At 65.0% G+C, this 55,123-nt stretch carries 56 protein-coding genes, 2 pseudogenes and 1 riboswitch (1 of these 59 cut by a window edge); of the genes and pseudogenes, 27 read left to right on the top strand and 31 right to left on the bottom strand.

The window, feature by feature from the left end:
- From VGN46_RS19525 to tsaD, 5 genes are all read right to left on the bottom strand, one after another.
- A protein-coding gene (locus VGN46_RS19525; RefSeq protein ID WP_331646344.1) for a DUF6159 family protein crosses the window boundary here: on the bottom strand, window positions 1–776 show its 5' portion. 79 nt of this gene lie to the left of the window's left edge; only the first 776 of its 855 coding nucleotides appear in the window; the start codon lies at window positions 774–776; its stop codon lies off the left edge, out of view.
- A gap of 165 nt (window positions 777–941) precedes the next feature.
- Window positions 942–1,430, bottom strand: coding sequence for a 2-amino-4-hydroxy-6-hydroxymethyldihydropteridine diphosphokinase (gene folK / locus VGN46_RS19520; RefSeq protein WP_331646342.1), 489 nt, complete (start codon window positions 1,428–1,430; stop codon window positions 942–944).
- Window positions 1,431–2,672, bottom strand: coding sequence for a mechanosensitive ion channel family protein (locus VGN46_RS19515; RefSeq protein WP_331646340.1), 1,242 nt, complete (start codon window positions 2,670–2,672; stop codon window positions 1,431–1,433). It lies immediately after the preceding gene.
- 23 nt (window positions 2,673–2,695) lie between these two features.
- The gene (folB, locus tag VGN46_RS19510; RefSeq protein ID WP_247330013.1) at window positions 2,696–3,055 is read right to left on the bottom strand and encodes a dihydroneopterin aldolase; all 360 of its coding nucleotides are present in this window, start codon (window positions 3,053–3,055) and stop codon (window positions 2,696–2,698) included.
- A 132-nt stretch (window positions 3,056–3,187) separates the two neighbouring features.
- Window positions 3,188–4,231, bottom strand: a complete 1,044-nt coding sequence (tsaD, locus tag VGN46_RS19505) for a tRNA (adenosine(37)-N6)-threonylcarbamoyltransferase complex transferase subunit TsaD (protein WP_331646336.1) — start codon at window positions 4,229–4,231, stop codon at window positions 3,188–3,190.
- Window positions 4,232–4,296: 65 nt separating this feature from the next.
- Here tsaD and rpsU point away from each other — a divergent pair, with 65 nt between their 5' ends.
- The 7 genes from rpsU to VGN46_RS19470 all read left to right on the top strand — a co-directional run bounded on the left by rpsU (window position 4,297) and on the right by VGN46_RS19470 (window position 9,184).
- Entirely contained in the window at window positions 4,297–4,512 is a 216-nt protein-coding gene (gene rpsU / locus VGN46_RS19500; RefSeq protein ID WP_029213735.1) for a 30S ribosomal protein S21, read from the top strand.
- Window positions 4,513–4,649: 137 nt separating this feature from the next.
- The gene (locus tag VGN46_RS19495; protein WP_331646334.1) at window positions 4,650–5,093 is read left to right on the top strand and encodes a GatB/YqeY domain-containing protein; all 444 of its coding nucleotides are present in this window, start codon (window positions 4,650–4,652) and stop codon (window positions 5,091–5,093) included.
- A 172-nt stretch (window positions 5,094–5,265) separates the two neighbouring features.
- Window positions 5,266–5,439: a DUF1328 domain-containing protein gene (locus tag VGN46_RS19490; RefSeq protein WP_331646332.1), complete on the top strand. Its 174-nt coding sequence runs from the start codon at window positions 5,266–5,268 to the stop codon at window positions 5,437–5,439.
- A gap of 51 nt (window positions 5,440–5,490) precedes the next feature.
- Entirely contained in the window at window positions 5,491–7,230 is a 1,740-nt protein-coding gene (dnaG, locus tag VGN46_RS19485) for a DNA primase (protein ID WP_331646330.1), read from the top strand.
- Window positions 7,231–7,321: 91 nt separating this feature from the next.
- Window positions 7,322–7,993, top strand: coding sequence for a DedA family protein (locus VGN46_RS19480; RefSeq protein ID WP_331646328.1), 672 nt, complete (start codon window positions 7,322–7,324; stop codon window positions 7,991–7,993).
- 190 nt (window positions 7,994–8,183) lie between these two features.
- The gene (locus VGN46_RS19475; protein ID WP_331646326.1) at window positions 8,184–8,600 is read left to right on the top strand and encodes a hypothetical protein; all 417 of its coding nucleotides are present in this window, start codon (window positions 8,184–8,186) and stop codon (window positions 8,598–8,600) included.
- Window positions 8,591–9,184: a type II toxin-antitoxin system VapC family toxin gene (locus VGN46_RS19470; RefSeq protein WP_331646324.1), complete on the top strand. Its 594-nt coding sequence runs from the start codon at window positions 8,591–8,593 to the stop codon at window positions 9,182–9,184. The genes VGN46_RS19475 and VGN46_RS19470 overlap by 10 nt, the downstream gene beginning before the upstream one ends.
- On the opposite strand, the gene VGN46_RS19465 is transcribed toward VGN46_RS19470, so the two are convergent.
- Window positions 9,156–10,022, bottom strand: a complete 867-nt coding sequence (locus VGN46_RS19465) for a LysR substrate-binding domain-containing protein (RefSeq protein WP_331646322.1) — start codon at window positions 10,020–10,022, stop codon at window positions 9,156–9,158. The two genes, VGN46_RS19470 and VGN46_RS19465, sit on opposite strands and share 29 nt — an antisense overlap.
- Before the next feature lie 104 nt (window positions 10,023–10,126).
- Here VGN46_RS19465 and VGN46_RS19460 point away from each other — a divergent pair, with 104 nt between their 5' ends.
- Genes VGN46_RS19460 through dgoD form a run of 8 tightly spaced genes read left to right on the top strand, consistent with a single transcriptional unit; the run spans window position 10,127 to window position 18,158 of the window.
- Window positions 10,127–11,125, top strand: coding sequence for a 2-dehydro-3-deoxygalactonokinase (locus VGN46_RS19460; RefSeq protein ID WP_331646320.1), 999 nt, complete (start codon window positions 10,127–10,129; stop codon window positions 11,123–11,125).
- 27 nt (window positions 11,126–11,152) lie between these two features.
- Window positions 11,153–12,145: an arabinose ABC transporter substrate-binding protein gene (locus VGN46_RS19455; RefSeq protein ID WP_331646318.1), complete on the top strand. Its 993-nt coding sequence runs from the start codon at window positions 11,153–11,155 to the stop codon at window positions 12,143–12,145.
- Complete coding sequence (gene araG / locus VGN46_RS19450) at window positions 12,145–13,674, top strand: L-arabinose ABC transporter ATP-binding protein AraG (RefSeq protein ID WP_331646316.1); 1,530 nt, start codon at window positions 12,145–12,147, stop codon at window positions 13,672–13,674. Before VGN46_RS19455 ends, araG begins: the two co-directional genes overlap by 1 nt.
- A 4-nt stretch (window positions 13,675–13,678) precedes the next feature.
- Window positions 13,679–14,680, top strand: a complete 1,002-nt coding sequence (araH, locus tag VGN46_RS19445; protein WP_331646314.1) for an L-arabinose ABC transporter permease AraH — start codon at window positions 13,679–13,681, stop codon at window positions 14,678–14,680.
- Entirely contained in the window at window positions 14,680–15,573 is an 894-nt protein-coding gene (locus VGN46_RS19440; protein ID WP_331646312.1) for an SMP-30/gluconolactonase/LRE family protein, read from the top strand. Before araH ends, VGN46_RS19440 begins: the two co-directional genes overlap by 1 nt.
- Window positions 15,570–16,379, top strand: a complete 810-nt coding sequence (locus tag VGN46_RS19435) for an SDR family oxidoreductase (protein WP_331646310.1) — start codon at window positions 15,570–15,572, stop codon at window positions 16,377–16,379. Before VGN46_RS19440 ends, VGN46_RS19435 begins: the two co-directional genes overlap by 4 nt.
- A 4-nt stretch (window positions 16,380–16,383) precedes the next feature.
- The gene (locus VGN46_RS19430; protein ID WP_331646308.1) at window positions 16,384–16,995 is read left to right on the top strand and encodes a 2-dehydro-3-deoxy-6-phosphogalactonate aldolase; all 612 of its coding nucleotides are present in this window, start codon (window positions 16,384–16,386) and stop codon (window positions 16,993–16,995) included.
- 11 nt (window positions 16,996–17,006) lie between these two features.
- Window positions 17,007–18,158: a galactonate dehydratase gene (gene dgoD, locus VGN46_RS19425; protein ID WP_331646306.1), complete on the top strand. Its 1,152-nt coding sequence runs from the start codon at window positions 17,007–17,009 to the stop codon at window positions 18,156–18,158.
- A 46-nt stretch (window positions 18,159–18,204) separates the two neighbouring features.
- On the opposite strand, the gene VGN46_RS19420 is transcribed toward dgoD, so the two are convergent.
- Together VGN46_RS19420 and VGN46_RS19415 are read right to left on the bottom strand one after the other, a co-directional pair.
- On the bottom strand, window positions 18,205–18,780 hold the full coding sequence (locus tag VGN46_RS19420; protein WP_331646303.1) for a pseudouridine synthase: 576 nt from the start codon (window positions 18,778–18,780) through the stop codon (window positions 18,205–18,207).
- Window position 18,781: 1 nt separating this feature from the next.
- Complete coding sequence (locus VGN46_RS19415; protein ID WP_331646301.1) at window positions 18,782–19,618, bottom strand: methyltransferase; 837 nt, start codon at window positions 19,616–19,618, stop codon at window positions 18,782–18,784.
- A gap of 123 nt (window positions 19,619–19,741) precedes the next feature.
- Between VGN46_RS19415 and VGN46_RS19410 the strand changes: the two genes are divergently transcribed.
- Window positions 19,742–21,856 (top strand): TonB-dependent receptor, encoded by a 2,115-nt coding sequence (locus tag VGN46_RS19410; RefSeq protein WP_331646299.1) that lies wholly within the window; start codon window positions 19,742–19,744, stop codon window positions 21,854–21,856.
- A 72-nt stretch (window positions 21,857–21,928) separates the two neighbouring features.
- On the opposite strand, the gene VGN46_RS19405 is transcribed toward VGN46_RS19410, so the two are convergent.
- Genes VGN46_RS19405 through VGN46_RS19380 form a run of 6 tightly spaced genes read right to left on the bottom strand, consistent with a single transcriptional unit; the run spans window position 21,929 to window position 26,939 of the window.
- Entirely contained in the window at window positions 21,929–23,104 is a 1,176-nt protein-coding gene (locus VGN46_RS19405) for an ABC transporter permease (protein ID WP_331646297.1), read from the bottom strand.
- Window positions 23,101–23,835 carry an ATP-binding cassette domain-containing protein gene (locus VGN46_RS19400; RefSeq protein WP_331646295.1) on the bottom strand — a complete coding sequence of 245 codons (735 nt, stop codon included), beginning with the start codon at window positions 23,833–23,835 and terminating at the stop codon, window positions 23,101–23,103. The genes VGN46_RS19405 and VGN46_RS19400 overlap by 4 nt, the downstream gene beginning before the upstream one ends.
- Complete coding sequence (locus VGN46_RS19395) at window positions 23,832–25,400, bottom strand: alpha/beta fold hydrolase (RefSeq protein WP_331646293.1); 1,569 nt, start codon at window positions 25,398–25,400, stop codon at window positions 23,832–23,834. The genes VGN46_RS19400 and VGN46_RS19395 overlap by 4 nt, the downstream gene beginning before the upstream one ends.
- Window positions 25,401–25,404: 4 nt before the next feature.
- Window positions 25,405–25,599: a helix-turn-helix transcriptional regulator gene (locus VGN46_RS19390; protein WP_331646291.1), complete on the bottom strand. Its 195-nt coding sequence runs from the start codon at window positions 25,597–25,599 to the stop codon at window positions 25,405–25,407.
- Window positions 25,592–26,002 (bottom strand): hypothetical protein, encoded by a 411-nt coding sequence (locus VGN46_RS19385; RefSeq protein WP_331646289.1) that lies wholly within the window; start codon window positions 26,000–26,002, stop codon window positions 25,592–25,594. Before VGN46_RS19385 ends, VGN46_RS19390 begins: the two co-directional genes overlap by 8 nt.
- A gap of 1 nt (window position 26,003) precedes the next feature.
- On the bottom strand, window positions 26,004–26,939 hold the full coding sequence (locus VGN46_RS19380; protein WP_331646287.1) for an alpha/beta hydrolase: 936 nt from the start codon (window positions 26,937–26,939) through the stop codon (window positions 26,004–26,006).
- A 399-nt stretch (window positions 26,940–27,338) separates the two neighbouring features.
- On the opposite strand from VGN46_RS19380, the gene VGN46_RS19375 reads away from it, so the two are divergent.
- From VGN46_RS19375 to VGN46_RS19360, 4 genes are read left to right on the top strand one after another with little or no spacing between them, the layout of a single operon-like run.
- On the top strand, window positions 27,339–27,845 hold the full coding sequence (locus tag VGN46_RS19375; RefSeq protein WP_331646285.1) for a spore coat U domain-containing protein: 507 nt from the start codon (window positions 27,339–27,341) through the stop codon (window positions 27,843–27,845).
- The gene (locus VGN46_RS19370) at window positions 27,845–28,576 is read left to right on the top strand and encodes a molecular chaperone (protein WP_331646282.1); all 732 of its coding nucleotides are present in this window, start codon (window positions 27,845–27,847) and stop codon (window positions 28,574–28,576) included. The genes VGN46_RS19375 and VGN46_RS19370 overlap by 1 nt, the downstream gene beginning before the upstream one ends.
- Complete coding sequence (locus tag VGN46_RS19365; protein ID WP_331646280.1) at window positions 28,560–30,878, top strand: fimbria/pilus outer membrane usher protein; 2,319 nt, start codon at window positions 28,560–28,562, stop codon at window positions 30,876–30,878. The genes VGN46_RS19370 and VGN46_RS19365 overlap by 17 nt, the downstream gene beginning before the upstream one ends.
- Window positions 30,875–31,891 (top strand): spore coat protein U domain-containing protein, encoded by a 1,017-nt coding sequence (locus VGN46_RS19360; RefSeq protein WP_331646278.1) that lies wholly within the window; start codon window positions 30,875–30,877, stop codon window positions 31,889–31,891. The genes VGN46_RS19365 and VGN46_RS19360 overlap by 4 nt, the downstream gene beginning before the upstream one ends.
- On the opposite strand, the gene rsgA is transcribed toward VGN46_RS19360, so the two are convergent.
- The gene (gene rsgA / locus VGN46_RS19355) at window positions 31,888–32,946 is read right to left on the bottom strand and encodes a ribosome small subunit-dependent GTPase A (RefSeq protein ID WP_331646276.1); all 1,059 of its coding nucleotides are present in this window, start codon (window positions 32,944–32,946) and stop codon (window positions 31,888–31,890) included. The genes VGN46_RS19360 and rsgA overlap by 4 nt on opposite strands.
- A 120-nt stretch (window positions 32,947–33,066) precedes the next feature.
- Here rsgA and VGN46_RS19350 point away from each other — a divergent pair, with 120 nt between their 5' ends.
- From VGN46_RS19350 to VGN46_RS19325, 6 genes are all read left to right on the top strand, one after another.
- Complete coding sequence (locus VGN46_RS19350) at window positions 33,067–34,311, top strand: aminotransferase class I/II-fold pyridoxal phosphate-dependent enzyme (protein ID WP_331646274.1); 1,245 nt, start codon at window positions 33,067–33,069, stop codon at window positions 34,309–34,311.
- On the top strand, window positions 34,311–34,919 hold the full coding sequence (locus tag VGN46_RS19345) for an SGNH/GDSL hydrolase family protein (protein WP_331646272.1): 609 nt from the start codon (window positions 34,311–34,313) through the stop codon (window positions 34,917–34,919). The genes VGN46_RS19350 and VGN46_RS19345 overlap by 1 nt, the downstream gene beginning before the upstream one ends.
- A 162-nt stretch (window positions 34,920–35,081) precedes the next feature.
- On the top strand, window positions 35,082–35,954 hold the full coding sequence (locus tag VGN46_RS19340; protein WP_331646271.1) for a UDP-2,3-diacylglucosamine diphosphatase: 873 nt from the start codon (window positions 35,082–35,084) through the stop codon (window positions 35,952–35,954).
- Between the two features lie 73 nt (window positions 35,955–36,027).
- Window positions 36,028–36,951 carry a Grx4 family monothiol glutaredoxin gene (gene grxD, locus VGN46_RS19335; protein WP_331646269.1) on the top strand — a complete coding sequence of 308 codons (924 nt, stop codon included), beginning with the start codon at window positions 36,028–36,030 and terminating at the stop codon, window positions 36,949–36,951.
- Between the two features lie 185 nt (window positions 36,952–37,136).
- A complete protein-coding gene (locus tag VGN46_RS19330; protein ID WP_331646267.1) occupies window positions 37,137–37,391 on the top strand; it encodes a type II toxin-antitoxin system CcdA family antitoxin in 255 nt (84 codons plus the stop codon).
- Entirely contained in the window at window positions 37,391–37,711 is a 321-nt protein-coding gene (locus VGN46_RS19325) for a CcdB family protein (RefSeq protein WP_331646265.1), read from the top strand. Before VGN46_RS19330 ends, VGN46_RS19325 begins: the two co-directional genes overlap by 1 nt.
- A gap of 77 nt (window positions 37,712–37,788) precedes the next feature.
- Here VGN46_RS19325 and VGN46_RS19320 read toward each other — a convergent pair whose 3' ends face one another.
- The 12 genes and pseudogenes from VGN46_RS19320 to VGN46_RS19265 form a co-directional block, all read right to left on the bottom strand.
- Window positions 37,789–38,535, bottom strand: coding sequence for an adenosylcobinamide-GDP ribazoletransferase (locus tag VGN46_RS19320; RefSeq protein WP_331646263.1), 747 nt, complete (start codon window positions 38,533–38,535; stop codon window positions 37,789–37,791).
- A complete protein-coding gene (locus VGN46_RS19315) occupies window positions 38,535–39,074 on the bottom strand; it encodes a histidine phosphatase family protein (protein WP_331646260.1) in 540 nt (179 codons plus the stop codon). Before VGN46_RS19315 ends, VGN46_RS19320 begins: the two co-directional genes overlap by 1 nt.
- Entirely contained in the window at window positions 39,071–40,114 is a 1,044-nt protein-coding gene (gene cobT / locus VGN46_RS19310; protein WP_331646258.1) for a nicotinate-nucleotide--dimethylbenzimidazole phosphoribosyltransferase, read from the bottom strand. Before cobT ends, VGN46_RS19315 begins: the two co-directional genes overlap by 4 nt.
- On the bottom strand, window positions 40,111–40,632 hold the full coding sequence (gene cobU, locus VGN46_RS19305) for a bifunctional adenosylcobinamide kinase/adenosylcobinamide-phosphate guanylyltransferase (RefSeq protein ID WP_331646256.1): 522 nt from the start codon (window positions 40,630–40,632) through the stop codon (window positions 40,111–40,113). The genes cobT and cobU overlap by 4 nt, the downstream gene beginning before the upstream one ends.
- Before the next feature lie 77 nt (window positions 40,633–40,709).
- Window positions 40,710–42,158, bottom strand: a pseudogene (locus VGN46_RS19300) (cobyric acid synthase); the annotation flags it as partial.
- A 14-nt stretch (window positions 42,159–42,172) separates the two neighbouring features.
- Window positions 42,173–43,204, bottom strand: a complete 1,032-nt coding sequence (cobD, locus tag VGN46_RS19295) for a threonine-phosphate decarboxylase CobD (RefSeq protein WP_331646252.1) — start codon at window positions 43,202–43,204, stop codon at window positions 42,173–42,175.
- Window positions 43,197–44,087, bottom strand: coding sequence for an adenosylcobinamide-phosphate synthase CbiB (gene cbiB, locus VGN46_RS19290; protein ID WP_331646389.1), 891 nt, complete (start codon window positions 44,085–44,087; stop codon window positions 43,197–43,199). The genes cobD and cbiB overlap by 8 nt, the downstream gene beginning before the upstream one ends.
- A gap of 14 nt (window positions 44,088–44,101) precedes the next feature.
- Window positions 44,102–45,436 (bottom strand): cobyrinate a,c-diamide synthase, encoded by a 1,335-nt coding sequence (locus VGN46_RS19285; RefSeq protein ID WP_331646250.1) that lies wholly within the window; start codon window positions 45,434–45,436, stop codon window positions 44,102–44,104.
- Window positions 45,433–46,062 carry a cob(I)yrinic acid a,c-diamide adenosyltransferase gene (cobO, locus tag VGN46_RS19280; RefSeq protein WP_414675280.1) on the bottom strand — a complete coding sequence of 210 codons (630 nt, stop codon included), beginning with the start codon at window positions 46,060–46,062 and terminating at the stop codon, window positions 45,433–45,435. The genes VGN46_RS19285 and cobO overlap by 4 nt, the downstream gene beginning before the upstream one ends.
- Complete coding sequence (locus VGN46_RS19275) at window positions 46,059–46,640, bottom strand: hypothetical protein (protein ID WP_331646248.1); 582 nt, start codon at window positions 46,638–46,640, stop codon at window positions 46,059–46,061. The genes cobO and VGN46_RS19275 overlap by 4 nt, the downstream gene beginning before the upstream one ends.
- Before the next feature lie 23 nt (window positions 46,641–46,663).
- Window positions 46,664–48,556 carry a TonB-dependent vitamin B12 receptor gene (gene btuB, locus VGN46_RS19270; protein WP_414675279.1) on the bottom strand — a complete coding sequence of 631 codons (1,893 nt, stop codon included), beginning with the start codon at window positions 48,554–48,556 and terminating at the stop codon, window positions 46,664–46,666.
- A gap of 120 nt (window positions 48,557–48,676) precedes the next feature.
- A riboswitch (cobalamin riboswitch) is annotated at window positions 48,677–48,907 on the bottom strand.
- A gap of 107 nt (window positions 48,908–49,014) precedes the next feature.
- Window positions 49,015–49,944: pseudogene (locus VGN46_RS19265) on the bottom strand (acyltransferase family protein); the annotation flags it as partial.
- 341 nt (window positions 49,945–50,285) lie between these two features.
- Between VGN46_RS19265 and VGN46_RS19260 the strand changes: the two are divergent.
- Window positions 50,286–52,019 (top strand): GGDEF domain-containing protein, encoded by a 1,734-nt coding sequence (locus tag VGN46_RS19260; protein WP_331646246.1) that lies wholly within the window; start codon window positions 50,286–50,288, stop codon window positions 52,017–52,019.
- A 56-nt stretch (window positions 52,020–52,075) separates the two neighbouring features.
- On the opposite strand, the gene VGN46_RS19255 is transcribed toward VGN46_RS19260, so the two are convergent.
- The 4 genes from VGN46_RS19255 to VGN46_RS19240 all read right to left on the bottom strand — a co-directional run bounded on the left by VGN46_RS19255 (window position 52,076) and on the right by VGN46_RS19240 (window position 54,962).
- Window positions 52,076–52,792 carry a LytTR family DNA-binding domain-containing protein gene (locus VGN46_RS19255; protein WP_331646244.1) on the bottom strand — a complete coding sequence of 239 codons (717 nt, stop codon included), beginning with the start codon at window positions 52,790–52,792 and terminating at the stop codon, window positions 52,076–52,078.
- On the bottom strand, window positions 52,789–53,844 hold the full coding sequence (locus tag VGN46_RS19250) for a sensor histidine kinase (RefSeq protein ID WP_331646242.1): 1,056 nt from the start codon (window positions 53,842–53,844) through the stop codon (window positions 52,789–52,791). Before VGN46_RS19250 ends, VGN46_RS19255 begins: the two co-directional genes overlap by 4 nt.
- Window positions 53,845–53,862: 18 nt before the next feature.
- Window positions 53,863–54,330 carry a nuclear transport factor 2 family protein gene (locus VGN46_RS19245; protein WP_331646240.1) on the bottom strand — a complete coding sequence of 156 codons (468 nt, stop codon included), beginning with the start codon at window positions 54,328–54,330 and terminating at the stop codon, window positions 53,863–53,865.
- A gap of 152 nt (window positions 54,331–54,482) precedes the next feature.
- Complete coding sequence (locus VGN46_RS19240; protein WP_331646238.1) at window positions 54,483–54,962, bottom strand: hypothetical protein; 480 nt, start codon at window positions 54,960–54,962, stop codon at window positions 54,483–54,485.
- Window positions 54,963–55,123 lie beyond the last annotated feature (161 nt).

The following is a 55,123-nucleotide window of genomic DNA, read 5'->3' as shown; positions in this document are numbered from 1 at the left end:
TAGAGCGCGGCGGCGTAGACGCCATGCATGGCGTTCTGGAACAGGCTCAACGCGACGACGGCAATGACCGCGACGACGCCAACGGCAACCATCAACGCGATGGAACCCGTAGCGGCCGCGCCGACGAACAGCAGGATGCTGACCAACATGACGCAGAAGGTGAGGATGCCGCCGGCAAGGCCAATACCGGCGTTGCCGATGATGTTCTCACCCCAGGTGCGCTTCACCAGCGAGGCGCTGTCCTTCAGCGCTTCCACCGGCCCGACGTTCTGTGCCGCGAGTACGGGCACGACGAGGAAGGTGGCGACGCTCCAGCCCACGCCCAGCAGGCCAGCGACGATCCGACCGACGAAGCCGGCACGCTCCTGGATGGCACGCAGGATCATGCCCACCGTGGCCGAGATGAGCGCATAGCCGATGATGGACGGGAGCTTGCTCCATGCCGAACGCAGGCCATCGTTGAGCGTCGGGTTGCCGCCATCGAGGCGGATGAAGGCCGCCGAAGCCAATGCGGTGTTGAAGAAGATCACCACGCCGTACTGCACGAAGTAGAAGAGGAACGATACGGCGAGGAACACCGGCGATACGTGGCGGCTGCCCTCTTCGAGACCCGTGCGGTGGCCCTGGTACAGGGAAATGACCGGCCACGCGAATGAGGCGATGACCACGAGCGATGCGAGACCCGCGAGCAGCGGGAACAGCATCAGCTCCTTGTCCTGGCGGAGGATGTTGGCGCTGGATTTCATCAGCGCCCAACTGCGTGCGAACTTGCCCATGTCCCCTGTAACCCCTTGGTTTGCGATTGTGGCGGTGTTTTAGCACTCCGCCCGGGGCGGGCGCCACCTTAAACCGTTCCGTTCGAGGTAACGGACCACTCCTGTAGGAGCGCGCTTGCGCGCGATGGAACCTGCCGCGAGCACCCATCGCGCCCAAGCGCGCTCCTACAAGGGCATGGGTTCTAGGGCCAGGGGTTCTTTCTCGGCGGGGAAGGCGGCCCAGAGGTCGGCCATGGTCTGGCCGGTGACCGGGTGGCGTAGATCAGGGGCGATATCGGCCAGGGGTTTGAGGACAAAGGCGTGGCGGAGTTCGCCGCGGGGGAGCTTGAGGTTCCCTGCCCCGCTCATGACCAGGTCGTCGTACAGCACGATATCCACATCGAGCGTACGACTCGCATAGCGATCACCCCCGCGCACGCGCCCATGGCGATCTTCCAGGGCGTGCAGCCAGTCGTTCAGTGCCTCCGGCCCGAGGTCGCTGTCGACCGCTACGGCCAGGTTGAAGAAATCGGGGCCATCGAAGCCGACGGCGGCGCTACGGTAGACCGGCGAGACATCGAGCGGGCCGAAGCGCGCCCGTAACTCGGCCACGCACGCGGCGAGCCAGCGCGGCGCGTCGATATTCGAACCCAGGCTCAGGTAAGCGCGACCCATTCAATCCTCCAGCGCGGGAATATCGCGCAACGCGCCAATCGCTTCGCGCACATCCCCGCCCGACGGCTGCTGGAACGGACGCAGCCCGAACTCCGGCAGGATAGCGATGAGATGGTCGAAAATGTCGGCCTGGATTCGTTCGTACTCCAGCCAGACAACGGTGTTCGTGAAGCAGTACACCTCGAGTGGTATACCTTGCGAGCCGGGGTCGCGCATGCGCACCATACGGGTCATCTTGTCGTGCACGTCCGGGTGCGCCTTGATATAGGCATCGGCGTAAGCACGAAAGGCACCGATATTGGTCTGGCGACGACGGTTAGCAGGCAGCTTGCCAGGTTCACCCAGTGCATCGTTCCAACGCCGGATATCTTCGCGCTTCTGCTTCAGGTAAGCCGCGAGGAGGTGGATCTTCGCGAAGCGTTCGAGCTCGCCTTCTTCAAGGAAACGCACACCCGCCGCATCGACGAAGAGCTCCCGCTTGATCCGGCGGCCGCCCGAATCGGACATGCCACGCCAGTTCTGGAACGATTCGGAGATCAGCCGCCAGGTCGGCACGGTGACGATGGTGCGATCGAAGTTGCGCACCTTCACCGTGTGCAGGGTGATATCGATGACATCGCCATCCACGCCTGCCGAGGTCATCGTAATCCAGTCGCCGACGCGCAGCATGTCGTTGGTGCTCAGCTGGATACCGGCGACGAAGCCGAGAATCGTGTCCTTGAACACCAGCAGCAGCACGGCGGACATGGCGCCGATGCCCGAGAGCAGCAGCGCGACGTTCTGGTGGGTGAGACGGGTGATGACGACCACCACGGCTACGATCCACAACACCAGTTGCAACAGCTGCACCACACCTTTGATCGAACGCTTGCCCGCAGGCGTCGCGCTATACAAGGACTCGAAAGCGATCAGTGCGCGGCCGATCGCCGCGATGACGCACACGATCATCCAGCACACGGCGACGTCGCGAATGAAGCCGGCCCAGCCTTCGTCGTCCTTTACGTCCAGGAATAACGCGATGCCGTAGTACACGACGATGGCCGGCAGCATGCGCGCCAGCCAGCGGAAGGCGCCGAACTCGTACAGCGCATCATCCCAGCGCCACGCGGTGTGCCGGGTGGCGACGCGCACCACACGATGCAGGAACACGCGACCAAGCAGGCCGATCAGCCAGGCCACGACGAAGAGCCCGGCGATCGCACCGACACGCTTCATCTCAATGATGTTGAACATCTCATCCATGCAGGCTTACCGCTCCAGGCAGATCATTCCGGCCGGGTGCCGCGCTCAATGCGCACACCCACGGCACGGGCGCCGCGGACGGCACCTGGCTTGGAGAGTTTAAGGCGCACCCACGACACACCGAATTCCTCACGCACGATTTCGGCGCAGCGCTCGGCCAGGGTCTCGACCAGGCCGAAGCTGGAGGATTCCACATAAGCCTGCAGGCGCTTCGAGATCGACTTGTAATTCAGGGTGTCGTTGATGTCGTCGGTCGCCGCCGGGCGGCGGTTATCGAACGCCATCTCCAGGTCGAACGACAAGGTCTGCCGGATCCGGCGTTCCCAGTCGTAGATGCCGATGACCGCGTCGATGCGCAGGTCCTCGATGAAGACGATGTCCATGGGGCCCGAAAAGTGAAGAAGGGCCCTAAAGGGTACCCGATGCCCGCATACCTGTTGTAGGAGCGTGCTTGCACGCGATGGGTGCTCGCGAACACGTGAATCGCGCGCAAGCGCGCTCCTACACAAAATGCACTAAGCCGCAGGTGGCAGCGTCTCGAGGCTCCAGCGCGGGTGCACCGCGATGGTTTCGTCCTGGTGCTGGCCAGCGGCGAGGCGGATGGCGCCGGCGAGGGCGATCATCGCGCCGTTGTCGGTGCAGAACTGCAGGCGGGGGAAGTAGACGCGGAAACCATCGGCGGCACCGGACTCGGCCAGTTGGGTACGCAGGCGCTTGTTGGCGCCCACGCCACCGGCAATCACGAGACGTTTCGCCCCGGTGGCCTGCAGCGCGCGGCGACACTTGATCGCCAGGGTGTCGACAATGGCCTCCTCGAACCCGCGGGCGATATCGGCCCGTGTCTGGTCCGACTTATCGGAGGCCTGCCAGGCCAGCAGCACCTGGGTCTTCAGGCCGGAAAAGCTGAAATCCAGCCCGGGTCTGTCGACCATCGGGCGCGAGAAACGGAATTTGCCCGGCTCGCCCTGCTCGGCCAGCTTTGCCAGCGCCGGGCCGCCGGGATACGGCAGGCCCATCATCTTGGCGGTCTTGTCGAAGGCCTCGCCCGCGGCGTCATCCAGGGTATCGCCCAGGATCCGGTATTCGCCGATGGCCTTCACCTCGACCAGCATGGAGTGGCCGCCCGAGACCAACAGGGCCACGAACGGCGGCTCCGGCGGGTCGTCCTCTAACAGCGGCGCCAGCAGGTGACCTTCCATATGGTGGACTCCGATCGCCGGCACGCCGAGGGCCCAGGCCATGGCGCGGGCCGCCGAGGCCCCCACCAACAGGGCCCCGACCAGGCCAGGGCCGGCCGTGTAGGCCACGCCGCCGAGGTCGGCCGGGGTGAGGCCGGCATCCTTCAGGGCTTGGCGCACAAGGGGCAGTAGCTTGCGGACGTGGTCGCGGCTGGCCAGTTCAGGCACCACGCCGCCGTATTCGGCGTGCAGGGCGATCTGGCTGAAAAGGGCATGGGAGAGCAGCCCGCGGCCCGGGTTCTCCGGGTCCCAGCGCAGCAGGGCCACGCCGGTTTCATCGCAGGAGGTCTCGACACCTAACACAGGCTTTGAAATTTGCATTTCGATCACGTTATAATCCACGGCTCACCCGGGTAGACGGGTCAGTTTAAACAAGTGGAGTTTCCATGCCGAGCGTTAAAGTCCGCGAGAATGAGCCGTTTGAGCTTGCCCTCCGCCGCTTCAAGCGTACGTGCGAAAAGGCTGGCGTGCTGGCCGAAACGCGCAAACGCGAATTTTACGAAAAGCCGACCCAGGAGCGTAAGCGTAAGCGCGCTGCTGCCGTGAAGCGCCACCTGCGCCGTCTGTCTCGCGACACGACCCGCCGGACCCGCATGTACTGATTGCCACCCGGCCTGTGTAGGGCCGGTGTTGGACCCGCGGCTGGCGCGTTCGCCCGCTGCCGCCGCAATCAGGCGGAAATCCCAAGCCGGCTCCGCCGAAAGGTGGAGCCGGCTTTTCGTCGTTCTGGAGAAATGCGATGAGCCTTAAGGCAAAGATCACTGACGACATGAAGGCTGCCATGAAGGGCGGCGAGAAGGACCGGCTGGCCGTGATCCGCCTGGTCCAGGCCCAGATCAAGCAGCGTGAGGTCGATGAGCGCATCGAGCTCGACGACACCCAGGTCCTGGCGGTCCTCGAGAAGATGCAGAAGCAGCGCCGCGACTCGCTCGACCAGTTCGAAAAGGCCGGCCGCGAAGACCTGGCCAAGATCGAGCGCTACGAGATGGGTGTGATCGACGCCTACCTCCCGACCAAGCTCAATGACAGTGAGCTGGACGCCCTGATCGACGCCGCCGTGGCCGAAACCGGCGCCACCTCGGCCCGCGACATGGGCAAGGTCGTCGCCCTGGTCAAGGAAAAGGCCGCCGGCCGCGCCGATATGGGCGCCGTGGCAGGCAAGGTCAAAGCCAAGCTGACCTAAAGCCCTGCTCCCTGTAGGAGCGCGCTTGCGCGCGATGAACCTGGCCGCAAGCCCCATCGCGCGCAAGCGCGCTCCTACCGTGTCAGGGATTCACAAACGGCCCACATGGCCCGCCTCATCCTTCCCGCCGCGGCAGGGGGAGCGTCCTCCGGCTCTTTTGGAGGGAATCCCCATGCTTAAGTACGCGATCATCTTTGGCATCATCGCCCTGATCACCGGCGGCCTCGGCTTCAGCAAGGTCTCCGGGATTGCCGGCACTCTCGCCAAGATCTGCTTCGCCATCTTCCTGATCCTGTTCGTGATCGCCATCCTGGCCGTCATCGGCGTGTTCAAACTGGCTTTCTGACCACGCGCAAGACTCCTTCCGGAAGCGGTTGCGTGGCATCCTAGGCGACTGATGCGCGGCCGAATTCCTGACAACTTCATCGACGAGCTCCTGACTCGCGTCGACATCGTCGACGTGATCGAGCGGCGCGTGCCCATGAAGAAGGCCGGTAAGGAGTGGACGGCCTGCTGCCCGTTCCATAACGAGCGCTCGCCCTCCTTCTATGTCAGCCCGGCCAAGCAGTTCTTCCACTGCTTTGGCTGTGGCGCGCACGGCAGCGCCATCAAGTTCCTGATGGACTACGACCGGCTGGAATTCCCCGACGCGATCGAGGAACTGGCGCAGTCGGTCGGCATGAAGGTGCCCTACGAGGGCGGCCGCGACGACAAGCCCCGTGAAGACCGCAGCGATCTCTATACCTTGCTGGACGAGGCGGCGAGCTTTTACCAGCGTGAGCTGGGCAGCAGCGACGAGGCGAAGGCCTACGTCGACAGGCGCGGCTTGGATGAGGAAATTCTCAAGCGCTTCCGCATCGGCTGGGCGCCGGCCGGCTTCGATGGCGTGTTGAAGGCACTCGGCACCACCGACAACCGGCGCAAGCTGCTGAACGATGCCGGCATGGTCGCCAGCAACGAGCGTGGCAATCGTTACGACCGCTTCCGCGAGCGGGTCATGTTTCCGATCCTCGACCGCCGCGGTCGCGTGATCGCTTTCGGCGGCCGGGTGCTCTCGTCCGACCAGGGCCCGAAGTACCTCAATTCGCCGGAGACGCCACTGTTCCACAAGGGCCGCGAGCTGTTCGCCCTGTGGCAGGTGAAGCAGGCCAACCAGACCGTCACCCGGATCATGGTGGTCGAGGGCTATATGGACGTCATCGCCCTGCATCAGGCCGGGCTGCCCATCGCGGTGGCGACGCTGGGCACGGCGACGACGCCCGACCACGCGGAGGTGCTGTTCCGCGCCGCACCCGACGTCTACTTTTGCTTCGATGGCGACCGCGCCGGCCGACAGGCCGCCTGGCGCGCCGTGGAGTCGATCCTGCCGCGCATGCGCGACGGCCGCCAGGCGCACTTCCTGTTCCTGCCCGATGGCGAGGATCCGGACACCCTGGTACGCAAAGAGGGCAAGGAGGGCTTCGAGAAACGGATGAAGGAATCGATGCCGCTCTCGGAATACTTCTTCGAGGAAATGGCCCGTGATGTGGATGTCACCCGACTGGACGGCCGCGCCCGCCTGGCCGAGCGTGCGCGCCCGCTGATCGCCAAATTGCCCGATGGCGCCTTCCGCGACCTGATGGCCGACGAACTGAAGCGCCGGACCGGTGCGGGGGCGACCTTCGAGCCTGAGGCGGCACCCAACCGGCCGCTCCGTACGTCCCAGCAAGGCGGCACCCAGCGCAGCCTGGTGCGTACGGCGATCACCCTTTTGCTGGCCCAGCCCGCGCTGGCCCTGGAAGTAGAGCCACCCTACCCGTTCCTGCGCCTGGATCGCCCGGGCGTGCACCTGCTGGCCGAACTGCTCGATGTGATCCGCTCCCGGCCGGATATCCGTCCCGCGGTGCTGATTGAGTACTTTCTGGATCGCCCTGAGTACGCGTCGCTGCAAAAGCTGGTGCAGGCCGAGATCATCGGCGAGGCAGATATGCAACGCGCCGAGTTCCTTGGCGCCCTGTCGGGCATGCAACGCCAGGCCGTGACCCAGCGCCGCGAGGCCCTCAGCGCGCGGATCGGCAGCCTGGATGACACGGAGAAGGCTGAGCTTCGCGTTCTCCTCGCCGACCACGCCACGCAGGGCAAGGCGGCCGCGGAATGATGCAGCGCACCTGCGATGTCATGCGATCCATGGGATCATCCGGTCTTCGTACCTCGAAGGACCCGGCCCTGACCGGACGCACCAAAGCCTGATGGAATTGCTCAATAGCCTCGTCGACGTCTTCGGGCGGAACGGCTACATGGCCGTCTTCCTCGCCTTGATTCTGTGCGGCGCGGGTTTGCCCCTGCCCGAAGACATCACGCTCGTGGCCGGCGGCATCATTACTGGCCTGGGTTATGGCGACGTCCACACCATGGTTGGCGTGGGTATGGCTGGCGTGCTGATGGGCGACTCGACCATGTTCCTGCTCGGCCGCCACTTTGGCGGCCGGATCATGCGCTGGCGCCTGGTCGCCCGCCTGCTGACGCCTGAGCGCTATGCCAAGGTGCAGGAAAAGTTCGAGAAGTACGGAAACCGGCTCATGTTCGTGGCCCGCTTCCTGCCCGGCATGCGCACCGCGGTGTTCATCACCGCCGGCGCGACCCACCGTGTTGGCTTCCTCCGCTTCCTGTTGCTCGATGGCATGGCGGCGGCGATCAGCGTGCCGCTCTGGGTCTATCTCGGCTACCTGGGCGCGCATAACCACGAATGGCTGGCCATGTGGATCCGCCGCGGCCAGGCCGGCCTGTGGCTGGCCATCGCGGGCGCGGTCATCGTCGTCGGTGTGCTCTGGTGGCGCCGGAAGAAAGCCGAGCGCGAATGCGATGCCCGCGAGCATCGCCAGAAAAGTCTCAGCTCGCATCTCCGCAACGACGAGCATTAAGCGGTCCGACCAGCCCGATCCCGACAGGGTCGGAACTGTCGTTTGAGCCAACGCCAGACCCTAGGGCGAACTCCTACACGCGAGTCGGAACTCCCCCGCATGAGGCCGGGCAGACCACGTACACCCCAGCCATTTCATAGCAGGCGACAATCCTTCTCGTCGCACGACCTTCGTGCATTTGGAGGTACCCATGGTCGCCAATCCTGACATCGACCCTCATACCCACCAGATACCCGACCTCCGCCTCGCAAAGGAGGTCGACTGCGTCGTCGTCGGCCTCACCGGTGACGATAACCGGGCGCGACTTCGTCTTCGCGACTACCGCAACAGGTTCATCGACGTGCGTGTCGACAATGCAGATCTCATTCGGGAACTCAGGCCGCATCTCAATATGGGACGCCTTCGCGTCCTCGTCGATGGGCCATGGGAACGCCGGACATCGTACTGGTTTCCGAAACGCGGAGTCTGTTACGCACGCTCGTTCGTAAAGCTAAAGACAACCGATATCGCCGAGATTCTGGATCGCATCACCCAAGTCGCGGCTGACGGATGGAACTCGCTCGACGACCCTATGGCGACCTGGAAGGAGTGGAGAGGATGCGCTTGAAAGACACGCCAAAACGCGTGCTCGTCGACGCAAACTTCCTCATAGCATGGAAGAGTCCTGACGCTCCCGCCGAGGCGCGTGAGCGCGCCGAGCACTTCATTGATCGCCTGTGCGCAACACAGTCGCACCTCGTCATCCCCGCGCCTGCCATTGCCGAGTACCTTGTAAAGGCCGAGCTTTCCGAGGTCATCTCGATGGACACAATTCGCGACGAATCGTGGGTTACGGTTGGCTCATTCGACTATGAAGCCGCGATTGAAATGCATCTGATCGACCGGGCAGCGCTCTACCTTGGCCGAAAGAAAGATGGCATCGAAGATCCGTGGCAGAGAATCAAGCTCGATCGTCAAATCGTCGCCATTGCACGTACTCACGAGTGCGACCTTATCGTGACCGGTGACCGAGGAGTCATGGCCACCGCAATGCGTGTTGGTATTCCCTCATGCTCAATTGAAGATCTGGACAGTGCGGCGATCCGATGGCGGCCTCGGGTCGCTGAAGCCCGCCTCAAATGGGAGGTAGGTGGCCAACGCTCCCGACATGACACATCAACGGTCAGGGCGTCCCGCCAAGCTCAAGGATGAGCCAGTCGCGGAAGATGGTCGTTTCATCTCTCGATGCCGCCTCGCGAGCAACTGCCAGGTAGTAGGTGTGCCGAAGTGGAACATCGACAGTTATCGGCGCATCGAGTCGTCCCGCGGCCAAGTCATAAGCCACCAACAAATCCTGAGCCAACGCCACGCCCTGCCCCTCGATCGCGGCCTGCAACATCATGGTCCCATCACCAAAGCCCATCTCACGGGATATGGCGCCCGGCTCAACGCCCACCTGTTCGAACCACTGGTCCCAGCTGGCGATCGCCACGGCGCGGCGCCCCGGCCGCTCGTGGAGCAGCAGATGCTGGAACAGGTCGGCGGGCTCGCTGATACCTTCGGCGACCTGCGGCGCGCAAACCGGCGTGTATCCCGTGGTCACCAGCAGATCCATGCCCTCACCGATCCGGTCATCAATGGCCAGGTCCCAGCCGGCATCGCCGCCATCGGTGACCACCTCAACGGCGATGTCCGGGTGCCGGCTGAAGAACCGGAAAAGCCTCGGCACGAGCCACTTCGTACCAAACGTGGCAGGCACCGCGACCCGCAACGAAGCGTTTCGCTGACCGATCACCTGGTCCGTGGCATGCTGCAACGCACGAAAAGCATCCCGTATGCGCGGGAAATAGTTCTGGCCCGCCGCCGTCAGTGTCAGCTTATTGTTGCTTCGCACAAACAACGGCACCCCGAGATACGACTCCAACAGTTTGACCTGAGCACTGACCGCAGCCGCCGTGAGCGACAACTCTTCGCCGGCCCTGGTGAAGCTCAAATGCTGCGCCGCAAGCTCGAACACACGCACGGCGTTGAGGGGGAGCGAACGCTTCATCGCGAGGTCATCAAGAAAAATTTGGGGAAAGCCCGAAGAATTTCTAGTTTGCCTGTCTCGACCGGCCACGCCAAGAATCGGGTGGTCTAGCGAACGGATCTTCGATGAACACCCTCACCATCGACACCGGCACCACCAACACGCGGGTCACCGCGTGGCGGGACGGCCAGCCCATCGGACAGGCCGCCACCCAGGTCGGCGTCCGCGATACGGCGATCACGGGAAGCACCCGCAAGCTCGAAGACGCCCTGCGCGAAACGATCGGCGCCGCGCTGGCCGACGCGAACCTCGAACGCGACGATATCGGCCGCGTGCTGGCCTCCGGCATGATCACGTCGAACGTCGGCCTTTGCGAGATCCCTCATATCCCTGTTACCGCCGGTATCGACGACCTGGCGAAGGCCATGCGTGAGTCGCTGGTGGAAAACGTCTGGCACCAGCCCATTTGGTTCGTGCCGGGCGTGCGCAACAAGGTCGACCACATCGGTCTGCACAATTGCGAAGCCATGGACATGATGCGCGGCGAGGAGACCGAGTCCTTCGCACTGATCGAGCGACTCAACCTGAGCGAGCCGACCGTCATTGTCCTGCCGGGCTCGCACTCGAAATTCGTGAGCATCGACGCGCAGCAGCGCATCGACGGCTGCGTCACCACGCTGGCGGGCGAGCTTCTGCACGTCATCTCGCACGACACCATCCTGGCCGGCTCGCTCAAGGACGGCTTCGCCAAGCGCATCGATCCCGAGATGCTGCTCGCGGGCGCCGCATCCGCCAACAAGATCGGTCTCGGCCGCGCTTGCTTCAGCGTGCGCATCCTCGATCAGTTCGCGGTGTACGACGCGAACGCGCGCGCCAACTTCCTGCTTGGCGCGGTGCTCGGCTCGGACTTGCTTACACTCAAGAATTCCAGCGCGATCCGGATGAGCCCGGGCACGCGCTTCGTCATCAGCGGCAAGCCCATCCTGCGCGAGGCCATCGGCCGGCTGGTGGAGGGCGACGATTTCTTTTCCGGCACCGTCACGGTGCTGGGCGACGACGAGCAACGCGACCTGGCTGGATACGGTGCGATCACCATCGCCCGCCGCCGCGGTCTGCTCGGCTAATCAGCGACATACTCGAGGAGGGAACGCATGAACATCAAGATCGCCCTGGGGTTCAAAGCCCTTGCGCTGGCCCTGGCGCTGACCGCCAGCCCGGCGTTCGCCGCCGATGATCCGGTGAAGATTGGCTTCATCGTGAAGCAGCCCGAAGAACCCTGGTTCCAGGATGAGTGGAAGTACGCCGAGCAGGCCGCGAAGGAAAAGGGTTTCACCCTGGTCAAGATCGGCGCGCCAGATGGCGGCCAGGTCCTCACCGCCATCGATAACCTGAAATCCCAGCACGCTCAGGGCTTCATCATCTGCACGCCAGACGTGAAGCTCGGCCCCTCGATCGTCGCCAAGGCGAAGATGAACCACCTCAAGCTGATGACCGTGGACGACCGCCTCGTCGATGGCTCGGGCAAGCCGATCGACGCGGTGCCGCACATGGGCATCTCCGCCAGCAAGATCGGCGAGCAGGTCGGCCAGGCCATCGCCGACGAGATGAAGAAGCGCGGCTGGAAGCCGGAAGAAACCGGTGCGCTGCGCATCGCCTACGACCAGCTCCCGACCGCCAAGGACCGTACCGACGGCGCCGTCACCGCGCTCACCGCCGCCGGCTTCCCCAAGGCGAATGTCGTCAACGCGCCGGAAGCGAAAACCGATACCGAGAACGCCTTCAACGCCGCGAACATCGCGATCACCCAGAACCCGAAGTACAAGCACTGGATCGCGTTCGGCCTGAACGACGAAGCCGTGCTGGGCGCCGTACGCGCCGCGGAAGGCCGCGGCTTCCGAGCCGAGAACATGATTGGCGTCGGCATCGGCGGCAGCAAGTCGGCCCTGAACGAGTTCGCCAAGGCCGAGGCCACCGGCTTTTTCGGCAGCGTACTGATCAGCCCGAAGCGCCATGGCTATGAAACCTCGATCGATATGTACGAGTGGATCAAGAACGACAAGGCCCCACCGGCGCTCACGCTGACCACCGGCCGCCTGATCACCAAAGCGAATGCGGCTGAAGTGCGTAAGGAAATGGGTCTCTGATGGCTACGATCGCGCCACGCCTGGAATTTCGCCATATCGGGAAGACCTTCCCCGGCGTGCGCGCGCTCGGTGACGTAGGCTTTGCCGTGCGCGCCGGTAGCGTGCACGGCTTGCTCGGGGAGAATGGCGCCGGTAAGTCCACGATGATGAAAATCCTCGGCGGGGAGTACATCCCTGACGAGGGCGAAGTCGCGATCGATGGCGAGGTGATGCGTTTCCGCACGGCGGCCGACGCGATCGGCGCTGGTGTCGCCGTGATCCACCAGGAACTGCAGTACGTCCCCGAGCTCTCGGTGATGGAGAACCTCCTGCTCGGCCGCCTGCCCACGCGCTTCGGCATGGTCGACCGGCGCCAGGCGCTCAAATGGACACGCGAACGGCTCGATGCACTCGGTGTCGATCTCGATCCGCGCGCCCGCCTGAAGTCGCTTTCGATTGGCCAGCGGCAGATGGTCGAGATCGTCAAGGCGATCCTGCGCGATGCGAAGATTATCGCACTGGATGAGCCGACCAGTTCGCTGTCACACCGCGAAACGGAGGTACTCTTTCGCCTGGTGAACGACCTGCGTGCGCAGGGCAAGGCCATGATCTACATCTCGCATCGTATGGATGAGATCTTCGAGCTGTGCGATGCCGCAACCATCTTCCGCGACGGTCGCAAGGTCGCCGATTTCGACACCCTGGAAGGCGTGACCCGCGACGAACTCGTGCAGCGCATGGTCGGCCGCGAAATCAGCGATATCTTCGGCTACAAGCCGCGCGAACAGGGCCAGGTCCGCCTTTCGGTCAAGGGCGTGACCGGGCGCGCGGTGCCGCAGCCGATGAGCTTCGACGTCAAGGCTGGCGAGATCCTTGGCTTCTTCGGCCTCGTCGGTGCAGGCCGATCGGAGGTCATGCGTGTGGTCTATGGTGCCGATCGCCGCACGGGTGGCGAGGTGCATGTGGACGGCCAGCCGGTAAAGGCTTCCCATATTCGCGACGCGATCCGCCACGGCCTGGTCTTCTGCCCGGAAGATCGCAAGGAAGAAGGCATCATCGGCGTGCGCTCGGTGTCCGAGAACATCAACATCAGCGCACGGCGTAACCACCTTACCGCGGGGCTGTTCGTCAACGACCGCAACGAGGCACGCGTCGCCGATAGCTTTATCGAACGCCTGCGCATCCGCACGCCGCACCGCCGCCAGGAGATCCGCCTGCTTTCCGGCGGTAACCAGCAGAAAGCGGTGCTCTCGCGCTGGCTCGCGGAGAAAGACTTGCGCGTCCTGATCGTCGATGAGCCGACCCGCGGCATCGACGTCGGCGCCAAGAACGAAATCTATAACGTGTTGTACGAGCTGGCCGCGCGCGGCGTGGCCGTGGTGATGATCTCCAGCGAATTGCCGGAAGTGCTCGGCGTTTCCGATCGCGTGATCACTATGTGCCGGGGGCAGATCACCGCCCAGTTCACCCGTGGCGAGGCGACCGAGGAAAACGTCCTCGCCGCCGCGCTGCCCGAAGGCGCCAGCGCCACCCCCATGAGGAATGTTTGAAGCCATGACCGAGACCAACGCCGCCGCTATCGGCGCTGCCCGCGAGACGCAGGCCGACCGCCGCCGCGCCCTGCTCTGGCAGATCGTGGATGATTACAGCCTGATCCTGATCTTCATCGCGCTGTTCGCCGTGCTGAGCCTCACGGTGCAGTACTTCTTCAGTTGGGACAACGTGGTCGGCCTCGCGCTCTCCGTGTCGCAGATCGGCATGGTCGCGTGCACCATGATGTTCTGCCTGGCCTCGCGGGACTTCGACCTGTCGGTCGGCTCGACCGTCGCCTTCGCCGGCGTCATGTGCGCGATCGTCTCCAATGCCACCGGTAGTGTCGTGATCGGCATAGCCGCCAGCCTCGTCGCCGGTGCGCTGATTGGCGCGGTGAATGGCGTGGTCATCGCCAAGCTGAAGATCAATGCGCTGATCACCACCCTGGCGACCATGGAGATCGTTCGCGGCCTCGCCTTCATTACCTCGCAAGGCCAGGCGGTAGGCGTCACTAGCGAAGCCTTCTTCACGCTGGGCGCGCTGGAACTGTTCGGCCTGCCGGTGCCGGTCTGGGTCACCCTGGCGTGCTTCGTGGTCTTCGGCGTGTTGCTCAACAAGACGATCTACGGCCGCAACACCCTCGCGATCGGCGGTAATCCGGATGCGGCGCGCCTTGCGGGCGTGTCCGTGGATCGCGTCCGCATCGCGATCTTCCTGATCCAGGGCGTAGTCGCAGCGCTGGCCGGCATCATCCTGGCCTCGCGCATGACCAGCGGCCAGCCCAACGCGGGCGAAGGCTTCGAACTGAACGTGATCTCGGCCTGCGTGCTGGGCGGCGTCTCCCTGATGGGCGGCCGCGCGACCATCAGCGGGGTGCTGGTTGGCGTCCTCATCATGGGCACCGTGCAAAATGCGATGAGCCTCATGAATATCGACGCCTTCTACCAGTACCTCGTGCGCGGCGCGATCCTGCTGATCGCGGTGCTCGTCGACCAGCTCAAGAACCGCAGGCAGTCCCGCTGATGACCGATTCGTTCAAACCGCTTTCGCCGCAACGCCAGGCCCACGCCGAGGGCGTGATCTGGGATGACCTCGCCAACGTGGTGCGCTGGACCGATATCGCCACCTCGCACCTGTACGCCTACGACCCGGCCACCGGGCATGTCAGTGAAGCGAAGCTGCCGGCACGCGTGTGCTGTTTCGCGCTCACTCAGGAAAAGGGGGTGCTTCTGCTCGCGCTGGAGAAGCAGGTGGCGCTTTACGACACCCGCGATGGCGTGCTGGAGGTGCTCGAGGATATCGAGCCAGATATTCCCGGCACACGCGCCAACGATGGCCGCTGCGACCGTGCGGGCAACCTCGTGTTTGGCACCCTCAATGAGAAGGGGCCGGAGAAGATCGCCTCGTTCTGGCGCTATACCCACGATCGCCGACTGCACCGCCTGGCACTGCCCAAGGCCGCGATCACCAACAGCATCTGCTTCAGCCCCGATGGCGGCACGATGTATTACACCGATTCGCCTACCGCGCAGATCATGGCATGCGACTACGATGCCGCCCGTGGTGAAGTGGACCGGATCCGCGTATTCACCGAACTGCGCAAGGGCATGGAGCCGGATGGCTCGACGATCGATGCCGACGGCTTCCTGTGGAATGCCGAATGGGGTGCCTCCCGCGTGGTGCGCTACGCGCCGGATGGCACGATAGACACCACCATCGAGCTCCCGGCCCGCCAGCCCAGCTGCGTCACCTTCGCCGGCCCCGCGCTGGATCGCATGGTGATCACTTCCGCGTTCAAATACATCGACGAAGCCGTACTGGAAGACGAGCCGATCAACGGCGCCATCTTCATCGGTACGCCACCACGCGGCCACGGCATCCCCGAGGCGCGTTACGGACTTAAGGTTTCCGCATGAGCACCACGAACAAGCCCGATCCGCGCACCACCGCGCTCCCCCGGCTCGCCGGCAAGGTAGCGATCATTACCGGCGCCACGCAGGGTATCGGCGCCGCCACGGCCAAGCTGTTTGCCGCGCATGGCGCCTCGGTCGTACTGAACGTGCTTGAGGACAACGCGCAGGCGCGCCAGACCCTCGCCGAACTCAACACCGAACACGCCATGCTGGTCCAGGCCGATGTCACCGACCCCGCCGCGATCCAGCGCATGGTCGCCGTGGCCACGGAGCGCTTTGGCGCCCCCGATGTACTGGTGAACAATGCCGGCATCAACGTCTTCAACGAGCCGCTGTCGCTGACCGATGATGAGTGGACGCGTTGCTTCGAGGTCGACCTCAAGGGCGCCTGGAACTGCGCGAAGGCTGTGCTTCCCGGCATGCTCGAGGTCGGCCACGGCAGCATCATCAATATCGCCTCCGTACACGGTCACAAGATCATCCCACACTGCTTTCCCTACCCGGTGGCCAAGCATGGCCTGATCGGCCTGACCAAGGCGCTGGGGCTGGAGTACGCGGCGAAGAACATCCGGGTGAACTCGATCTCGCCGGGCCTGGTGCTGACCGCAATCGCCGAGGCTGGCTTCGCCGCCGCAGCGGATCCGGTGGCCGAGCGCCGCAAGCAGACCGAGATCCTGCCGAACAAGCGGATCGGCGAACCGGAAGAGATCGCCTATACAGCACTGTTCCTCGCCTCCGACGAGGCCCGCTACATCAACGCTGCCGATATCCGCATCGATGGCGGCCGTTCGCAGCTCTACCACGAGTAAACCCATGGCCTGGCCAACCGCGCTCCCCCTCATCGCCATCCTGCGAGGCATCACGCCGGATGACATCGTCGCCCATGTCGAAGCGCTGATTGAAGCCGGCTTCGATGCCATCGAGGTGCCGCTCAACTCGCCGGACTGGCAACGCAGCATCCCGATGGCCGCCCAGACGGCCGGTAGCCGCGCCCTGGTAGGCGCCGGCACGGTGCTGACCCCCGAGGACGTCAACCGCGTCGCCGACCTGGGCGGGCGCCTGCTGGTGACGCCGAATACCGATCCGGATGTGATCCGCCAGGGCCGCGCCCGCGACATGTACACCTCGATCGGCTTCACCACCCCTAGCGAGGCCTTTGCCGCCCTGAAGGCCGGCGCCCAGTCGCTGAAGCTGTTCCCGGCCAACGTTTACGGACCAAGTTACATCAAGGCGATCCGGGCCGTTTTGCCCCCCGATGTGCCTCTTTTGGCGGTAGGCGGCGTGACGCCGGAAAATGTAGGACAATTCCTCGATGCGGGTTGTATCGGCGCCGGGCTGGGCAGTGATCTGTATAAGCCAGGCCAGCCGGTATCGCGCACGCGCGAGCGCGCCGAAGCGTTCGTCAAAGCCTACCGTTCGGTCTAATCGGTCAAAGCATGAAAGTAACCAAGATCACCACGTACCGCGTCGCTCCCCGCTGGATGTTCCTGAAAATGGAAACCGATGAGGGCGTGGTCGGCTGGGGCGAACCGGTCGTCGAGGGCCGCGCACGGACGGTGGAAGCCGCCGTGCACGAGCTTTCCGAGATGGTGATCGGCAAAGATCCATCGCGCATCAACGACATCTGGCAGCAGATGTACCGCGGTGGTTTCTACCGGGGTGGCGCCGTATTCATGAGCGCCATGGCCGGTATTGACCAGGCGCTCTGGGACATCAAGGGCAAGGCACTCAACGCGCCGGTCTATGAACTGCTTGGCGGCCGTGTCCGCGACCGCATGAAGACCTACTGCTGGGTCGGCGGCGATCGCCCCGCGGACATCATCGCGCAGATGAAAGAACGCCTTGCCCACGGCTTCGATACGTTCAAGATGAATGGCTGCGAGGAGATGAGCATCATCGCTTCCAGCAAGCAGGTGGATGCCGCGGTGGCCAAGGTCGCCGAAATCCGTGAGGCGTTCGGCACGACCATCGAGTTCGGCCTGGATTTCCACGGCCGCGTCTCGGCGCCGATGGCGAAGGTGCTGGTCAAGGAGCTCGAGCCGTTCCGGCCGTTGTTCATCGAGGAGCCGGTGCTGGCCGAGCAGGCGGAGTACTACCCGCGTATCGCCGCGTCGACCTCCATCCCACTCGCCGCCGGCGAACGGATGTATTCACGTTTTGAGTTCAAGGGCGTCCTTGAGCGCGGTGGCATCTCGATCATCCAGCCGGATCTGTCGCATGCCGGTGGTATCACCGAGTGCGTCAAGCTCGCCGCCATGGCCGAAGCCTACGATGTCGCCTTCGCCCCGCACTGTCCGCTTGGCCCGATCGCGCTGGCCGCATGCCTGCACGTCGACTTCGTGAGCTGGAACGCCACGTTGCAGGAACAGAGCATGGGCATCCACTACAACAAGGGTGGCGAGGTTCTCGACTATGTGCGCAACAAGGAGGCGCTGAAGCTGGATGATGGTGGCTACGCCCAACCGTTCACCGGCCCGGGCCTGGGTATCGATGTGAACGAAGAGCTGATCATCGAGCGCAGCCGCGAGGTGCAGGATTGGCGTAACCCGCTTTGGCGCCACCCGGATGGGTCGGTCGCGGAGTGGTAGAGAACGCATCGCGCGCAAGCGCGCTCCTACAGGGCCTCGGTCAACGTCACCTGCGCGGCTCCTTGTAGGAGCGCGCTTGCGCGCGATCAGCATCGAGGACGCGCGTCTCGCCCGAAGCGAGGCCATCCAACCGGTAATCGCCGATCGCCTCGCGAATCAGCCGTAACGTCGGCAAGCCAACGGCGGCCGTCATCCTGCGCACCTGGCGATTCCGCCCCTCCCTCAACGTAATCCTTAGCCACGCATCCGGCACCGTCTTGCGAAACCGGACAGGCGGATCACGCGACCACAGCCACTCGGGCTCATCGATCAACTCGGCACCGGCAGGCAACGTCAGCCCGTCGTTCAACACGACACCCCGGCGCAACCTCTCCAGGGCCTCCTCGGTCGGCGTGCCTTCGACCATCACCACGTACGTCTTCGGCTGCTTGTGCTTCGGGTCGGCGAGCCGGTGCTGCAGCGTCCCGTCGTCGGTCAGCAGCAGCAGGCCTTCACTATCGTGGTCAAGGCGCCCGGCGGCATAGACACCCTTCTGCGTGACGAAGTCGGCCAGCGTGCGCCGGCCGGCTTCGTCGGTGAACTGGCACAGTACCCCGAAGGGTTTGTTCAGGGCGACCAGCACCTTACTTCGCGGGCTTCACGAAACGCAGGGTCATGCGGTCGGATTCGCCGATGGCCGTGTACTTCGCCTTATCCGTCGCGCCCAGGTCATACGTGGGCGGCAGGGTCCACACACCCTTCGGGTGGTCGTGGTTGTCCTTCGGGTTAGCGTTTACTTCGCTCTGGCCATCCAGCCTGAAGCCGGCATCGGTGGCGAGCTTGATCACGTAGTCGGTCGGCAGGTAGCCGCTGTTCACCACCTGGTCGAGGGTCTTGCCCTTGTCCGCGCGGTGATCTTCGACACCGAGCACACCACCCGGCTTCAGCACCTTGAAGAAGGCCTTGAACATCGATTCGGCGCTGCCGTCCTCGGCCCAGTTATGCACGTTACGGAAAGTCAGCACCATGTCGGCCGAGCCATCCGGGCCGAGCGTAGGCTGCTTGTTGTCGAACTCCACCAGCTTCGCGTTCGAATACTGCTGCGGACCGAACTTGAACTTGTTCTCGAGCGCGGTCTTGCTCTTCGACGCCGGCGGCACCAGGCCGATGTAGTGGCCGTGCGCATTGAGGTACGGAGCGAGGATCTCGGTGAACCAGCCGCCTGACGGCCAGATCTCGATCACGGTCATGTCCGGGCGGATGCCGAAGAACGTCAGCATTTCCTTCGGATGACGGTACGGATCGCGCGCGGTGTTCTTCGGATCGCGCCACTTGCCGGCGATCGCCGCATCGAGCTGGGTAGCGGAGGCCTGGCTGGCGCTGGCCGGCGGGGTGGCCTGCGCGGGCTGGTCCGCGTCCATCGCCAAGCTGGCGGCGGGGAGGGAAAGACCAAGGAGACCTGCGAGAACGAGTTTCTTCATGGCGGCTACCACCGTGGGGGACAGGGCAGGAAATCTAGCACGGCACACCGACCACGACGTGTGTCTTGCGGCGACCCTCACGAATCGACGAGCATCATGGGGCTCCCCACAGGGATGATCCCCATGCAGCTCCCCACGGCCCGCCTCCTCACGGGCGCCATCCTGCTTGCGCTGGCCGCCTCGGCTGCCGCACAACAGGCCCAGCCGCTTGCACCCGTGGTGGTGACGGCCACCCGCAGCGCGCAGTCGCCCTATGACATTCCCGCGGCGATCGACAGCGTGCGTACGCCTCCGGACGGCACGCTCGACGTCAACCTGTCTGAGCGCCTGCAGTCGATCCCGGGCGTCACCGCACGCGATCGGCAGAACTACGCGCAGGACACCCAGATCTCGATCCGCGGGTTCGGTGCGCGCTCCACCTTCGGGATCCGCGGCATCCGCCTGTATACCGATGGCATTCCAGCCACGATGCCCGATGGCCAGGGCCAGGTGACCCACTTCAATCTCGATTCGGCCGAGCGCGTGGAAGTACTGCGCGGGCCGTTCTCGGCGTTGTATGGCAATGCATCGGGCGGCGTGATCCAGCTGTTCACCGCCGACGGGACCGAGCCGCCCGAGCTGCGCTTTGGCGTTGCTGGTGGTAGCAACGGTGTATTTCGCACCTCGGTGAATGCGCGTGGCGTGGAAGGCCCGGTCGACTACAACGTGGACCTTAGTCACTTCCGCACCAGCGGCTATCGCGACCACAGCGCCGCGCGGCGCGAGTCGGGCAACGCGAAGCTGGGCTGGAAGATCGACGACGACCGCAAGCTCACCCTCGTGTTGAATGCGGTCGATATCCCCGGCGCGCAGGATCCCCTCGGCCTGACCAAGGCGCAGTTCCATGCGGATCCACGCCAGGTCGCGACGGTCGCCGATACCTTCAACACGCGGAAGTCGGCCGACCAGCAGCAGGCCGGCCTCATCTACGATCAGCGGATCGACGCTGCGAACAGCGTGCGCGTCATGACCTACTACGGTCAGCGCACGGTCACGCAGTACCTGTCGATTCCTGTAGTGACACAGAACTCGCAGCGCGGCAACGCCGGCGGCGTGGTCGACCTCGGCAATGCGTATGGTGGTGGCGACGCGCGCTGGACCTGGCGTGACCAGGTGCTGGGAAGACCCTTCGAGCTGGCCGCAGGCGTTGCCTATGACAACCAGCACCAGCACCGCGAGGGCTACAACAACTTCGTAGGCACGACGTTAGGCGTACGTGGGGTCCTGCGTCGCGATGAGATCGATCGCGTGTTCGATTTCGACCAGTACGCCCAGGCAACATGGCGGGTCGCCGATGCATGGACCCTGATGGGCGGCGTGCGCCATAGCGATGTGCACTTCCAGTCCAGCGACCGCTACATCGTGCCAGGCAACCCGGACGATAGTGGCGCGGAAGGCTATGCGGCGACGACGCCGGTCTTCGGCGTGCTGTGGCGTGTCGCGCCGTGGGCACACGTGTATGCCAACTGGGGCCGAGGGTTCGAAACGCCGACCTTCTCCGAGATCGGCTATCGCGCCGACGGCGGTGCTGGCCTGGCCTTCGACCTTAAGCCGTCGAAATCGCGCAACAGCGAGGTGGGCATCAAGCTGCAGCCCACCGACGAAATAAAAGGTGGCATCGCCCTGTTCCGCGCCGATAGCGACGACGAGCTGGCCGTGGCGACCAATGTCGGTGGGCGCACCACGTATCAAAACATCGCGCGCTCGCGCCGGCAGGGCATCGAGGCATCGTTCGATGGCACGCTGGCGAACGAACTACACCTACTGGTCTCGTATACGCACCTCCAGGCCAGCTTCCGCACGCCGTTCCTTACCTGCGTCTCCGCTGGCTGTGCAGCGCCGGATACACCGGTCGGTGCGGGTACTCGCATTCCCGGCGTACCGCGTTCGATGGGGTACGCCGCGTTGAAATACGGCGGCGAGACCGGTGCGCAGGCCGGCTTCGATATGAACGCCATGGGTGCGACGACGGCCAACGATCTCGGCACGGCGGTGGCGCCGGGCTACGCACTGTTCGGGGTGTCCGGCGGCTATGTGTTCGACGACGGTCCGTGGCGCATCAACACCTTCGCCCGTGTGGACAACCTGACCGGCCGGCATGTGATTGGCTCGGTGATCGTCAATGACGGTAATGGGCGGTACTTCGAACCCGCGCCGGGGCGGACGTTCCTGGTTGGTATAGATGTGAGCTGGCGGTGACCGGGGATCGCGCGCAAGCGCGCTCCTACAAGAGCCTGCGCAGGTCTCATGTAGGAGCGCGCTTGCGCGCGATTAAGCGGAGATGGCCAGGCGCTCGGAGCGGTACATCAGGGCCGTCGCCCACACCGCCAGCGCCGCGGCGGCGAAACCGCCTGCCAGGCACAGCACCAGCTCCTGCCCCGTGATGCCATCGCCGCGGAGCAGCTGCACGATGCCGAGGTTCTGGCCCAGCAAGGGTACGGCGTACATCCACGGCTCCGGCTTGAGCGGGATCACCGAGAGCAACGCGCTCGGCAGGATCGGGATGATCATCAGGATCGACAGGTAGGTCTGCGCCTCCCGGTAACTTTTGGCGAAGGCAGATACCAGCGATTGCAACGCGGCGAGCAGGAGTATGAGCGGGAGCATCAGCAACACCACCTGAGCGCCGAAGCGGAGACCCAGGTCGAGCACGATACCCAGCTTCTCGGTCGGAATGAACCACGGGGCAGTCGAGAATGCCGCCACGCTCAGCAACAGGCTGATGACCGAGAACGTACAGATCGCAGCGAGCTTGCCTGCGAGGATCTTCCAGCGCGCCACCGGATTCACGAACAACGGTTCCAGCGACTGCCGCTCGCGCTCCCCCGCGGTCAGGTCGATCGCCAGGTACATGCCGCCCATGAAGACGGTAAGCACGAAGAAGTACGGCAGGAACGAGAACATCAGCGCCGAGCGCGATTGCGAGGTCGCCTGGTCGCGGTCGGCGACGTTCACCGGCCACGCGGTCGAGGGTGAGAGGCCACGCGCGATGAGGCGCATGGCGCCTTCGCGGCGGGCGAAGTTCTCGACCACACCGCGGACGCGCGCCACCGTGGTGTTCGCATCACGGCGCGAGGAATCGTAGATGACCTCGACCTGGACGGACTGTCCCTTGTTCCAGGCCTGGACATAGTCAGGCGCGATACGGATCACCACGTCCGCACGCATATCGTGGACGGCACGCTCGGGGTCGGTCACGGTCGCGCCGGCGTCGATGCCTGCGCTTTTCAGCGCACGGATGAAGTTCGGCGCGAGCTCGGCGCCAATCACGGGGACGTTGATCGGCTGGTCCGCGCGCGCCAGCTCGCGATTCACCATGACGTTCATCAGCATGATGAACAGCACGGGTCCCAGCAGCGGTCCAGTAATCAGGGCATTGATAAGCGTTCGGCGATCACGCAGGTTCTCGCGGACTTCCTTCCAGTACACAGCGGTGAATGCGTTCATGCGGCCAGGCCCTCGTCGGTACCGATGATTTTTACGAAGGCTTCTTCGAGGCTGGTCTCGCCAGTCTTTTCCAGCAAGGCCGAAGGCGTATCGTCGGCGACGACGGTTCCGTGCGCGATCACCACGATGCGATCGCACAGCGCAGCGACCTCCTGCATGATGTGGCTGGAAAACAACACGCAGCGTCCTTCCGCTTTCAGCTGATGCATGAAGCGGCGCATGGCCCGCGTGGCCATGACGTCCAGGCCATTGGTCGGCTCATCGAGCAAGACGTTGCGCGGATCATGGACCAGTGCACGGGCGATCGCCGTCTTCACCCGCTGCCCCTGCGAAAAGCCCTCCGTGCGCCGCGTGGCGATATCGCGCATTTCCAGCGCATCGATCAGCGCCTCGCGGCGCCGGGCGATCTCTGTTTCGCTCATGCCCTGGAGGCGCCCGAAGTAGGTGATATTTTCCGAGGCGGTAAGACGCTTGTACAGCCCGCGCGCATCCGGCAGCACGCCAAGGCGGCGGCGCACGGCGACGGGATCGTCGGCAGGGTCGACGCCGTCCACCAACACCTGGCCCGTATCCGGCTTCATCAGCGTATAGAGCATGCGCAAGGTGGTGGTCTTGCCGGCGCCGTTGGGCCCTAGCAAACCGGTGATCTCGCCATCACGCGCGGTGAAGCTCACGCCGTCCACGGCTTTCACCGCGCCAAACGCCTTGCGCAGGTCCTTGACTTCGATCATGGCGTCGCTCCGTTGAATCCGACGAACACGGGGACCGGTGAAAGCCGTTCGAGGCATTTCCCATCCAGCCCTTTCGCATCGGCCTTGTCGATGAACTGGTCGAGCAGGCGGGGCATGCAGCCGCGTGCCACCACGTTATGACCCTGGCCCTGCAGCACGAAGTGGCGGCCGTTGGGCAGCCCCTTCAGCACCTCGTCGCCGTAATGCGGGGGTGTCACCGGATCGAACTCGCCCGACATGAGCAGCGCCGGCACCTGGCTTTGCAGGGGCTGGTGGAAATCCGCGGGGCGCTTGCCATGCGGCCACACCGAGCACGCGGCACGGAATGCCTCGATCATGTTGTCACCGAGGATCGTGTCCTTGTCCTGGGGGCGCGAGGTAAGCAGGTCGGCGTCCTCCGAACAGATCACCGAGTACTGCATGCCGCCATCCATCGTGTCGCCCAGGTCGCCGGTCAGCAGCCTGGCCTGGCCCAGCAAGGGGCCGACATCGCCCCGCGCAGCGGCGTCGATCGAAAGCGGGAGCAGCGCGGCGGTTTCGGGTGAGTAAGCGAACATGCGTACCACGGTCGCCAGCACGTATTCGCTCAGCACGCGCTGGGTGCTGGCATAGGTCTGCGGATCACGGAAGGTGACTTTGTGCGGGTTGGCGCGCAGCGCGTCGCGCAGCTGGTAAAGCGTCTGGTACGGGTCGGCGAAGCGGGCGCGACACGCCTCATCGTTGGCGCAGCGGGTGAACTGAGCCTTCAACGCCGCATCGAGGTTCACGGCGAAATCCTCGCCCAGCACCAGCGCGTTCGGCGCGATACCGTCGAGTGCGATCGTGCGGATCGCCTCTGGATGGCGCATGGCGTATTGCTGCGCGACGCGCGTTCCGTACGATACGCCGAGCACGTTGAGCTTCGGCGAGCCCAGCGCCTTGCGCAGGTCTTCCAGGTCGGCCACCGCATCGGTCGTGGTGTAGAAGCGCACGTCGGCCTGGGCTGAGAGGCTATCCAGGCAATGCTTCGTCTCCTTGCGCACGGCGTCCAGATCGACGCCGCTGCTTTCTTCCGATCCCCCCGGTACGTCGTGGTCATCGCCGTCGCGGCAGCTCAACGGATGAGAGCCGCCGGTGCCGCGCTGATCGAGCAGCACGACGTTGCGGTGCGCCAGCACCAGGGCCATCGCCGGCGCCACGCTGGCGTAGGTCTCCGTCGCCGCCTGGCCTGGACCACCGGCCAGGAACACGACCGGATCCCCCGCCGGCACCTGTGCGCTGCTGCGCACGATGGCCAGCCGCATATCGAGTTTGCGTCCTTCGGGGTGGTCACGGTCCTCGGGTACCTGGAACGGCGCGCACCACGCGGCCGTGGATAGGCCCGAGTGCGGCTGCCCCAGTTCGCACGGATGCAGGGTGAGCGAGCCTAACTGCCAGGTACGCGGAACGGCCGGCGTGCTATCGGCGGCGACAGCCGTGCTCGTTGCAGGCGTCGCCTCGGTGTGGCCGCGGTGCATCACCTGGCGGCCGGCAAAGGCTGCCGTGACAATCGCGACGATGATGGCGATGCGGGGTGCGCGTTTCATTCCCTCAGGCTCCCGGCGTGAAGATGGATTCGATGGACAGCGAGAACACGCCGGCGATCTTGAACGCCAGTGGCAGGCTGGGATCGTACTTGCCCGTCTCGATAGCGTTCACGGTCTGTCGCGATACATCGAGGCGTTCGCCCAGATCGGCCTGGGACCAGCCCAGTGCCGTGCGTAATTCGCGGACTCGGTTATTCATGGCTGCGGTAGTACCAGCGCATGCTGCACTTGGCGATGCCGAACAGTCCCATCAAGATCGGAAACACCCAGATCGCGACGGCTGCCCCGGTCGGATCCGGGAGCACTTTTGCGTTGAGCAAAAGGCCATAGGTAAGGAACCCGAACACGCCGATGCCACCCGCTATCGCGATCGCCTCGAGGTCGATGCGCCGTTCCAGTTCATCCTGGTCACGGATCACCCGCACCATAGCGCGGATGACAAACGCGATGGGAATGGCGGGCAGCACGGTGACCGCAGCCCGGGCCAGTGTGCCATCCAATGTCCTGAGCCAGAACAGCGAGGCGAACAGGATGACCACATACCCGGCCATGGCTGGGAAGAACTCGCGCAGGTAGCGCTTGTGGACGGCACGCATCGCCATGTCAGTGGGCCTCGATGAACGCGTTGAGCGCCTTGCCGAAAGCGGCCGGCTGATCGAGCATGACATAGTGGCGCGAGGGCGCGAGCGCGATCACCTTCGCGTTCGGTGCGTCGGCCAGCAGCGCGCTGTAGTACGCCACCTTCTGTTCCTGGGTGATCTTCACCGGACCCATCTGCGCATCCTGTTCCGCGAACGCCGTGATCTCCAGGATCGGCGCTTTCGCCGCCTTCAGCTCAGGCCGGAAATCAGCCCCGGCATCTTCGGCCATGTAACGCGCGACGGCCTTCTGGTCGCTACGGGCGTTGAGCGGCGCCACGCGGGTGGCCGTCGCCGGATCCAGCGTGCCGATCTTCTGCATGTACGCGAGCTGCTGTGCCTCGAATTCCGCCGGCGTCGCAGCCTCCGTCTTCGCCTTTAGCTGGGCCGCGATCGCGGTGCGCTGCTCGGCGCTCACCCGCTCCATGCCCGGAAAGATCGGCAGGCCATCCACGGCGACGACGCCACCGGTCAGGTCCGGGTGGCGGCCGGCGAAACGCAGGGCCAGGGTGCCACCAAGACTGTGGCCGACGAGGATGGGCTTTTCGATATGGTTCTTCTGGATAAAGTCCGCCAGTGAAGCATCAGCCCGGTCCATCCAGTTGCCGTCGGCGGAGGGGGCGGGCGTCCCGTTGAAGCCGGCCAGGGTCACCGCGTAAACGACGTGGTTCTTTTCCAGGTCCGTGATCGTGTCCTTCCAGACCCAGGGGCCAACCGCCAGACCAGGGATCAGGATGACCGGCCGGCCCGAGGTGCCATGGCGCTCGATGCTCAACGTGCCAGCCTGGACGGCCTGGGCCGCCTGCATGGTGGCGGTGGAGGGCGTGGCAGCGTGCAGGGTGGAAGCAGCGCAAACGGCCATCAGCAGGGCGGCGGCGCGGAAAACGATACGGTACGACATGGTCGAGCTCCTTTCGTTGACGTGGAGCGTGTCAAGCACGCTTGACATCATCCTGCGCGCAGAACGATCGCGTGTCAAGGATCCTTGACATATCCGTTTTGTGACGCATGTCACCTTCTGACGGGATCCCGACACGCCCGGGCGAAAGGCGACGCGGCACGTCAGACGATGCGTGGAATATCCGCCGTAGCTATATGTCGCGGCAGGCTTTTTTGCCGATTTCCGCTCGGCGAAAGTCAAGCCCGCTTGACAGTTTCGTAGGCCATTTCGGCACCTGTAGGCCGATCCGGCAGCAGACGCGGGATTTCACTTCCCAGGATCGTCTCAGTCCCGAACCTTGCACGTGACGGAAGTACGTCGCGCCGACACACCTTCACGGTGGACGCCAGGAGAGCTCCCATGACCACGATTCGCAGCCTTGCCCTAGCCGCCGCAGTCACGTTTGCTTTCGTCGCCGGGACGGCTCACGCCGCGACAGCGACCACCACGTTCAATGTGCGCATCACGATCACGGCGGCGTGCGATATCAGCACCACCGCACCGACCGACGTGAACTTCGGCTCGCAGCCCTCGACCACCACCAATGTGGATAACCAGGGCGCGCTCAATGTGAACTGCACGCCGAGTGCGCCCTACACGATCGCGCTGGATAACGGCCAGAACGGCACCGATGCGAACTCGCGGAAGATGAGCAATGGCACATCGCTCGTCCCGTACCAGTTGTACCGTGCCGCGGGCCGCACGGCGGCCGATATCTGGGGTAGCACTACCGGCGGCAGCGGCAACGTGTTCGCCGGTACGGGTACCGGTAGCGTGCAGACCTTGCCCGTCTTCGGCCGCGTGCCATCGACCAACTTCCCGGCCGGCAGCTATGCCGATGTGATCACCGCGACCATCACGTACTGATGACTGGCCCGCGAACGCCGTGGTTCGCTGCGCTTATCGCGTGTCTTGCGATGATCGGGGCGCCGACGGCGGTCGCCAGTGGCCTGCAGGTGTCGCCGATCGGCTTGCGTGTGGCTGCTTCGGAACAGGCGCAGGCCCTGTGGTTGACCAACACAGGTACCGACACCTTGCACGCACAGGTGCGCGTCTTCCGTTGGACACAGGCGGGTGGCAAGGATGTGTTCGAAGCAACGCGTGACCTCGTGGTAAGCCCACCCATGGTCACGATCGCACCGGGCGATCGCCAGCTGGTACGCATCATCCGCCAGGTGGCGCCACCATCGGATGGGACCGAGGCCGCCTATCGCGTCATCGTCGATGAACTACCTGTCGGTGGTGCTGACAAGGGCGGCCTGAAGTTCGTGCTTCGCTATTCAGTCCCCGTGTTCATCGCACCGGCGGGCGACCCCACCGTCAGCGCCACGCTACGAGCCAGCGTCGAGGCATCGGGGGACGGCATGGTGCTCCTCGTGCACAACAGCGGCAAGGGCCATGCGCAACTCGCCGATGTGAGCCAGCACGAGGATGGCCAGGACACCCCTCTTCTCTCCGGCCTGGTGGGCTATGCATTGCCCGGTAGCACCATGAGCTGGCCCCTGCCACCGGAGTCGCGCCGCGCCGGCGCATTACGCGCGAGGATCAACGGTGAGGCGAGCGAGTCGACCCTGGTCATGGATGCTGGCAGCCGCTAGCGTCCTCGCGCTCAAGGCCGCCACCGTGCATGCGCTGGATCACACCACCGATGCCATACCGCCGCCCAGCATGGATCCACGGGTGAGCATGTCCGGTGAAGATCTCTATCTCGAAGTGGTGCTCAACGGCACCGCGACCGAACGCCTTATGCATTTCATCCGCCGCGGCCAGGTGTTGTGTGCGAATGCCGCTGACCTGCGTGGCCTGGGCCTCGTGCTGCCACCTGGCGACGAGATGCGTTGCCTGCGCGAAATCGATGGCTTGCGCTATGGCTATGACGCGAGCCAGCAACGGGTCACGATCGACGTGCCCACCGGCCAGCTTGACCTCCCAAGGCGCATCCTGAACCAGCCGGAACGCAACGCCACGAAGGCGACGAGTGGTACCGGCCTATTGCTGAATTACGATGTTTATGCGGCTCATGGTGGCGGCCTGGGCAATGTGAGCGGCCTCGCCGAGCTGCGCGCTTTCAGCGATGACAAGGGCGTGCTGAGCAACACCTCGCTGACCCGCCGTTACCAGGAAGCCGGTGGCACGTGGCGCGGCGACACCGTGCGCCTGGATACACAGTGGCGGCTGTCGTTCCCCGAAAGCTCCACGGTGCTGACCATCGGCGATACGTTTACCGGCTACACCTCCTGGAGCCGCGCGACACGCATTGGCGGCGTGGCGCTCGGCACCGATTTCGCCCTGCAGCCGTACCGTGTCACGACACCATTGCCTCAGTTCTTTGGCCAGGCCACTGCGCCTTCCTCCGTGGATCTTTACGTGGACGGCATTCGCCAGTACACGGGCAAGGTGCCGCCGGGTCCTTTCCAGCTGACCGCGGTACCCGGTGTGGACCAGGCCGGCCAGGCGCAGGTCGTCCTCACCGATGCGCTGGGTCGTACCAGTACCGTGACCTTCCCCTTTTACGCGGCACGGCAGCTCCTTCGCGCGGGCCTCGATGACTGGTCGGTGGAGCTCGGTACCGTGCGCGAGGCGTACGGGCTCGACTCCTTCGCGTATGGCGACGATCCGGTAGGTAGCGGCACGTGGCGCCGCGGGGTCACCGACCACCTCACCCTGGAAACTCACGCTGAAGGGGGCGCCAGTCGCAGCACGGCGGGCTTTGGTGCGGTGTGGAATCCTTTCGGTGCCGGCGTGCTGAATGCCTCGTATGCTGGTTCGCGCAACGGCGGTGCGCAATACGGCGCAGGCTTTTCATGGAGTGGCCGCTTCATGAACTTCTCGATCGATACGTTGCGTAGTAACGACCGTTACCGTGACGTGGCGTCGAGCTATGGCTCACCACCGCCGCGCGCCAGCGATCGGGCGCTGGTCGGTTTCAACGTGCGCGAATCGAGTTTCGGCGCGAACTACATACGCCTGCGTTACCCCGGTCAGCCGGTCACCCGCTACGCCGGCCTGTTCGTGCTGCGCAACCTGCGCCGGGGCATCGCGGTAAACGCCAGCCTCAACCAGAACCTCGATGAACGCGCCGACCATAGCTTCTTCCTCGGTGTGACCTGGGCGCTCGACGAGCGCACCACGTACACCGCATCGGCGCAGCGTGATCGCGACCAGACCTTCGGCACGATCGACGCCAGCCGTCCTATCGATGGCGATGGCGGTTTTGGCTGGCACGCGCAAGGCCGCAGTGGCGAAGCCAGTGGCGGTCTCGGCGAGGTCGGCTGGCTGGGTAACCACGGCCAGCTGACCCTCGGCGCCAGCACGATCGGGCCTTCGTCGTATACCTACGCCGATGCGAACGGCGCGCTGGTGCTGATGGGCGGCCACGTCTTCGCGGCGCGACGCATCGATGATGCGTTTGCCCTCGTGTCCACCGAAGGTGCGCCGGATATTCCGGTGCTCCTGGAAAATCGCCGCACCGGTGTCACCGATAGTCGCGGCCTGCTGCTCGTCTCGCGCCTGAATGCCTGGCAGGACAACCGCCTCGCTATCGATCCGATCGACCTGCCAGCGGATGAGCGCGTGCAGCGTGTGGATAGCGTCGTCGCGCCAGCGGATCGCTCGGGCGTCATCGTGCGCTTCCCCGTGGTGCGGGTGCGTGCGGCACTGGCGATCCTCGTCGATGGCGAAGGTGCGCCGCTACCGCTGGGATCCGTCGTGGAAACCGGTCGCGGCGAACCGGCTATCGTCGGCTATGACGGCCAGGCCTATCTCGATAACCTCAAGGGCAGCACGCAGCTCACGGTCACCAAGCCCGATGGTTCGCGTTGCACAGCAACGCTCAGCTACCCCGCGAGCGCGCGCGATCTCCCGCAACTTGGTCCACTTCCATGCAGGCCATCGCCATGAAATGGATCGCGCTATGCCTGCTGGCGTTTGCGGCGCTCGTTGCCGCACCGCGTGCCGAGGCCACGACCACGTGCGGCATCACGAGTATCACCAACCTGGCGTTTGGTGCGGTGGACCCGACCGGCACCGCGGTCGATACGACCGCCACGATCAACTACAGCTGCACCTATAGCGGCTTCCTCGGCATCCTCTACGGCAGCTACATCACGATGTGCGTAAGCCTGGGCCAGGATGCGCTGGGTAACCTCGCGCCGCGCACCCTGGTCGATCCGCTGACCGACCTCATGCAGTACAACGTGTACAAGGACGCGAACCGCACGGCGATATGGGGGGTGGTGAACAACGTCACCTACTCGCCACTCACGGTGACCGCGTTCGTGCCGCTGCTGAATAACGGCAGCGCCGTCACCGGCAGCGTCACCGCATACGGCCGGGTGACCGCAGGCCAATCCACGCTGTCGCCGGGTTCGTACACAGGCACAATCGTCGGGGGCACGGCGGGTACCGCCGTCACTTACAGCTACAGTGAAGCGCTGCTGGCCCTGGGCACTTACCCCACCAGTTGCACGGCTGGCGGCACCGTCGCTGCCGCCACCGTGGCCGGTCCGTCGACGTCGGTAACGGCATCGGTGGCCGCGAAATGCACATTGGCGACAGCGACCGACCTGAACTTCGGCTCGGTGCCGGGCCTGCTGCGGAGTAACACCGACCAGACCTCGCTGGTGCGTGCCACCTGCACCAACCGCGCGGCCTATCAGATCGGTCTGGATAACGGGCAGAACGCCTCGGGCAGCGTCCGTCGCATGGCGGGCGGGGGGCGTTTCGTCACCTACGAACTCTATCGCGATACCCAGCGGACCCTGCGCTGGGGCACGGCGCTGAACACCGACACGATGACCGGCACCGGCAGTGGTGCGGAACAAACCCTGACCGTCTATGGGCGCGTGCCGATCCAGGCCGCGGCCGTCGCGGGCACCTACAGCGATATCGTGACCATCACGGTCACGTACTAATCGTCGTCGTGCGACCAGCCGCCGCGACGCGGCTTACCACCGCCGGGTTTCGACCCGGTCTTGCGGCGCAGGCGCGCTTCCATCGTCGCCGCCTGCTCTTCGCGTTCTTCATGCAGCTTGAGGAAGTTGCGCCAGCGCTGCGGTGAGAGCTCCCCCGATTCGAGCGCGGCCTGCACCGCGCAGCCGGGTTCCTTGCCGTGGCCGCAATTGGTGAAGCGACACTGGGCGACAAGCGCCTCGATATCGGCGAAGAGGTCGAGGTTTTCCTCGCCGGTCAGCTTCAGCTCGCGCATGCCCGGCGTGTCGATGAGGCAGCCGCCGGTGGGCAGGCTTAGCAGCGCGCGATGCGTCGTGGTATGCCGGCCACGGCTGTCGTGTGAGCGCACGGCGCTCGTCGCCATCCGCTCCTCACCCAGCAGCGTATTGGTGAGTGTCGATTTGCCCGCACCCGAGGAACCGACCAGCACCGCGCTCATGCCAGGGCCGAGGTACGGCGCCAGCAGGGCCACGGTCGAAGGATCCTTGCCGTTGATCGCGTGCACTTCCGCATCGGCCGGCAAGCGCGCACGCAAGGCGGCCACGGAGGCCTCCACGTCAACGCCGGTATCGGCCTTGCTCAGCAGTACGACCGATTTCGCGCCCGAACCTTCGACCAGGGTCAGGTAACGCTCGATGCGCGAGGGATTGAAGTCGCCGTCCAGGCCCGTCAGCACCAGCACGTAGTCAATGTTCGCGGCGATCACCTGGCGCTCGTAGCGCTCGCCGGCGGCGGCGCGGGTCAGCGTGGAGCGGCGCGGGAGGATCTCCTCGATGACCGGATGGCTCGCATGGCTAAGCAGGACGAAGTCGCCCACGGCGGGGCGCAGGACCGGGTCCAGGCCGCGCTTGAGGAACTGGCCGGCAGGCTGGGCGTTGAACGCCGTGGCGCCGTCGTGCACCTCGTAGCCGGCACGATGCTGCACCACCACGCGCGCCAGGCGGCGTGGGTCGTTGGGCAGCGCATTATCGCGCCAGCCGATATGGCGCAGTCGCGCCAGGCCTTCAGGGTCGGTCATGGCCGCGATTATGCCCGCTCTACGCCCGAAGTCAGCCTCGCCGGGCCATCCTGACGCTGTTAGGATCGGGTGACGACCGCTGGGAACAGGCCTGGCGGGCCACACGGGAAGTTGCAGAACGTGTCCTCGATCAAGCCCAGCGCCCACCTTGCGGAAGTGCGCTACGAAATCCGCGGCGCCCTCACCCGGCGTGCGCGCGAGATGGAAGCGGCCGGCAAGCCGATCATCAAGCTCAATATCGGCAACCCTGGCCGTTATGGCTTCACTACACCGGCGCACCTGCGCGAGGCCATTGCCGGTCATTTGGGTGATAGCGAAGCCTACGGCCACGAGCAAGGCCTGGAAGAGGCCCGTGAAGCCATCGTGGCGCAACAGCTAGCCCGTGGCGCGCAAGGCGTGGATGTCGAGCATGTGTTCATCGGCAACGGCGTCAGCGAGCTGATCGATATCTCGCTGCGTGCGCTGCTGCAGCCCGGCGATGAAGTGTTGTTGCCCAGCCCCGATTACCCGCTGTGGAGTGCCGCCACCATCCTCAACGATGGCAGCCCGCGCTATTACCGCTGCCTGGCGGAGAACGACCACCTGCCCGATCCCGATGAGATCGATGCCCTGGTCGGCCCGCGCACGCGCGCCCTGGTGCTGATCAACCCGAACAACCCGACCGGCGCGGTCTATCCCAAAGCCTTGCTCGAACGCATCGTGGAGGTCGCCCGCCGGCATAACCTGCTGCTGCTCTGCGACGAGATCTACGACGAGATCCTGTACGACGGCACGCCGTTCCAGCCGCTGGCCGCGGTCGCCGGCGACCATCCGTGCGTCAGCTTCGGCGGCCTGTCGAAGGTGCACCGCGCCTGCGGTTATCGCGTGGGCTGGATGAGCCTTTCGGGCAACAAGGCACGCGTCGCCGAATACCGCGACGCGCTGCAGCTGCTGGCGGCATTGCGCCTGTGCGCGAACGTCACCGCGCAGTGGGCCGTGCGCCCCGCCCTGCTCGACAAGCCCACCATCGGCGAGCTCACCGCACCGGGTGGCCGCCTGCACGAGGCACGCCGGATCATCCTCGACAACGTCGCCGCCAGCCCGTACCTCGATGTGGTCGCACCGGGGGGTGCCATCTACGCGTTCCCCTGGATCCGCGCGGATGCGATCGCGCATTTCGACGACACTGCGTTCGCGTTGCGCCTGCTCGAGGAAGAGGAAGTGCTCGTGGTGCCCGGTACCAGCTTCAACCTGCACGCCAGCCGCCACCTACGCCTGACCTTGCTGCCTGAACCTGCGCAACTGGCCGAGGTATTCGCGCGCATGGATCGCGTGCTCGCGCGCATGGCCGCGGAAGACCGCCCTGCCGCGAGCGCGGTCGCCTGATGCCGGCACCGGCGTTCCTCGCCCTGGGCGATTCGTACACGATCGGCGAGGGTGTGCCCGAGGCGGGGCGTTGGCCCATGCAACTCGTCGCACGGTTGCATGCCGTCCAGGTAGACGTGCAGGCGCCGCGCATCATTGCCACCACCGGCTGGACCACCGACGAACTTTCCGCCGCGATGGATGCTGCGGGACTCAAACCCGGGTACGGGCTAGTGACGCTGCTGATCGGCGTGAATAACCAGTATCGCGGACGCTCGCAAGCGGAATACCGTGAGCAGTTCCTCGCCTTGCTTGAACGCGCTATCTCCCTGGCCGGCGATGCGCGCCGCGTCGTCGTCGTTTCCATCCCGGACTGGGGCGTCACCCGGTTCGCCGAAGGACGCGACCGTGCGGCCATCGCGCACGAGATCGATGCATTCAATGCCATTGCCCACGATGAAACCCACCGCGCCTTCGCCCGCTGGGTCGATGTCACCGGCATCTCGCGCAGGGCTGGCGATACGGAAGGCATGCTGGTCGACGACGGCCTGCACCCTTCAGCCGCGCAGTATGCCTTGTGGACCGAAGCCATCCTGCCAGCAGCAAAAGCGGCCATCGCGGAACTGTAGAAGCGCGCTTGCGCGCGATGGGTGCTTGCGATAACCCCGGATCGCGCGCAAGCGCGCTCCTACAGAGGCGTTTCGCGGAAACATCCCTGAAACACGAGCGCCATCCGCTGGTTACAGCACGGCCCGAGACTGGTGACCCGGGAAAACCCCGGAATCGCCACCATGGCCAAGCTCACCTGTCGCAGCGCCTTCATCTCCGACGTGCATCTCGGCACGCCGGACTGCAAGGCTGCTTACCTCCTCGATTTCCTCCGCAGCGTGGATTGCGAGCGGCTTTACCTCGTCGGCGACATCGTCGACCTGGAAGCGCTCGCGAAGCGCCACTGGTGGCACCCCGACCATAGCGCCGTCATTGCCGAGCTGATCGCCATGGCGGCCCGCGGGGTGGAGGTGATCTACATCCCCGGCAACCACGACTACCAGATGCGCGGCCTGGCGGGCTCCACCATCGCTGGCATCCGCGTTGAGCTGGATGCCCTGCATGAAGGCGCGGACGGCCGCCGCTACCGGGTCAGCCACGGCGACGAATTCGATCCCGACCATATCGGCAAGCGCTGGCTTACCGTGCTCGGCGATGCGATGCACCGGATGATCTGCTGGGCCAACCGGCGCATGCACTCGGTGCGTCGGCGGATGGAACTGCCCTATGTGCCGCTATCGATCATCATCAAATCGCACGTGGGCATGGCCATGAGCTACATCCGCGGCTACGAACAGCGCGTGGCAGCCGATGCGGCGGAGCGCGGGCTGGATGGGCACATCTGCGGCCACATCCATTTCGGCCATATGCGGCCGATCAACGGGATCCTGTACCTGAACGATGGTGACTGGGTGGAGCATTGCACCGCCCTGGTCGAGGACTTCAGCGGCGCGATGGAGCTGGTCCACTGGACCGAGCGCTACACCCCGCTAGGTCGCGCGAGCCGTGAGACGGTCCTGCCCTCGCCGGAGGCGGTGCTGGCCTTCGCCCCGCTGGCCGACTGCCGCAACGACCTTTCCGACCTCACCTCGATGGAACCGTCCCTGGTGGGTTGATTTCACTTTGATAGCGCCCATCTGCGAAGGATGCCGGTAAAATGGCCCCTTTCCCTTTGCGGTGAACCTCTCCATGGCTCTTGATACCCCCACCCGCGAGCGCATCGAAGCCCTCCTCGCCCAGCACGACGTCGTGCTGTTCATGAAGGGTACGCGCCAGCAGCCGATGTGCGGCTTCTCCGCCGCGGCTACCAACACGCTGAACGACGTGGTCGAGACGTACCACACGGTCAATGTGCTGGAAGACCCGGAGATCCGCGAGGGCATCAAGGAATATGGCCAGTGGCCCACCATTCCGCAGTTGTATGTGAAGGGTGAGCTCGTTGGCGGTTCCGACATCATCCGCCAGATGTACACCAGCGGTGAGCTCTACACGATGTTCGGCGGTAGCGCCCCGGACCGCACGCCGCCGGAAATCACCATCACCGAGAAGGCCGCTGAAGCCATCCGCGGTGGCATGGCCAATGCCCAGGGCATGGCGCTGCACCTCGAGATCGGCCCGGACCACAGCGCCGGCTTCCAGCTTACGCCGGCCGGCGACCACGACATCGTCACGGTCGCCAACGGTATCGAAGTGCATTTCGATCCGGGCAGCGCCCAGCGCGCCAAGGGCATCGTCATCGATTGGGTCAGCACCGTGCAGGGCGAAGGCCTCAGCCTGAAGTTCCCGGGCGCCGTGGAGATCACCTCGATCACCGTGCACCAGTTGAAGGATCGCCTGGCCGCTGGCGATATCCTTCTCGTCGACGTCCGCCCGGCCCACGGCCGCGCCATGGCCGCACCGCTCGCTGGCGCGCGCATCCTCGAAGATGAAGGCTACGAAGCCCTGGCCTCGCTGCCGAAGGACACTGCCATCGCCTTCATCTGCCACCACGGCATCTCCAGCCGCGCCGCCGCCGATCGCTTCGCTGCCCACGGCTTCACGAACCTGTTCAACGTCGAAGGCGGCATGGATGCATGGGCCCGCGAGGTCGACCCGACCGTCCCGCTGTACTGATTGCATCGCGTAATGAAGAAAAAGGGCGCCCAACGGCGCCCCTTTTTTTGCCCATTGTCGGGGTGCTACGTCTCGTTGCGTGGCGCACGAGCCGGTATGCGGAAGTCCCGCGCTCTGTGGACGCGCTTGCTCATGCGCATGCATGCGCATAGACTTCGCCTACGACCCGTCCCCGGAGCCGCCCCATGGCCATCGCGATTTACGACCTGTGCGCCCCGAAGCGTGCCTTGAACCTGTCGCTTAACGTCGATCTGGTCGCGCAGGCGCGCGAACTGACGCCGAATCTCTCTGCCCAGGTCGAGGCCCTGTTGGCGGCCTTCGTGGCCGAAAAGAAGGGTGTCCTCGAACAGAACCGGCGCGAGCTTCAGCGCGCCGCCGAAGGTTGGAACACCTTCGTGCAGGAACACGGCTCCTTCGCAGATGAGTTCTCGACGCTCTGATGGCGCAATTCGACGTACACCCGAATCCTGGCAGGCTGAAAGGGGTTATCCCTTTCGTCGTCGTCATTCAGTCGGCCGTATTCGATAACTCAGATCGACGTGTCGTTGCGCCATTGATCCTTGCAAAGGAGTTCGGGCGCGTTGAGAGCAAACGGTTCAACCCTAAATTTACGATCAACGGAACTGAGGTCGTTCTTCAGCCTCTTGAAGTCGTCTCTGTGCCAAGGGGTCTACTCGGCCGTCCTGTTGAGAACATGAAGTCGGATGGACAACTAATCATCGATGCGCTCGATGAACTTTACTCGCAGGCGTACGGGTAGTTCCCACACTGATTCCATCGCGTACCGAGAGCGGTGGGTAGTACTCACGGCAAGACCCATCGCGCGCAAGCGCGCTCCTACAACAGCAGGGCTAGCAGGGTGGCGGCTTCGGTCATTTCTACCAGGGCGCCGGCGGTGTCGCCGGTGAAGCCGTGGATGCGTTTTAGCGTGGCGCGGCGCCAGAGGTAGCCGGTGATAAGAGCGGCGGCTAGTGCTTTGAGGCCGGTGGTGCCGAAGGCTAGGGGCGTGGCGATCGTCAGGATCAGGGCGATGCGGCAGCCGAGGGCGGGGGCGCCGCGTAGGGGGGCGCCGAGGCCGTTTTCGCGGACGTAGGGGGTGGTCAGGAAGAGGGCTACCAGGGAGCCTCTGGCTAACAGGGGTGGGAGGATGAGGGGCCAGGGGAAGGGGGCGCTTCGGTTGATCGCGAGCAAGCTCGCTCCTACAAGAGCCGATAGCGTCGTGAACTTGAGGAGAGTGACCAGGATCAGGGACATCACGCCGGCGGGGCCGCAGCGGGGGTCTTTCATGATCTGCAGGGTGCGTTCGCGGTCGCCCATGCCGCCGATCCAGGCGTCGGCGCTGTCGGCCAGGCCGTCGAGGTGGAGCGCGCCGGTGACGATGACCCAGAGTGCGACCATCACCGCGGCGGCGGGCAGCGACGGCATGTGCTGCAGGCACCATGCCGCGAGTACGAAGATGGCGCCCAGTACGAGGCCGACGAACGGGTACCACTTCAGCGAGGCGGCCTGCGCCTGTACGTCCCACGCCACCTTGGGCATGGGAAGCCGGGTGAGAAAGCCGAAGGCAATGGCCAGACCGCGCATTACGTGTTCCAGGTGATGGCGTGCAACGAGGCGTGCGGCACGTCGATGCCTGCCATGTCGCCGAAGGGACGGTGTTCCGCCGCGCAACGTAACAGGCGAATGGCACCACCGTGGGTGATGACGAGGACGCGCGCATCCCGCGCCTCGCCAGCCGCCTGATCCATGCCCGCGGCGAGACGCGCGTGGAATGCGTCGAACGTTTCGGCGCCCGGCGGCGGATTCGCCACCGGATCGGACCAGAAGCGGCCAAGCGCATCGCCCTGCTCTTCCGCCAGCGTCTCGATGGGTACGCCCTGCCAGTCACCAAAATGATATTCGGCGAGACGCGCATCGAGGCGCAGCGGCAGCCCGCGCGCGCCGGCCAGTTCCTCGGCGAAGCGCGCGCAGCGGGCCATCGACGAAGACACGATGCGATCCCATACCTGCCCTTCCACGGCCGCGCGCAACTGCGCCCAACCGAGTTCGGTCAGCGAATCATCGAGCTGGCCGCGGTAGCTGCGTTGCCCGGTATCACCATGGCGAAGCAAGTCGATACTCATGCTTCCGAGACACCGGCTTCGGCGAATGTCGCCATCGAGCCGTGCAGCGTGCAGGCCATGCGCAGCAGTGGCACGGCGACCGCGGCACCACTCGCCTCACCAAGGCGCATGTGCAGGTCGAGCAGTGGCTCGGCCTGCAGGGCGTCGAGCACGCGGCCATGGCCGCGTTCATGGGAACGGTGGGCGAAGATCATCCACGGGCGGGCGTCTGGACGCATCGCGACGGCGGCGAGCGCAGCGGTGCTGGTGATGAAGCCATCGACCAGCACGGGCATGCCGCACTGCGCCGCGGCGACGTAGGCACCCACGAGCGCGGCGATTTCAAAGCCACCGAGGCAGCGCAACTTTTCGCGCACGGAATCGGCGCCGGCGTGCGTGCGCAGCGCGTCACCGATCACGACGACCTTGTGTGCGACGCCTTGCTTATCCAGTCCGGTACCGGGGCCGGCCAGGATCTCCGGTTTCTCGCCGAGCAACGCACATGCCAGCGCACTCGCCGCCGTGGTGTTGCCGATGCCCATGTCGCCGCCAATAAAAAGCTCCGCGCCATCCGCCGAAGCACGCGCGACGCTGCGCACGCCGGCATTGAGCGCGGCATCCAGTTCGTCGTCGGCCATCGCAGGCACGTGGCGGAAGTTCGCCGTGGACGAAGCGATCACTTCACGGCGCACCCCTTCGATCTCGCCCGGATCGTTGACCGTACCGAGGTTCACCACATCGAGGTTGGCACCAAGCTCGCGTGCCAGCACGGCGATGGCCGCGCCGCCACTCGCGAAGTTGCGTAGCATTTCGCCGGTCACGGCCTGCGGGAATGCCGAGATGCCTTCAGCGGCGACGCCATGATCACCCGCAAACACCGCGATGTGCACCTTGTCGACACGCGGACGCTTGCGCGATTGTAGCGACGCCAGCTGGATCGCCAACGCCTCGAGCCGGCCGAGCGAGCCCGGCGGTTTGGTCAACGTATCCTGGCGTTCAGCTGCTGCGGCGGCAGCCGCATGGTCGGGTACGCGGCTGGGTACCGACATCCAATGCTTCATGGCAAGGTTCCTTTCATCACGAGGGGTAGCCCGGCCGCCACGAACACCACGCGTTCGCAGGTGGCTGCAAGGGATTGATGCAGGCGTCCGGCTTCATCGACGAAGCGACGCGTGAGTTCGCCCAACGGCGTGATGCCGAGGCCGACTTCATTGCTGACGATAACGAGATCGTGCTGCAACCCGCTTACGGTATCCAGAAGCGCGGTGCGCTCGGCTTCGAAATGCGTGCCGTCATCGATACCCAACGCGTTAGATAGCCACAGGGTCAGGCAATCGACGAGCAACAGTCGGTCGGGAGCGGCGTACGCACGCAGGGTCGCGGCGAGCGCAAGCGGCTCTTCCACGCAAAGCCATGCCTGCGGACGACGCGCACGGTGGTGCGCGATCCGTTCGGCCATCTCGCCATCCAGCGCTTGCGCGGTGGCGATGTACATAACGCCCTTGCGGCTGTCGCTGGCCAGCCGTTCCGCCAGCGCGCTCTTGCCCGAGCGCGCGCCACCAAGGATCAGGGTTCTCATTCGCTTAGTCCAAACCAGGTGGCCAGTCGGCGGGTATCCATATGGGCGTCGATGGTGTCCGCCAGGCGGTCGATCGAGGCGTCGCGCAAGGCATCGATGTCGAGGGGTGCGGCGTCGTGCAGACCCACCCGCCTCAGCAGTGCCGCCAAGGCTTCAGGATGATCGAACAAGCCGTGCAGGTAACTACCCATCACAAGCCCATCCGACGATATCGCCCCATCGTCGTAGGAGCCCACCCTGTGGGCGATATCTTTGGGTCCGTGTGTTGCAGGGAATACGGTCGGGTCGCATGGGGTGGTCGCGCCCAAGGTCGCTCCTACCACTGTAGCGAGGGGACTTTGCAAGGCGGGGCCGGTGGAGATACCGCAGTGGATTTCGTAGCCAGTCACGGGGGTTTGGTGGTCTGCCAGTGTGCCGGTGACGCGGCGTAGCTGCTTCTGCGTTGTCATCACGGTTTCCATCTCGAGCAGGCCAAGGCCTTCGCTAGAACCGGGCTCGCCTTCGATGCCTTCGGGGTCGTGCACGGCATAGCCAAGCATTTGGAAGCCACCGCAAATGCCGATGACATGCCCACCGTAGCGGACGTGACGCAGGATCGCCTTGTCCCAGCCGCGCTCACGCAGCCATGCAAGGTCGGCGCGAGTCGATTTAGAGCCCGGCAGTACGATGAGATCACAAGCGGGAAACGCGTCGCCGGGACCCACGAAGAAACAATCCACCTCAGGATGCGCGCGCAGCGCGTCGAAATCGTTGTGGTTGCTGATACGCGGGAAGGCCGGTACAGCCACGCGCAGGCGAGCCCCCGCTCGCGCCTCGCGCAAATGGGGCAAGGCATCCTCAGCCTCCAGGGTCAGCCCGTGCAGGTAAGGCAGCACGCCGAGCACGGGCTTACCCGTTTCACGCTCCAGCCAGTCAAGACCCGGCTGGAGCAACGTGAGGTCACCACGGAAGCGGTTGATCACGAATCCCACGATGCGGTCGCGCTCACTCTGCGAAAGGACCGCCAACGTGCCTACCAGATGGGCGAACACGCCGCCGCGGTCGATATCCGCGACGAGGATGACCGGGCAATCCACGGCCTCGGCGTAGCCCATGTTCGCGATGTCGCGATCACGCAGGTTCACCTCGGCGGGGCTGCCAGCCCCTTCCACCACGATGGCATCGTAGGTCTCTGCGAGACGGGCGTGCGACGCGAGCACCGCGTCCATCGCGACGCGTTTATAGGCGTGATAACCCACCGCATCCATATTCCCCACCGGATGCCCATGCACGATCACCTGTGCACCGATATCGCTGTTCGGTTTGAGCAGCACAGGGTTGAAGTCGGTATGCGGCGGCACACCTGCGGCCTGCGCCTGCACCGCCTGCGCGCGGCCGATCTCGCCACCATCCACGGTGACCGCGGCATTCAGCGCCATGTTCTGCGGTTTGAACGGTGCGACGCGTACGTCGCGGCGATGCAGCCATCGGCACAACGCGGCCACGACCGTACTCTTGCCGGCATCGGAGGTGCATCCTTGCACCATCAGCACACGGGCGGTCATGGCGAGATCTCCGTAAGGGCCTGCGCGAGCCGCGCCAGGCCAGCGGCGTCGGGTGGCAGGCCAAAGCGCAAGGCGGCCGGGTCGGTGAAGAGGCGGACGAGGATGCCACGCTGGGCAAGCGCATGGTGGAGACGAGCCGCGGCAGGATGCAGGCAGTACTGGAACAGGTCCGTTCCTCCGGTGGGCAGCAAGCCGGCGGTAGCCAGCGTAGTGGCAAGTGACGCGCTCTCGCCGCGCAGGCGATCACGCATCGTGGCTTGCCAGGTCGTGTCACGCAGGGCACGGGTGACTGCGTAGCGCGTGGGACCCGATAGCGACCAGGGGCCAAGCCGTTCTTGAAGCGCGTCGAGCAAGGCCGGCCATGCGGCGACGAATCCGGCTCGTGCACCTGCCAATCCGAAGAATTTGCCCACGGAACGAAGCAGGATGAGACCTTCGCGCGGCTGCAAGAACAGCGCGGGCCACGTATCCCCAAACGCCTCATCGACGATCACCCACCGCTGCTCTTGTAGGAGCGACCTTGGGCGCGACCGGTCGTGGCAAAGAACAGCAGGCCGTGTGGTGTTTTCGCCAAGTGCGGTCGCGCCCAAGGTCGCTCCTACAGGGACACGCTCCGATGTCGGGTTGTTGGGGGAGATGAAGACGGTGACGTCGAATTCGTCTGCGCGCGCCAGGAGTTCATGCATCGGCAACAACGTCACGTCATGACCGGCTTCGCGCCACGCATACGCATGTTCCGCGTAGCCCGGTGAAAGCACGCCCACTCGCGAACGCAGCCGCAAGCGCGGCAGGGCCTGGATCGCGGCCTGGGTCCCTGCTACCGGTAGCAGATGCTCGCAGCCGTAATAGGCGCGTGCTGCGTCGAGCAGGTCATCCTCGTCTTCCGGTAGGCGATGCCATGCCTCGGTGGGTACCGGCGGCACCGGCCACGAGTGCGGGCTCACGCCGGTAGACAGGTCCAACCACGCCTCGCGAGGTATGCCGTACGCCGCAGCGGCACGGGCGAGGCGGCCGCCGTGCTCAAGCATGGATAGCTACGCCAATCAGCAACGCGACCACCAGCCACGCCACGACGCCACGATCAACGAGACATAGCGCTGCACGGATCGTCGCGGCATCGGGCGCGTCACCTTCGCCCAACGGCGGCCGATCCTGCCATTCACCGTGGTACGGCGCAGGCCCGCCCAGGGCGACCCGCAAGGCGCCCGCCCCTGCCGCCATCACGGGCCCGGCGTTCGGGCTCTTCCAGCCCGGGCCTTGCGCGCGCCAGCAACGCACGGCACTGTCGAAGTGGCCTACCGCGGCGTAGGTCAGTGCGGTCAACCTGGCAGGTACATAGCCAAGCACGTCATCGATGCGCGCGGCGGCCCAGCCGAAACGCAGGTAGCGTGGCGTGCGGTAGCCCCACATGGCGTCCAGCGTGTTGGCGAGGCGGAACAGCAGCGCGCCGGGCCCGCCGAGCAACGCAAACCAGAACAGCGCACCGAACACCGCGTCATGCCCATTCTCCAGCACGGATTCGGTGGCCGCACCGGCCACCTGCGCAGCGCTGAGCGCCGCGGTGTCGCGACTCACCATCCAGCCAACCGCGATACGCGCGGCAGCCAGATCGTCGCGGCCAAGAGCATCCGCAATCGGCCGCGCATGGTCGCCGAGGCTACGGCGGCCGATGGCGGCATAGAGCACCAGCGTATCGATGACGAAGACGGCCCATGCCGGAAGCAGCGCGCGCACGAGCAGCAAGGCCGCCAGCGGCACAAGCACGGCAAGGCACCATGTCAGTACCCCGGCACCCCGTGTATCGGCGTGCGCGTGGCGTTCGATCTTCGCCGCATAACGCCCGTAGCCCACCAGGGGATGAAATCGCCGCGGCTCCCCGAACATGGCATCCAGGCCCATGGCAAGCAGCATGGCCAGCGCGATGTTCACGGCAGGAACAGGCGTGCCGCGGCGTCGGGGTGGGAGGGGAAATAGAGGTGCACGAAGCTCGCCGTCATGCGCGCACGCCGATACACGGCTTCGGTCGTCGGGCCACCGTTCGGATTGGTCGCGTGCGTGAGCGGCTCCGCGTCGATCGATGCGCGGGCGTAGTGGAACGAGTGCCCGCGAAGATCGCCCTCGGGTAGCGCGACGGCCTGCATGCCGAGTGCGGTCATACGTGGCTGCACCATCGCGGTTCCACGCAGCAAGCCTGCCATGGGTGCAGCGTGGCCGTCACGATCGGCCAACTGGTCCAGCGCATAGAGCAAGCCGCCGCATTCCGCGAGCAACGGGCGGCCGGCATCGACATGCGCCCGCAGCGCATTGCGAAGATCGACGCGCGCCGCCAGGGTATCGAGGTGCAGTTCGGGATAGCCACCGGGGAGCCAGACGGCATCACAGGGCGGCAAGGCATCGCCTGCGAGAGGCGAGAAGAACGTGAGGCTTGCGCCTGCAGCGCGCAGCACATCGATGTTCGCCGGATAGAGGAAGGCGAATGCGGCATCGCGGGCGATGGCGATGCGTAGGCCGGCGAGCGACACCGTGGGCGCTGCGATCGTCGCGGGAGCGAAGGGGACCGGAGGCGGCAGGGATAGCGTGGAGCGTGCTTCCAGAGCATCGGCCAGGGCCTCAAGGCGGGCGTCGAGGTCTTCGAGTTCGTCTGCCGATACGAGGCCGAGGTGGCGTTCGGGTAGCGAGATGGGTCTTTCGCTGGAGCCATCGCGCGCAAGCGCGCTCCTACAGGGGGTAGTGTCGCGGGGCAAGGTGCCGTGCCATGCCAGGGAGGGCGGGAGGCTCTCGCGTAGGAGTTTGGCGTGATAGTCGCTGCCTACGCGGTTCGCGAAAACGCCCTGCACCGTAACGTCGCTGCGGTACGTCGCGAGACCGTGAGCCAGCGCACCGAAGGTCTGCGCCATCGCCGAACCATCGATGACCGCAAGCACGGGCAGGCCGAAGCGTGCGGCGAGATCGGCGCTCGATGGCGCACCATCGAACAAACCCATCACACCTTCGACAAGGATGAGGTCGGCCTCGCCGGCCGCCTGGTAAAGCTGCGCACGGACGTCATGCTCGCCGCCCATCCAGGCATCCAGCTGATAGACCGGCGAGCCGCTCGCGCGCGCGAGGATCATCGGGTCGAGGAAATCCGGCCCGGTCTTGAAAACCCTCACGCGCCTGCCGAGGCGCGCATGCGCCCGGGCGAGCGCGGCGGTGACACTGGTCTTGCCCTGCCCTGAGGCAGGCGCGGACACCAGCCATGCGGAACAGTGACGGGTCACAGTTCGATGCCCTTCTGTGCTTTGATACCCGCCTGGAACGCATGCTTGACCACACGCATCTCGGTCACCGTATCGGCGATGGCGACGAGCTCGTCGGGAGCGCCACGCCCGGTGATCGCCACGTGCTGCCGCTCGGGACGGGCCTGCAACGCGGTGATCACCCGATCGAGCGGGATATATGCCTTCACCAGGGCGATATTGAGTTCATCCAGCAAGATGTAATCGTAGGTGTCATCGCCGAGCATGCGCTCGGCGACGCCCCACGCCGCCATGGCGGCGGCGATATCGCGTTCCCGGTCCCGGGTTTCCCAGGTAAACCCTTCGCCCATCACGTGGTAATCCAGTTCATCACCTTCGAACCTGCGGAAGAAGGCCTCCTCCCCCGTGGAGAAGCTGCCCTTGATGAACTGTACGACACCACAGCGGAAGCCGTGGCCGAGCGAACGCGCCAGCATGCCGAAGCCGGACGAGCTCTTGCCCTTGCCGTTGCCAGTGTTCACCACCAACACGCCACGATCGATGGTGGCCCGGGCGATGCGCCGGTCCACCAGTTCCTTCTTGCGCTGGGCCCGGTCGCGATAGCGCGAGGCTTCGTCCATGTCGCCCCAGGCAGGTTTATCGCTCATGCGTGCGACGTACCGCTGTTGCCTTGACGCGGCAGGAAGCGGACCGCCACGGCATGCACCGCCTCCGCCGCCAGCACATACAGCGCAGCCGCGCGAACGAGCAGCGGCCCCCACTGCATAAAGCGCGCAAGGTATTCCGCCATATGCGGGTTCGGGTAACGACCGCCCAGCCAATAGAACGCACCATTCGACACGGCGTAACTCAGCGTGGCGCAGGCCACGATGCCGAGGAACACGAGACCGTACGACCGCAGCGAGCCATCGTAGCGCGGCGCCAGCAAGCGGCCGCCGTACCAGAGCACGGCGTACGCGAGCGGCATGAAGGAATACGCCACCGTGATGCAGAAGTCACTCACACCGGCGTAGCTCACCGAGTACCAGTCCACCAGAACGGACAACACCACAAACCCGATAAAGGCGAGATGTTTGCGCAAGTAAATACCGCCAAGGAAGAACAACGCCATCGAGGCATCAGGTAGGTGGAGCATGTCGCCGAAGTGATGGAAGCGGGTACCGATCATGATCACCGCAAACAGCGCGGCGATGGCAGCGAACGCGGGACGGGAAAGCGGTTTCATCAGGATTTCCTCCGGGGTGCGGATCAGGAACGCGGCTGGTAGCGCAACGTGAGCATCCAGTTGCGGCCGGGCTGGTTGAAGTAACGGGCGGTCTCGTAGTGGCGATCGAAGATGTTCTTCGCCGACAGTTCGACGTTCCATGCGGGATCGAGCGCATAGGCCATGCGCAGGTCGGTCAACGTGTAGCCGCCCAGACGGTGCAGGTTGGCGGCATCGTCGTAGCGGTAACCTGAGGCGAACACGCTGGCGCCGACGCTGAACGCACCGAACGAGCGATCGAGGTCCACATTACCGGTGCGCCGCGAACGGCGTGGCAAGAGGTTGCCATGGGATGCGTCGTCGCTATCGTCTTCCGGCGACAACCACGTGGCGTTGCCACCCAGGCGCCAGTCACCCAGCGTCGTATCCGCCGCCAGTTCCACGCCGCGGATGCGCGAACGGTCGATGTTGTTGGCGCCGCCGAAGGGGAACAGCGGGCCGGTCAGGCTGGAATCGAACACGATCAGGTGATCGATCCGGTTCTGAAAGGCATTCAACGACCAGTTGCCCCAGCCCGGCGTACCGCGCAGGCCGAGTTCCCAGTTACGCGAGGTTTCCGGCTGCAGGTCGGGGTTGCCGTAATCGGGGTAGTACAAGTCGTTGAATGTCGGCGCCTTGAACGCGGTGCCATAGCTGCCGGTGACGCGCAGTTCCTTCGTCAGCGCGTAGCCGTACTGCAGGCTACCCGTGGTCTTCCCGCCAAACTGGCTGTTTTCATCACGGCGCAGGCTGCCCTGGATCGAGCTATCGCCGAACTCCTGCTGCCACTGCGCGAACAGCGCGTGGTTGCGACGCGCGTCCACGAAGTAATCGGTGCTGCCGACCACACGGTCACGCTGCCAGTCGAAGCCGAGCGTGGCGAGACCATAAGCACCACCGACCTTGCCAAGATCCGCTTGCAACGACGCGAGGTCGCGATGCGTGTTGAACGTGTCGGCGTAAACGCCGTTCTCGTAGTCCGTGGATAGATCCAGGCTACGGCCGACATTCAACGTCACCAACGCGTCCTGTGACGGTCGGTAGCGAAGGCGCCCGCCGACGGTCTGCGTGGCCGACTCCGCGGAATTGCTACTGGTACCGTCGTAGTAGTTATGACCTTCGCTGCGCGTCGCGCTGGCGTCGGCATCCCATTGCTCGTCGAAGCGCCAGCCACCCTTCAGCGACAGCGCGTTGTTGCGGTAACCGTCAGCATCCGGCTCATACGTAAAGCAACCGCCACCACCCGGGCTCGGCTTGCCGCGGCAGGCGTTGATACCGTGGGTCTGGTCGTGGCTTGCTTCAACCGAATACCAGCCGTTGGTACCCCGCCCTGCGAACCCGGCGGAACCGCGCAGCGTGGACCAGCTGCCCACACCCACCGAGAAGTTCGGCACGAAACCGCCCTGCGGGTGACGGGTAAAGATCTGGATGACGCCACCGAGTGCATCCGAGCCATACAGGCTCGAATACGGACCACGGACGATTTCGATCCGCTCGATCTGGTCGACCGGAATGTCCTGGAACGCGGCGGTACCTGAGGTGGCCGAGCCGATCTTCACGCCATCGACCAGGACCAGCACGTGGTCGGATTCGGTGCCGCGCATGAAGACCGAGGTGGCCTTGCCGGGGCCGCCGTTGTTGGCGATGGATACGCCCGGCGTGGCACGCAGCAGGTCGGCCAGCGAGCGCGGCTGCAGGCGCTCGATATCGGCGCGGTCGATCACAGTGGAGGCCGAGAGCACCTGGTTGAGCGTCTGCTCGGTGCGGCTGGCGGTGACCACGACCTTGTCGAGGTCGGTGGAGGTCGAGGTCGAGGCAGCGTCATTGGCATGCGCGACGACAGGGGCGAGCACGGCGAACGCGATAGCGAGCGCAAGGCGGGATGAATAAAACGACACGTTGTAGTTCCCTGCTGGCCGCGCCTACCCGCGCGGCATTGGCTGCGAGGGACATGCGTGGGCAAGGAGCAAGCGACGGCGAACAGAGTCGGGCCACCCGCGACCAGGGCCCTCCGCCTGTCCGGTGATACCACGTGGGCCGGTCTCCGGGCTCGCGAGCGCAGGGTGTACCTGCAGGACTGGCGCCTTCCCATGCCGCACGCGGCACAGTGGCATTCGCCAGCCCTTCAACTCGCCTACCGTTGCGGGGGCAGCTCCGGAATGGCGCAGGCACGCGGCCTGCGGGTCACCGGATTCCCGTTTCAATCCGCGGCGCTGGCGCCTTGGATCACCCTGGGTGCGCGTAGTGTATCTGAACGGCGCTCGCGCCAGCGCAGGAAGGGACGTTCGACCAGGTAGTAGAGGGTGGCACCCACCAGAACGACGCCGATGACATGGGCCAGGAAGCGCAGCCAGGGATGGCTGTCCAGATGGCCACCCAGTACGGCCACCGTGAGCATGAAAGCGCCCTTGTGGCTCAGGTACAGGCTGTACGAGGCGCGGGCGAGCCAGCCGGCACCTGGGATCCGCAGCCGCGCCAGCCACGTGCCGCCACCCGCCATGCCGACGAAGCCGGCCATCGCGACGGCCACCAGGGGGTAGCCGAGCACGATGGGCCAGAAATCCGTGCGGTGATCGTCGAACAAGGCGATGGCGCAGCCCAGCAGCACGGCCGATATGGCCAGGACCACGCCGCCGCGGTGACGGAGCCGAGCCATCCATGTCGGGCGATATACCGCGCAGGCGGCCAGCGCGATGCCACCGACCAGGCCGTCGAGTCGCGCATACGTGGGGTAGTAGAGGTAATGCAGGTAGGCGGTCCAGTCCGGCTGGCCGGCGGCGACCGACGGCCCGAAGTACGCCTCCCACAACCAGGCGCGCAGGAGCATGCCACCCACCACGACCGCCGCGCACAGTGCCACGAAGCGCAGGGGCGTGGTCCAGCGCACGAGCCAGACGGCCAGCAGCGGGAAGACGAGATAGAAGTGCTCTTCCACGCACAGCGACCAGGCATGCGAGAACGCATAGCGCTCGCCGTCCGTATAGAGCAGGTTGAAGGTGAAGGTCAGGAACTGCCACACCGGCTGCATTAGCGGCGTCTCGCGCCATGCCGGCCACGTCACGTAAAGGCCGAGCACGACGAGGAAGGCGGGCAAGATGCGGAACGCCCGACGCATATAGAACGATCTAAAGTCGAGCGAGCCTTTGTCCCGTAGTGACGTGAATACCTGCGAGCCAATGAGGAAACCGCTGAGTACAAAAAACAGGTCCACACCCATCCAGCCGGCGTGTTCGAAAACGCCAAAGTTCTCGCCCAGGCCGCCGATAAGGTAACTGTGGAAGAGCATGACCCACACAATCGCGATGGCTCGCAGGGTGTCCAGTCCGGGCAGGCGAGTCATCGGGGTTTTCCTTAATGGGTTTGCGCGAGAGTGAAGAACGCATGCGGCGACCTTCGGGCCGGTTCATGGCGTTTTGGGGGCGAGGCGCCAGGCCGGTGGATCATCACGCCGGGCCGGTAGCGCCACGTTATGATCGAGGTGCGTTGGGCAGACCGGGGGGCTTGCCAGCGCAGAGGGGGAGATACCATGCCAATCGGAATCCTGTCGTCCGTGCCGGGGCACGCGCGCTCGTAAGAGCGTCGCCACGCACGGACGTGTTGCTACGTTTTTTGCGCCGGTGCCTGCCGGTGCTCAGCCTTCTCACACTGGCCATGCATGCCGGTGATAGCCGCGCTCAGCTGCGCATCGGCGAGAACCCCGAAACGACGCTGGCGGTTGCCGACGCCACGAAGACCTCCGACCATCCCGCTTTCCTGGCCACGCTGGACCGGCTCGCGCGTTCGCGCGAACAGCTGGCCGCCGCGCCGCGCATGCATCTGGCGTATCTCGAGGCCTGGCAACTGGCCTACGCCGGCGAGCCCACCCAGGCCAAGCCGCAGCTTGAACGCATCGCCGAAACATCGAACGACAAGGTCCTGCGGCTCCGCGCAACCGCCACGCTGGTCAACATCCTCGGTGCGGCCCATCGCTACGAGGAGGCCTTCATTCGCCTCGATGAGATGGTCGCGGCCCTGCCCCAGGTCGATGATCCCCATGCGCGATACCAGGCATTAGGCGAAGCGGCACGGATGCTGACGATGGCAGGCCAATACGATCTGGCCGCGGACTATGCCACGCACGCCGTGGAGATCGCAGATACGCCTTCGATCGCATGCAAGAGCAACGTCGTGAGCCTGCATGCCCTGTATCGCGGAGGTCGCATCGATCCGGACGACTCACGCTTCGTGCAGTGGGTGGCCGAATGTCAACGCGTGGGCGAGGTCCTCTCGGCGAATCAGCTGCGTGCTGACGTGGCGGACAGCGCGATCCACAAGGGTCAACCGCGCACCGCGATTACACTACTGGAGCACTATTACCCCTCCGTCTTGCGTGACGCGCAGCCCATGCAGGCAGCACAGTTCGACGCACTGCTGGCCCGCGCCTACCTCGACACGGGCAATACGGCGATGGCCGACCGCTTCGCGAATGCGGCTATCCGCGCCTCGGTGGCCGGGGAGTTCTCCGATCCACTGGTTTCCGCCACGGAAACCGCTTACCTCGCGGCGCGGAAACGCGGTGACTGGCGCGCAGCGACGATATGGCTCGAACGCCATGCCGAGGCAGACAAGGGCCGGCTCGACGACGTGAGTGCACGCGCGCTCGCTTACCAGATCGTGAGGCAGAAGCTCGCCGCGAGCCGCATGGAGACGGACGCGCTGGACAAGCAGAATCAGATCCTGCACCTGCAGCGCGAAGCGGATAGACACGATAGCGAGACGATCCACCTTTACTTGTTACTATCGCTGACCGTCACGGGTGCCATCGCGTTGTGGCTCATCCGCACCCGCCGGTCGCAGAAGCGCTTCATGCAGATGGCGCGTCACGACAGCCTCACCGGTATCAGCAACCGCCAGCACTTCGTGGACCAGTGCACGGCCGCCCTGGTCGAGGGGTCACGTACGGGGGAATCGATTGCGTTGGTGCTGTTCGATCTTGACCACTTCAAGCAGATCAACGACACCTACGGCCACGCCGAGGGCGACTGGGTATTGCTACGTGTCGTAGCCGAGTGCCGAGACCATCTCCGTGACCAGGATGTCATGGGGCGTCTGGGCGGTGAAGAATTCGCCGTACTCCTGCGCGATATGTCGCCCGCTCGGGCCGGCGAATGCGCCGAACGCATGCGTGCCGCCATCGGCGCACCGTCCGAAGAACACCGTACGATCGTCAGGGCCACGGCGAGCTTTGGTATCGCGAGCAGCACGGTATTCGGCTATGACCTCGACCGCCTGTTGATGAAGGCCGACGAGGCCATGTATACCGCCAAGGCCGCCGGCCGCGACCGGGTCGCCACCGCGACCCTGGCCACCGCCACCGTGTAGGAGCGCGCTTGCGCGCGATGGGGTTGCCGCAAGATCCATCGCGCGCAAGCGCGCTCCTACACGGTGGCGGTGTGGTGTAGGGCGGCCATCAGGGCATCGATGTAGGTGCGGCTGGCCCGGAGCGTCGTGCCGTCGCGAAGGCGGAGCACGGCGTCGCGATTGGGCCGGGGCAGTAGCTCGACAACCTGGTCGATGCGTACGATCGCTGAACGGTGGACGCGGAGGAATCGGGCCGGATCGAGCTTGCGCGAGAGTTCGTTCAGGGATTCACGCAGGAGGTGGCGCTGGCCGTTCGCGTGCAGTGCGGCGTAGTCGCCGTCGGCCTCGATCCAGGTCACTGCATCGACGTCGACGAACGCAAGGCGCGAACCGATACGGATAGCGAAGCGCTCGGCAGCCGCCGGGCGAGCATCACGGCCCAGTTTTCGGCGCACGCGCTCCAGCGCCTCGCCAAAGCGTTCATCGTCGATCGGTTTCAGCAGGTAATCGACCGCCTCAAGTTCGAAGGCGCGCACGGCGAAGCTATCGTGGGCCGTGAGGAACACCGCCAGCGGGCGTTCATCGCGGGGAATGGCCGCCAGGCCTTCCAGCCCGCTCATCCCAGGCATCTGCACATCGACGATCACGAGGTCTACGCGGTCATTGCGTAAGGCTGCAAGGCCGTAGCCGTCAGCGCACTGTTCGACCACGGTCACGTCGGCCTCCGCCTTCAGCCGAGATATCACGCCGCTGCGGGCCAGCGGCTCATCATCGATCACGGCGACGCGGATCACGCCACGGGCTCCATACCAACCTGGCCCAGGCTCCAGGGTAGGGAGATCCGCACAACCCAGCGACCACCTTCCGGCCCGGCGACGATCTGGTGGTTATCCGGATACAGGGCTTCCAGGCGCGCGCGGACGTTGGCCAACCCGACACCTGACGCGCCCGTGGAAGTACCCTCCATGTCATTCGCCACGCTAACCCACAGGTCGCGCCCATCGCGCTCAAAGCGGATGGTGATGGTGCCGGGTGCCGGGCGCGGCGCGATCCCGTGGCGCACGGCATTCTCCACGAGCGGTTGCAACAGCAGGTAAGGCACGCGCGCCTCCAGTGCTCCCGGCGCGGTAAAGGTCTCCACGCGCAACCGTTCGCCGAGACGGGCGATCTCTATATCAAGGTAGGCAGACGTGAGGGCGACTTCATCGGCCACGGTGTGCTCATGCCCTGCCCCATCTTCAAGCGTGGTGCGAAGGAAATCGCCCAGGCGCGCGATCATCCGTGTGGCATCGCGTGGACGATCGTCAGTCACCAGCGCGGAAATGGCGTTAAGCGTGTTGAACAGGAAATGCGGCTGCAACTGGTAGCGAAGGGCGCGCAGCTCCGCATCGCGTGCCGCCTGGCCCGCTTCACGAACCCGTTCGATCTCCAGTGCAAGCGCCGCGCGGTGCAACGCGATCGCCTGGAAACCACAGAACGCAATCAGCGCCAGCCAGCAGCCGTCGAGTCCGCCAAAGACCCACGCTGGACCCACCTGGGCCCGCATCTTCTCGCTGGCGATGAAGTACAGCGCGAGCAGGGCATTGGCCACCGACATGACATAGGTGACCGGAAGCAACACACCCGCCATGGCCCACCAGCCCGCGCCGCGCCGCCATAGCCAGCGCTGAAGCCAGCCGAGCGGAACGATCCAGAAAAGGTAGGCCACGGCATAGAACAGCCTGAACGCGAGCACGCGCTCATCGGCAAGGGCCGGCAGGCTCATCACCATCATGCAGCCCAGGATGGGTAGCCCTGCTACCCATGCCATGGCCGGCGACAGCGAGACGCTGCGGTCTACACGCATGGTTTCCTCGCCCGGTCCTCAGAAGTTCGAGGAGTAAATCATGGCGGCGATCTTCCAGCCATCGTCGGTGCGTACCATCTGCCAGGTTTCCGCGCCGCGATTCTGGATCTTGCCATCCAGGAGGAACTCGAAATCGAAGTAGACGATACCGACATTACCATCGGTTTCGATGCGCACATCGTGGAAGCGCTCTTCGAGCGAGTCCTTGCTGGATCCGACGAAGTCGGCGAATTTGCCCGGCGTGCTCGTATGGTAAGGGCCGGCATCCGGCTTCTTCGCCTTTACCTTCTTCAGGCTCTCGGCACCGAGCGCTTCGACCCAGCTGGCTTCAGGAATGAACAACGAACGCAAGGTCGTCGCATCGTGGGTCTTCAACGTCTCCTGGAACTGGCTGACGATTTTCTGGATGTCAGCCTTCGCGGCGTCAGCGGCGAAGGCCGGGCCGGAAGCCAGCGCGAGGGCGGCAAAGAAGGCAATCGCTTTCATGGGGTCGCTCCATTGGGGTGGCGCGAGCAGACCACGCACGCGACATCGCCGCCAGAGGTCTGGCGGCGAGCCGTTTGATCCAGGCGCCGGGACGTTTCACAACGGGCCGAGCCCCCACACGGCACCCTGTCCATCGGCAGGGTGCCGTGTGCTTAGTTAAGGCAGCCCGGCAAGCCGTCGTAGACGGACACGTTGGTCATGGGCAGCTTGGCGTGGAGTGGATCCTCACCCTTGGTGAGCTCGTAGAGCGATTCCACCGGCGTGTCCTTTGCGAGCAAGAGTTTGCACTTGAAGGTCTTGGCGGTGACCTGCACCGCGCCGGTTTTTGCGTTGATCGCGGCGTGGCTTCCAGCGAAGGTCCACAGGCACTGCTTGAGGGTGCCCTTGGTCGAATCGACCGAGCAACGCAGTTGTAGTGGGCGGAGGTTGGCGTAGTCGCCTTCACAGAAGGTGTCGCCGCAGACCTTGTCGAACCCGGCGACGAGCCGGGCTTCGGCTTCGAAGAAGCGATCCATGCCGGCTTCACTGGCGGGCCAGTCGGTGGCGTCGACGTAACGGTCGACCGACGGTACGGCGGCGAAGGCGGACGCCGACGCAGTGAGGAGCAGTGCAGCTAGGGTGGTGCGAAGCATCGTTGTGGCTCCGTGGTTGAGGAGCGTCCATTTCAACGATTTCGCGGTTCCGGGTATGTCCGTCGCCAGCGAGGCTCCGCGTAGCCTTTCATCTCGCCACTTTGTAGGAGCGCGCTTGCGCGCGATGGGGGTGCGGCAAGATCCATCGCGCGCAAGCGCGC

The sequence above is a fragment of the Luteibacter sp. genome (assembly GCF_036500425.1).
Lineage (GTDB): Bacteria > Pseudomonadota > Gammaproteobacteria > Xanthomonadales > Rhodanobacteraceae > Luteibacter.
This window is presented reverse-complemented; position numbering and strand designations above follow the sequence as displayed.

What these genes read in the sequence shown, in the direction of transcription:
- folK (WP_331646342.1), bottom strand. Translation starts at nt 1,430, where the DNA reads ATGGGTCGCGCTTACCTGAGCCTGGGTTCGAATATCGACGCGCCGCGC.
- VGN46_RS19515 (WP_331646340.1), bottom strand. Translation starts at nt 2,672, where the DNA reads ATGGATGAGATGTTCAACATCATTGAGATGAAGCGTGTCGGTGCGATC.
- folB (WP_247330013.1), bottom strand. Translation starts at nt 3,055, where the DNA reads ATGGACATCGTCTTCATCGAGGACCTGCGCATCGACGCGGTCATCGGC.
- tsaD (WP_331646336.1), bottom strand. Translation starts at nt 4,231, where the DNA reads ATGCAAATTTCAAAGCCTGTGTTAGGTGTCGAGACCTCCTGCGATGAA.
- rpsU (WP_029213735.1), top strand. Translation starts at nt 4,297, where the DNA reads ATGCCGAGCGTTAAAGTCCGCGAGAATGAGCCGTTTGAGCTTGCCCTC.
- VGN46_RS19495 (WP_331646334.1), top strand. Translation starts at nt 4,650, where the DNA reads ATGAGCCTTAAGGCAAAGATCACTGACGACATGAAGGCTGCCATGAAG.
- VGN46_RS19490 (WP_331646332.1), top strand. Translation starts at nt 5,266, where the DNA reads ATGCTTAAGTACGCGATCATCTTTGGCATCATCGCCCTGATCACCGGC.
- dnaG (WP_331646330.1), top strand. Translation starts at nt 5,491, where the DNA reads ATGCGCGGCCGAATTCCTGACAACTTCATCGACGAGCTCCTGACTCGC.
- VGN46_RS19480 (WP_331646328.1), top strand. Translation starts at nt 7,322, where the DNA reads ATGGAATTGCTCAATAGCCTCGTCGACGTCTTCGGGCGGAACGGCTAC.
- VGN46_RS19475 (WP_331646326.1), top strand. Translation starts at nt 8,184, where the DNA reads ATGGTCGCCAATCCTGACATCGACCCTCATACCCACCAGATACCCGAC.
- VGN46_RS19470 (WP_331646324.1), top strand. Translation starts at nt 8,591, where the DNA reads ATGCGCTTGAAAGACACGCCAAAACGCGTGCTCGTCGACGCAAACTTC.
- VGN46_RS19465 (WP_331646322.1), bottom strand. Translation starts at nt 10,022, where the DNA reads ATGAAGCGTTCGCTCCCCCTCAACGCCGTGCGTGTGTTCGAGCTTGCG.
- VGN46_RS19460 (WP_331646320.1), top strand. Translation starts at nt 10,127, where the DNA reads ATGAACACCCTCACCATCGACACCGGCACCACCAACACGCGGGTCACC.
- VGN46_RS19455 (WP_331646318.1), top strand. Translation starts at nt 11,153, where the DNA reads ATGAACATCAAGATCGCCCTGGGGTTCAAAGCCCTTGCGCTGGCCCTG.
- araG (WP_331646316.1), top strand. Translation starts at nt 12,145, where the DNA reads ATGGCTACGATCGCGCCACGCCTGGAATTTCGCCATATCGGGAAGACC.
- araH (WP_331646314.1), top strand. Translation starts at nt 13,679, where the DNA reads ATGACCGAGACCAACGCCGCCGCTATCGGCGCTGCCCGCGAGACGCAG.
- VGN46_RS19440 (WP_331646312.1), top strand. Translation starts at nt 14,680, where the DNA reads ATGACCGATTCGTTCAAACCGCTTTCGCCGCAACGCCAGGCCCACGCC.
- VGN46_RS19435 (WP_331646310.1), top strand. Translation starts at nt 15,570, where the DNA reads ATGAGCACCACGAACAAGCCCGATCCGCGCACCACCGCGCTCCCCCGG.
- VGN46_RS19430 (WP_331646308.1), top strand. Translation starts at nt 16,384, where the DNA reads ATGGCCTGGCCAACCGCGCTCCCCCTCATCGCCATCCTGCGAGGCATC.
- dgoD (WP_331646306.1), top strand. Translation starts at nt 17,007, where the DNA reads ATGAAAGTAACCAAGATCACCACGTACCGCGTCGCTCCCCGCTGGATG.
- VGN46_RS19415 (WP_331646301.1), bottom strand. Translation starts at nt 19,618, where the DNA reads ATGAAGAAACTCGTTCTCGCAGGTCTCCTTGGTCTTTCCCTCCCCGCC.
- VGN46_RS19410 (WP_331646299.1), top strand. Translation starts at nt 19,742, where the DNA reads ATGCAGCTCCCCACGGCCCGCCTCCTCACGGGCGCCATCCTGCTTGCG.
- VGN46_RS19405 (WP_331646297.1), bottom strand. Translation starts at nt 23,104, where the DNA reads ATGAACGCATTCACCGCTGTGTACTGGAAGGAAGTCCGCGAGAACCTG.
- VGN46_RS19400 (WP_331646295.1), bottom strand. Translation starts at nt 23,835, where the DNA reads ATGATCGAAGTCAAGGACCTGCGCAAGGCGTTTGGCGCGGTGAAAGCC.
- VGN46_RS19395 (WP_331646293.1), bottom strand. Translation starts at nt 25,400, where the DNA reads ATGAAACGCGCACCCCGCATCGCCATCATCGTCGCGATTGTCACGGCA.
- VGN46_RS19390 (WP_331646291.1), bottom strand. Translation starts at nt 25,599, where the DNA reads ATGAATAACCGAGTCCGCGAATTACGCACGGCACTGGGCTGGTCCCAG.
- VGN46_RS19385 (WP_331646289.1), bottom strand. Translation starts at nt 26,002, where the DNA reads ATGGCGATGCGTGCCGTCCACAAGCGCTACCTGCGCGAGTTCTTCCCA.
- VGN46_RS19380 (WP_331646287.1), bottom strand. Translation starts at nt 26,939, where the DNA reads ATGTCGTACCGTATCGTTTTCCGCGCCGCCGCCCTGCTGATGGCCGTT.
- VGN46_RS19375 (WP_331646285.1), top strand. Translation starts at nt 27,339, where the DNA reads ATGACCACGATTCGCAGCCTTGCCCTAGCCGCCGCAGTCACGTTTGCT.
- VGN46_RS19370 (WP_331646282.1), top strand. Translation starts at nt 27,845, where the DNA reads ATGACTGGCCCGCGAACGCCGTGGTTCGCTGCGCTTATCGCGTGTCTT.
- VGN46_RS19365 (WP_331646280.1), top strand. Translation starts at nt 28,560, where the DNA reads ATGCTGGCAGCCGCTAGCGTCCTCGCGCTCAAGGCCGCCACCGTGCAT.
- VGN46_RS19360 (WP_331646278.1), top strand. Translation starts at nt 30,875, where the DNA reads ATGAAATGGATCGCGCTATGCCTGCTGGCGTTTGCGGCGCTCGTTGCC.
- rsgA (WP_331646276.1), bottom strand. Translation starts at nt 32,946, where the DNA reads ATGACCGACCCTGAAGGCCTGGCGCGACTGCGCCATATCGGCTGGCGC.
- VGN46_RS19345 (WP_331646272.1), top strand. Translation starts at nt 34,311, where the DNA reads ATGCCGGCACCGGCGTTCCTCGCCCTGGGCGATTCGTACACGATCGGC.
- VGN46_RS19340 (WP_331646271.1), top strand. Translation starts at nt 35,082, where the DNA reads ATGGCCAAGCTCACCTGTCGCAGCGCCTTCATCTCCGACGTGCATCTC.
- grxD (WP_331646269.1), top strand. Translation starts at nt 36,028, where the DNA reads ATGGCTCTTGATACCCCCACCCGCGAGCGCATCGAAGCCCTCCTCGCC.
- VGN46_RS19330 (WP_331646267.1), top strand. Translation starts at nt 37,137, where the DNA reads ATGGCCATCGCGATTTACGACCTGTGCGCCCCGAAGCGTGCCTTGAAC.
- VGN46_RS19325 (WP_331646265.1), top strand. Translation starts at nt 37,391, where the DNA reads ATGGCGCAATTCGACGTACACCCGAATCCTGGCAGGCTGAAAGGGGTT.
- VGN46_RS19320 (WP_331646263.1), bottom strand. Translation starts at nt 38,535, where the DNA reads ATGCGCGGTCTGGCCATTGCCTTCGGCTTTCTCACCCGGCTTCCCATG.
- VGN46_RS19315 (WP_331646260.1), bottom strand. Translation starts at nt 39,074, where the DNA reads ATGAGTATCGACTTGCTTCGCCATGGTGATACCGGGCAACGCAGCTAC.
- cobT (WP_331646258.1), bottom strand. Translation starts at nt 40,114, where the DNA reads ATGAAGCATTGGATGTCGGTACCCAGCCGCGTACCCGACCATGCGGCT.
- cobU (WP_331646256.1), bottom strand. Translation starts at nt 40,632, where the DNA reads ATGAGAACCCTGATCCTTGGTGGCGCGCGCTCGGGCAAGAGCGCGCTG.
- cobD (WP_331646252.1), bottom strand. Translation starts at nt 43,204, where the DNA reads ATGCTTGAGCACGGCGGCCGCCTCGCCCGTGCCGCTGCGGCGTACGGC.
- cbiB (WP_331646389.1), bottom strand. Translation starts at nt 44,087, where the DNA reads ATGCTGCTTGCCATGGGCCTGGATGCCATGTTCGGGGAGCCGCGGCGA.
- cobO (WP_414675280.1), bottom strand. Translation starts at nt 46,062, where the DNA reads ATGAGCGATAAACCTGCCTGGGGCGACATGGACGAAGCCTCGCGCTAT.
- VGN46_RS19275 (WP_331646248.1), bottom strand. Translation starts at nt 46,640, where the DNA reads ATGAAACCGCTTTCCCGTCCCGCGTTCGCTGCCATCGCCGCGCTGTTT.
- VGN46_RS19250 (WP_331646242.1), bottom strand. Translation starts at nt 53,844, where the DNA reads ATGCGTGTAGACCGCAGCGTCTCGCTGTCGCCGGCCATGGCATGGGTA.
- VGN46_RS19245 (WP_331646240.1), bottom strand. Translation starts at nt 54,330, where the DNA reads ATGAAAGCGATTGCCTTCTTTGCCGCCCTCGCGCTGGCTTCCGGCCCG.
- VGN46_RS19240 (WP_331646238.1), bottom strand. Translation starts at nt 54,962, where the DNA reads ATGCTTCGCACCACCCTAGCTGCACTGCTCCTCACTGCGTCGGCGTCC.